The sequence below is a fragment of the Candidatus Nitrosopumilus sp. genome, assembly GCF_040878665.1.
Taxonomy (GTDB): domain Archaea; phylum Thermoproteota; class Nitrososphaeria; order Nitrososphaerales; family Nitrosopumilaceae; genus Nitrosopumilus.
In genome coordinates, this window is sequence record NZ_JBBDLU010000007.1 from 51,292 (window position 1) to 107,964 (window position 56,673).

Sequence of the window (56,673 nt, forward strand, 5' to 3'; positions counted from 1 at the left end):
AGGTTTGTTTTGAGTAGGTTTGTTTTGAGTAGGTTTGTTTTGAGTAGGTTTGTTTTGAGTAGGTTTGTTTGATTTCTTTTTTGGTTCTTCATTGACTAATTTTTTGTACAAATTGAAAGCTTGATCGACATTTAGATTTCCATGTACAATTGCGCGTACTGCTTTAATCATAGAAACTGGATGTTCAGATTGCCAGATATTTCTGCCCATATCAACGCCTACAGCACCGCCTTTGATTGCATTGTATGTCAATTGTAATGCATCCCGTTCTGGTATTTTCTTTCCGCCTGCAACAATAATTGGTACAGGACAGGATTGAACAACTTTTTCAAAATTATCACAATAGTAAGTTTTTACAATATGTGCCCCTTGTTCAGCAGCTATTCTACATGCTAATGAAAGATATCGTGCATCTTTACCAAGTTCTTTCCCAACTGCAGTTACTGCTAAAACAGGCAAACCATATTTTTCAGCTTCATTCACTAGTTTTCCTAAATTAACAATTGTTTGATATTCATATTTTGAACCGACGAAAATAGACATTGCAAGTGCACTTGCATTCAATCTAATTGCATCTTCAATAGATACAGTGATGTCTTCTTTAGATAAATCATCACCGATAATGCTTGAGCCACCAGACACCCTTAGTACCATAGGAACGTCAGTTGTTGCAGGAACTGATGTTCTTTGAACACCTCTAGTAACCATTAAGGAATCACAGTGTCTCAAAAGTGGCGCAATCACTTTTCTTGGATTTTCTAATTTTTCAGTTGGACCAAGAAAATATCCATGATCAACAGCTAACATCAGAGCACGATTATTGTGTGGTTTAATGATACTAGAAATTCTATTCTTTAATCCCCAATCCATATCTCTTCGATTTTGAAAGAAAAAAATACCTTTCTTAAGCCTTTCTTATTTCGTAATGATGATTTTCATTGCATTGTCACCACTTCGTGCATGATCAAATGCTTTTTGTGAATCAATGATAGGGTACGTATGAGTGATTAGTTGTTTAACATTGATTTGAGAAGATTCGATGAGACGTAGTGCTTCCTTTGTATCAGAGTCAGATGCAGCATAGCTTGTAACTAGAGTGATCTCTTTTGAGTAAATTTTGCTCATATCAAGATCTAGTTTCGCGCCTTTGGATGGAACACCAAACATCATTACTGCTCCACCTTTTCGCACCAGATCTATGGCATCATCAAGAGCTTTAAGACTACTAGTAGCAACTATTGCCACATCTACACCTTGTCCATCAGTATTATCTAAAATCATTTGCATTCTATTTTTGTCCATAGAATTTATTGAATTAGTAATGTTGAATTTTTTTGCAAAATCCAATCGGAAATCATTAACATCAAAACAGAAAATTTTTGAGAATTTTTTTGCATGTGCCAACATCACATGCATCATTCCAGTAGGACCTACACCAAAAACTGCAGCAGAGTCACCTACACGATATGGGAATTTGGTCCATGCCCTTACACAACATGCTAAAGGTTCAATCATTGCAGCTTCCTCAAAGGTTAGAGAATCAGAAATTTTGAGAATCCCACCATGAGATACATTCCATGCAGGAACTACATATTCTTCAGATAATCCACAGGGAGAAAGATTTGTTTCATAATATTTTGAACACATTGTTTCATTTCCGTGATTACACAAATGACAGTCATAGCATGGAACATGGTGATGAGTAAATACACGGTCACCTTTTTTGAATTCAGTTACATCAGAACCAACATCTAAGATAATTCCAGATGGTTCATGTCCTAAACGCATTGAAGGCTGCCCATATTGGCCAAATACTTTTTCTAAATCAGAACCACAAATACCACATGCTTGCATTTGTACTAAAACATCACCTGATCCTATCTGAGGATTATCTATTTCATCCACAGAGATAACAGATGGTTCTTTAACAGAAGCGGTTTTCATGGTGAAGGATTAGAAATTTGATTATAAGTAGATTATACACCAAGAATCTTCTTTAACATGACTCTATAATCGACTTCAGTTTTTTCACTTCCAGTTGCGGGTAATGAAAATACAAGAGTAGATTTTTCAGCTCTAAGTGCAGTTAATTCATCAGAAATAGATTCAGTAATATCATCACTAACTAAAACCAATCCAACATCAGAATCATCAGTTAGTGTTTTGATTTCTGCAAATGCTTTTTGTGGATTTTCAGAGATTTTTCCTGGAATCCCAGCTAATTGAAAACTAGTTACAAACGATTTACTTCCAACAGTGAAGATTTTCACAATGAATAATTTTACCCGTTCTAATTTAACCCTTTTTGGAGAAATTAGATCTGGAAAGGTTGATTTAGTTTAAAAAACCAGTCAAACCATGGCAGAAATTGACACTCAGAAAGATGTCTACTTGTTCCTTCATGGAAAGATGGATCTTAAAGAAAAGGCAACAAACGCTTTAACTGCAAAAGGATTTTCAGCAGATAAAATCACTATGGCTTTGCCAACTAAGGTTGGAGACATAGGAGATTATATGGCAATGTTATGGATGCCTCCAAATCCAGATCACATAAAGATTCAGCAAATCACAAAAGTTGAACATGTAGAACCAGAAGGAATGATTGGTCTTTGGAAAGGAGTTTCTAAAGAAGACATAGATACTGTTCCATTAGAATAATCTAACTAAAACCAGCGCCAAACTCACTACCTTTTTCTAAAACATCACCAGAATCAGAATTTTTTAGTTTTCTATAGAGTAATGTTTCATAAACTAGTTTCATAGCTTGTTCATCATCAATACCAAAATCTTCCTTGATTTGATTTTTGTATTTTTCTAATTTTGTATCATCTTGTTCATCATGAGAAAGACCATCGTGAACCATCAGATTAGCGATTTTCTCAATTTCTAAATTTTGTTGGTCATCATCCATAATTTTTAGTAAAATTTCTAGTTATTAACACATTCTAATAATTAATAATTACAAATCAGAAATTAATCCAGACAAAAAATCAGAGAATTCATCATCAGAGAAAATAATTGTTTCAACTTGATCATCTTTCCTAGCAAGACATACAGATTCTAAATGATAACATGTGGGCTTTCCGTTAAGTTTACCAAAATAAAATCCAGGACAGGAGCAATAACCACCATCAGGATCTATCCAATGCTCATCACCCAACCCAACCACTGTCCAAATTTTGCGTTGACTAGGTTCAAAGAAGTGTAATTTCACACGTTTTTCAGAAATTATCGATTGAATTCTTTCCGATTCTTTATTCATAAGGATTTAATCATATATCTACAGTATAACTTTGATGCTACAAATCAGAATAATTCCATCAAAACCAGTTCTGATTTTAGAAGGAGAGAAAAAGAATCTCATAGTTACAGATATGCATATTGGATTTGAAAACAGCATGACATCAAATGAAATCAACATAGGAAAAAATTCAACAATAAATGAATCAATACATGAATTAACAGAAATAATTGATTCAGAAAAACCAGATTCAGTAATTTTATTAGGAGATGTAAAATCAAGTGTTAAAACAATAACAAAAAACGAATGGGATGAAGTACCATTATTTTTTAGAAAAATAAGAGAAAAATGTGATGTGATATTAATTCCTGGCAACCATGATGCAAATATTCAAAGACTTATTCCAGAGAACATCTCAATGATTAGTCCTACAGGAATGATTGAAGAAAATATTTTATTAACACATGGGCATACAATGCCATCAGAGAATTTCTCCCATGTAGATAAAATAATCATGGGACATCTTCATCCAGTATTTTTTCAAGAAGATTCCATAATGAATGGGCAACGCGTATGGGTTTCAATCAAAACAGAGAAAGAAAACATATTTCCAAATCAGACAGGAGATATTGAAATTACAATAGTTCCATCGTTTAACAGATATTTTTATGCAACGCATAGAAAGCAATACAAAAAATCCATATCTCCAATAATAAACAAAATCAAAACTATATCAAAAGCAAAAATCATCACACTTGATGGAACAATCATAGGAGATGAATCAAACATTAATCAAGTAATTTAGTCAAAGTTTTGTAGATAAAGATCCTTTGATTGCACAATTTGGACATCTCTGAGATTTTGCCCAAGTTTTGACAGCTTCAGAGTAAGCAATACGAATTTCGTAAGAATAGCCACAGTTTTGACACAAAATATTTGCCAAATAGCTATTCTTGCTCCAATCTTCACGGGATTCACGAATAAATTTAGCAACTAATTTTCGTCCCTTTTCAGATATTCGATATAGAGTCATATCATGAAATCCAGGTTTGTCATCAAAAGGAATTCTTTGAACAAGACCATTTTCATCTAAAAATACCAAAATATCTTTGAGTTTAAATTCAGCAATCTTTGTTTTAACGAAATTTTTCTTTACGTTATCTTTTAAATGAATAAAACGAATTCCATCAGAATCAAATTTTTCAATAGAATTTAGTACTTCATCAATCTCATCATCTGCAAACTTTTTGGCCATGTTATTTGATAGAATACTTGTGTTTATGTTTTTTAGAGTTACTCATATTTGTCATAGGGTTCAATCGGTTCTTTGGTAGTTTTATTATTACGTAACCATTCTAATGTTTTTACAAATGAATCTGCTAATTCAATAGTAGTCAATACAGGAATTCCCAATTCAAGAGACTTTCGTCGGATTTGATACTCATCATCAAGCATGTCTACATATTTTTCTAATGTTGAAGTACTTGGAATGTTTATGATAAAGTCAATCTTTCGTTCATATAGAAGATCGGAAATGTTTGGCTTTCTTTCAGGTTCTGAAATTTTATGAACTATTTCAATTTGACCGATTTTTTCTTCAAAAAATTCAGCAGTATGTTCTGTTGCCAAGATTTTGAATCCTAATTGTTTTAGTTTAGCAATTGCAGATACTAATTTTTCTTTATTTTGTGCACCACCTACAGTTACAAGTGCAGACCCTTTGTCGGGCAAAGTGTATCCTGCAGATATCAACCCCTTAGATAACGCATCGTAGAAGCTAGTTCCAAAGCATGCTACTTCTCCAGTAGATTGCATCTCTACACCTAATGCAATGTCTGCACCTTCAAGTTGCATAAATGAAAATTGGGGTACCTTGATTCCGTAGTTTTGAATTTTTTGCCATTTATTTTCAGGAATTTGTGGCAAAGGTTTATCCAATATTGCCTTGGCAGCGAGGGAAATCAGGTTGATTTTTACTAATTTTGATACAAATGGCATAGAACGCGAGGCTCGGATGTTTAACTCAATTACATATACATGATCATCATGAACCAAAAATTGTAAATTAAACGGTCCTTTAACATTAAAGGTCAAAGCGATTTTTTTAGTGTATTCAGTAATCGTTTCAATGATTTTATTACTTAGACGCCATGGCGGAATTACCATCATAGCATCTCCAGAATGAACACCTGCACTATCAATGTGTTCTACTATTGCACCAATTACAACTTGTTTTCCATTACTAATACCATCAACATCTACTTCAAGAGAATTTAACATGAATTTTGAAATCACAACTGGATGATCAGGAGACACATCAGTTGCTTCTTTGACATATGTCTTTAATTCCTCTTGAGACCAAACAACTTTCATGGCAGCACCAGATAAAACGTAAGAAGGTCTAACGATGACTGGAAATTCAACTTGTTGTGCAAAAGACTTTGCTTCATTAATATTTGAAAATGCTTGCCAAAGAGGTTGTTTTATGTGAAGTTTATCTAATTCTGCACTAAACTTAGAACGGTTTTCTGCGCGGTCAACATCATATGCAGCAGTTCCTAAAATAGTGACACCATGTTGTGCAAGTCCAGGAGTAAGATTATTTGCAGTTTGTCCTCCCACACAAGTGACAATACCTTTAGGATTTTCAAATTCGGTGATATCCAAAATTCTTTCTTGAGTTAATTCCTCAAAATACAATCTTGTGCAAATATCATAATCAGTAGAAACTGTTTCAGGATTACAATTTACTACAGACACATATTTTTCTCCATTTTCTTGTAAACCCCAAACCATGTTTACAGTACCCCAATCAAATTCCACACTACTTCCAATTCTGTAAGGACCTGCACCTAGTACAATTATGCCTCTTTCCTCTTTTGGAATTATCAAATCATTTGAGTGACCGCCATAAGTCAAATAGAGGTAATTAGTCACCGCAGGCCACTCAGCTGCCAAAGTATCAATTTGTTTTACAGATGGAATTACGCCTAGTTTCTTTCTTAATGTGCGTATTTCGTCAGGAGTTTTATTTTTAGCGCGAGCAATTTGTTTATCAGCAAACCCAGATTTTTTGGCTTCCCAAAAAAGCGATTCATCAAGTTCAGAATTTTTTAATTTATCTTCAATATTTACAATGTTTTTAATTTTTTCTATAAACCATGGATCAACAGTTGATAGTTTGTATATGCGCGCAACTGAAATTCCCATCTTTAACGCAATAGCAACATGATAAAGAATTTGATCATCATGATGAGATAATTTGTATTCGATTTCCTCTTCAGTGTATTCTTTTTCATTTACACGATTTAAAACCAATCCATCATTTCCGATATCCAACATTCTAATTGCTTTTTGGAAAGATTCTTCGAATGTTCTACCTACTGCCATAACTTCACCAACAGATTTCATCGTAGGTCCTAATCTTCTATTTACAAGCTCAAACTTTGCAAAATCCCATCTTGGATGTTTACATACAATATAATCAAGTGAAGGCTCAAAACATGCAGTAGTATTTTTTGTGATTCTGTTTACAAGTTCAGATAGATTATACCCCAATCCAATTTTTGCAGACATGTATGCTAATGGATAACCAGTTGCTTTACTTGCAAGTGCAGAAGAACGTGAAAGTCTGGGATTGATTTCAATTGCAACATATCTATCAGAGTCAGGATCAAGTGCATATTGAATATTACATTCCCCTACAATTCCAACATGTTTTGTTGCACGTAATGCGGCAGAGCGCAACATGTGGTATTCATGATTATCAATTGTTTGAGAGGGAGCAACTACAATATTATCGCCAGTATGAACCTTCATTGAAAGTACATTTTCCATATTACAGACAATTACATTATTTCCATCCCAGTCTTGCATTACTTCATACTCAATTTGTTTCCAATGACCAATGTATTCTTCAACCAAAACTTGACCAACAAGACTAGCCTTAATGCCACGCTCAACAATCTCATGAAGTTCAATTTCATTATAAGCAACACCACCACCTCTTCCTCCAAGAGTATATGCGACTCTGATAATTACAGGGTATTCTAGTTCTTCAGCTGCTTTTTTAGCGTCTTCAAAATTTGTAACAGTTTTGCTCCTTAGTACAGGCACGTTGCATTCATTCATAGAATCTTTGAAAAGCTGCCTGTCTTCAGTTCTTTTGATTCCAGCCACTTGAGTACCAAGTACATTTACACCATATTTTTGGAGAATACCGGATTCATCTAGATTAACTCCACAATTCAAAGCAGTTTGTCCTCCGTATGCCAGCATAATGCCATCAGGTCTTTCTTTTTCAATAATTGCTTCTACATATTCTGAATTCACTGGAAGCAAATACACTTGATCTGCGAATCTAGTATCTGTCTGAATAGTAGCAATGTTTGGATTGATTAAGACGCTGTTTAATCCATCTTCATGTATTGCTTTAAGACATTGACTGCCAGAATAATCAAATTCACCTGCTTCGCCAATTTTGATGGCGCCACTGCCCAGTACAAGAATTTTCTTTAGTGATTCATTTTTTGGCATTTATTTATTTCTCCATCAGATGTTTGAGTTCATCAAAGACAAATTTACAATCAAAAGGACCAGGAGATGCTTCTGGATGAAATTGTACTGCAATACAATTTTGTGTTTTATGTTTTATTCCTTCAACTGTTTTGTCATCTGCATTTGTAAACCATAACTTAAAATCAGATTTTTCGATGGACTCAGGAGTTATTCCATATCCATGATTCTGACTAGTAACATATACTTGATTATTTTCTAAATTGATACAGGATTTGTTTTGTCCTCTATGCCCATACTTTAGTTTGTAAGTTTCAGTATTACCAGCAATGCCAATAATTTGTGCACCTAAACAAATACCAAGTGTAGGTACATTATTTTCAATTAATTGTTTAGCAGTATCAATCGTGTTAGGACATTTTTGCGGATCACCTGGACCACTACTTAACACAACACCCTTAGGATTGTAAGACATTATTTTTTCATAAGAAGTATTCCATGGAACTAAAATTACCTTGTAACCAATCTCCAAAATATTGCGAATGATTGCATTTTTTGTACCAGTGTCAACTACTACTACGGATTCATTACCTTGACCAAAAAATTGTTCTTTCTTTGTGGATACTATATCCATGAATTGTTCGGAATTATAATGAGTTGCAGATACAAGTTCTGCTTTGATTTTTTCTATATCAATTTCAGTGTCAGAAACAACAAGTGCTGCCATCATTACACCACTTGTTCGAAGTTTTTTTGTTAGTTCACGAGTATCAATTCCTGAGATGCCAGGCACTTTTTCATTGTAAAGCCACTCATCTAGAGTCATTGCAAGATTCCAGTGACTAGCAGTTAGAGACAATTCATGAACAACTAGGCCACGTATTTGCATTCTGTCAGATTCGAAAAATTTTGAAATACCATCACTGTCTTTAACCGAAGGATCAGGGACACCATAATTTCCAACTAGAGGATAAGTTAATGTGAGAATTTGCCCATTGTATGAAGGATCTGTAAGAGCTTCAGTATAACCAACCATGCCAGTATTAAATACAATTTCACCAAAAGCAGTCGTAGAATAACCAAACCCTTCACCATCAAGAACGGTGCCATCATCAAAGATCAGTTTTCCAAACTTTTTTGCATGGTTTGATTTCTTTGTAGTAATTGTGACCCTCGTAAAGTCCTAGGTATTCTGAATTTAAGTTTTGTGCGTATTAGAATGCCAAAAAAATGATCGCAGAAAAATTAATTATCAAAGAGCTTGGAACTCTTCGCTCCATTTATGATAAGCACGAATCATTTCAAGTGAGACACTTGGTTTTCTTCTTGCCATAATATCTTTAAAATCTGCAGTTGTAAGGGGTCTTGGGATAACTGGAGTCTCCCCTTCGATGGGTTCGTGATAGTCTGGAGCATTGAAGATTTCATGAACTGTTTTAATGTGTGCGGCTTGACAAACATCTTTGATATCACTTGCACTGTAACCGTCAAACAATTTTGCAAGTTCAGTGTTATTTACATTATAATTTTTACTTAGTGGAGCAGTATATTCTTCAAACAAGTGTTCTCTAGCTTCTTGTGTTGGTAAAGACACATAGATTCTTTTTTGAAATCTTCTCAAGAAAGGCCAATCAAGACTCCAAGGTTTGTTTGTTGCACCAATTACATATAGCATCAATTGTTTTCCTTTTCCATTTACACCATCCATCTCAGTAAGGAACTGATTTTTAGTTCTAACTTCACCTCCAACCTCACTACTTCTTGAACCAAGTAAGGAATCCACCTCATCTACAAATAAAATAACAGGTTTACCTTCTTTCTCAGCATATTGTCGTGCCATAGCAAATAATTTTGAGACATTTTTTTCTGCTTCACCTAACCATTTGCTCATCATGGATGATGCATCCACATTGATGAAATATCCATCCATTTCATTTGCAGTTGCAGCAGCAAGCATAGTTTTTCCTGTACCAGGTGGTCCATAAAGCAACATTCCTTTTGGCCATCCAAGTGGAAACAAATCAGGTCGTTTAGTAGGATAAACAATTGATTCTCTTAAAGCACTTTTAGCATCATCTAACCCAATTACTTGATTCCAAGTAACATCGGGTTTCTCTTTCATTATTAATTCTTCAAAATCATTTTCATTTTCTTGTCTCTTCACAGATGCTTTTTGGTCAGCATCAGAAGCTTTAGGATCAACTGCAGGTTCTACACCATGTGACTGTTGTAATGCAGTGATTCTACCATGATAAGAATTACACCGGTCTTTGTAAATTTGATTCAGTTTATTGGCAGGATAAAGTTGTACTAGTTTTACGAGAGCGTCAATTGCATGTTGATAATGAGTAATTGCCATCCCACGAGCACCTTGTGAGTCAAATTTGATAGCTTCAGAAGCATATTTGCTTGCTGTGTTTTCTAATTCTTGTGGGGCCATACTCATCTTAATTACCTACGCAGTTTCACCTTGAGAATTTTGTTGGTATTCTACTGTGTTAATCTCTGTCGTAAAATTGGTTAAATTAATTCCACTTGTTTCATACTCATTATAATCAGGACCATCATGATATTTTTTCTTAAAATCAGAGCGCTCAGAGATATTAGAATGCATGTCTTTGACTTTGTTAATAGAATCTTCAGCCGCGATAATCAGTTCAGATACTTCATCATCTAAATCTTCAAGGGAACTTGCAGTCTCAGATATAATTGAAACAAAATGCTTTAGGATGGACTTCATTTCCTTTTTATCTTCATATTTACACATCATAAAATCTGCAATTCCAACGATTTTCTTTAAATCTTGTAGTTCATCCACAGTTAGTTTGTCAATAACTGCATTATCAGGAGTCTTGATATCGGATAATTTTTGATCAATTTTTGAGGAAATAGATCTAATTCTGTCTAAATCCTTTGAGAAACTATGTTTAGTAAGAATGGTCAAGTGTTACATAGTTTGAAAAAATCAAGATTAGGATACTGCTTATTTAATTTAGAGTCCACCATCAATTTTACTTCATTAATTAAAATGGAAGATTCAGTGTTAGAGAGACTAAAATCAAATCTTGCAGTTGTGAGGGCAGCAGAATCAAGTACGATACTTCCCAAATGAACTGATATCTCAGATAGTTTTTGGCTACAATTTGGGAGTATACCAAATAATTGCGCACTAACCATTCGAATCATAGGAATTGCAGATGGAAGAATTTCAGGAATACTGCCAACATGAGAAACTAGATTAGTTCTATTTTTTACCTGTAATAGAAGGTCTAGAGAAAATACAACAAGATGCTCTAAATTTAATGCAGATCTGTGAGTCTTGTCAAATTCATCAAAACTATGAGTTAGATTTTCGTTTGATTTTTTTAGTTCGTTTCTTTTACTATCAAGAATATCAATTATTTCATCCAACAAATTTAAAGAGTATTTTAATCTTGGAACTAGAGTCACAGAGTGGGAGATATTTTCAGTGCATAGTGAATTAATATTGTATTTTACCAACATACCGAGGAGTTCTCTGATATTTTGTATTTGAGGACGATGTAACAATTAATTTAGTAACTACAGTTACACTATCAGCAGATACAATTTTGATTTTTTTTGAGTATTTGTGTAAAGGAATTTAGCTCTCAATTTTACCTAATAACAAATCAAGAAGGAACATGGTAAATGAGCATGTGTTAACTGTCAGTTTAGAAGAATTTGGATTAAGCAAGTATGAAGCACAGGCATATGTGACATTAATTGCTAAAGGTACGATTTCGGCAAGTGAATTAGCCTATTATTCGGAGATTCCAAGAACCAAGGTATACCCAACTTTATTAAAATTGGAAAGCAAGCGACTAGTCATTATTTCTAAAAGTAAACCAATAATGTGTACTGCCATTGCACCTGAAGATGCTTTTGATGGAATAATTCATGAGCAAATAAACAAAGTAAATGCAATGAACACACTAATCTCCAATTTGAAGAAAGCAAGTGAGGAGAGTAGAAAATCAAGAGGGTCTGAAGAAAAAAGGTATTTTCATTTGAGTGCAAATAATGTATTAACTCAACTTCAAATAATGATTGAAGGTTCAAAATCATCAATTAAAATAATGACAGATCAGTGGGGATTTGGATTATTGGCAGAGTGCAAAGAGCAATTGTTATCAGTTTTACGTCGTAATTTAGATGTCAAAATACTTGTTTCACCAACACAGATTGGATCTGAATCATATAGAGTAATTCCAGATGGAATAGAGATCAGAGCATCAGATATTATTCAAAATTGTTTTATTTTTGATGAAACAGAGTTGTTAATGATAAACAATGACAACGGAAAGGGAGCAATTTTTTCATCAACGGACATTTTAGGAATAAATCAAGAAAAAATATTTTCAAATATTTGGAAAAATGCAATAAAAACCAAAGCGCTTGCAGATATGACAAAAACAGAAGCACAGGAAATTTACAGAATTATTAAAACAGTCACTGAAACAGGGCTGATGCATATTCTCAATACCACAATGATATCAAAAAAACCAGAAGTAGACATGTTCAAACTATTAGAGAAAAGTGGAATTTCATTAAAATCAAAAACGTTAGATGACATTATTGAAATAATGGATGCTATAATGCAAATAACATGTTCAGGTCACGTAAACTTTGATGCAAACACCAAAAACATTACAGTAGAATCAAAACTAAACAGCGGACATTCACTTCCATGGGTATCAATATTGGACGGGTGTTTACAAAAACAAGGATACAAAACTAGAACCATATATCAGAATAATTCAAGCAAAGGCGAAAAAGTATATATCAAAATTAGCAAAGTCTGATAAAATAATAGTACAAATTATTTCAAAATATCAAATAGATTTTCTTTTAGATTCCCTATATGCAATGTAGGAGATAAAATCAGAAGTATTTTGAAAAGGGGTTTTGCCTTTAAGGTTTCTCTCAATGTATAATGAAACAGTTTTTGCTAATTTTTCTTCATTAGTCATTTTCATACTCCAACTTGATTAATTCAATAGTTTCAGGATCTAGTTTTTCAAAACATATGCATAATGCTTCCTCATCTAATTCTTCATCATGAAATAACATACTAACTATATTTAGAAAATAGACATTGATTATGTAAGACAATAACAAAGATGTACTAAATGCTCAAAATAGGATCAGTTTAGTGAATCCAGAATATCAGACAGGAATAAAAAGAGCTTGCCATACTTTTTGAAGAGTCAGATACACCATCAATAAATAATTCAAAATAAACAAACATTCCATGCAGACAATCGCCATTGGAGACATTTTGAAGTGTATGACTAGTGAAAAAAACTATTTTGGAGATATTTGGGAAAGATGTACAAATGAAAATAAGAAAAGATACACCAGAGCCAAATTTAAAGAGGCATTAAAAAAAATGGAAGAGTTTGGATTTATCAGAAAATACGGTTACAAAAATGAGGCATATTATGAAAGAACGTACCACAGCACATTAGAAGACAATATTGGATTTATAAATAACATAATTTTCACTTATGAATCTAAAATAAATAAAGCATTGAAAAATGTGGAAAATAAAAAAATATTTTTAGACATATCAAAAGATCTTACATCACATAAATTTAGCAAACATACCAAAACTGACTATGAGTTATTATTGGAAGGGATGTCAGGAATGTTTAATCTTGCATCATCAATTCTATGGGGTAAAGAAGAAACAGACGACGATGAATTAAAAAAAGAGTTGAAAAAGTGTTTTGAACAGATTAGTAAATTCATGGATGAGATAAATCAAAAATTACTTAGTGAGAGAAAAACAACTGAAAGAATAGTATTGCAGAGAGACTTTAGCAATAGAATTCCAAAAGTAGGATATCTTAAATTTTAAAGCCTAATTCAAGTAAAAATTAAAATCAGATGAAAACTTAGCATCAGAGTCTTGATTGAAAAGAAACTAGAAACATTAGGGATTGAGTTACCAATACCACCAACACCTGCTGGATCATATATTCCTGCAGTAAAAACAGGAAATTTGTTGTTTATCTCAGGACAAATACCAATGGAGAACGGAAAAGTTATGTTCACTGGAAAAGTTTCCGATGACAACTTGGAAGTTGCTCAAAAATCAGCAAGAATGTGTGCAATTAACATTTTAGCTCAAATCAAAAGAGAGTTAGGAGATTTAGATAGAGTTACAAAAATTGTAAGATTATCAGGATTTGTAAATTCAATGCCAGAATTTTCACAACATCCAAAAGTAATCAACGCTGCTTCAGATTTATTATTTGAATTATTTGGTGAAAAAGGAAAGCATTCAAGAATTGCATTAGGTGTTGCCTGTCTACCATTAGATTCAATGACTGAAATTGACGCCATTGTGGAATTTTCAGAATAAAGAAACTATAACACTGCATAGGAAAGATAAGAATATTTCTATGAAAACAGAGTGATAATTCATATACAGATAGAATTCATTAGAAAACATGTTGAAGGTGTCACTGTTGTTTTTAATTGCATTTTCAATAATGTCAACTTCAGTGTTTGCAGAATCAACAATACAAGTAGACATATCTGAAAAAAACATAACGTCATTGGATTCAGTACTAATTACAGGTAAAATTACCGATGTTTCAAATTATAAACCAGTCAAACTTTTAGTTACAGCGCCAGATGGCTCCATAGTTTACAGTCCAATGGTTGCATTGGCAGATGATGGAACGTTTAGAAAATTACTCCAACCAACACTTCCAAGTTTTCAAACTGGAACATATACGGTAATTGTCAGCCATGAAGACACTCAAATCACATCACAAATAGAATTTACAGTTACATCTCAAGAAATGCCAAGAAATCAATCAGTGCAACCAATCATAGAAAAACCAGCCATGGGAGAAAAACTAGTAGACACAGGTAAAATTTCAATGTCAGCAGATGCAATCAATGGTTCAGATGTAATTACAATTACAGGAAATACTGATTTAAGAAATTCAGACATCACATTAATTGTAAATTCACCAGGTGGAAACATAGTTACTATTGCACAAATTACTCCAGGCATTAATGGGGATTTTGAAGCAGAAGTCAAGACAGGAGGTCAAATGTGGAAGGAAGACGGTGTTTACACAATTACTGCAAATCAAGGAGCAGCATCAGAGCACAAAAAATCAATTCAAGTTGAAATTGAAGACGGGTTAGTAGTACCAGAATTTGGAATCATAGTATCATTAATTTTGTTGGTATCAATTATTTCAATTATAGTTGCAACAAAATCAAAACTTGCCATACTTCCCAGATATTGATTCGAGAATTAAAATAATAATACAATGTATAATTTAGATGAAATCAAATCAGAAAAATACATTTCACTTGAGACATATAGAGAAAATGATCAACCAGTCAAAACACCAGTCTGGTTTGTGGTAAAAGATGATTTGATTTATGTTGTAACACGATATAAAACTGGCAAAGTAAAAAGACTGCAAAAAAATCTCCAAGTGAAATTTGCATTATGCACAATGAAAGGTAAAATTACAAGTGAGTGGACATCAGGAACCGCAAAAATTTTGACAGAAAGTCAAACCAGTGAGGCAGTAAAATGGAGAGACAAAAAATATGGATTCATGGCCAAAATTGCAAAATTTGTCAGTAAAAACAAAGGAGACTTTTTTGCATTTGCAATTAAAGTGAATTAATAGATTATTTTATTTTTTTATTTAATTCAGTGATGAATTTTTTTATTTGAGGTTTTGGAACTACTGCACCACATGCTTTATCATGTCCGCCACCAGAACCACCAAGACTAGTTGCCAAAATATTTACAATTTTTCCCAAATGAACCTTACAATTTTTAGAACCTCTAACTGAAACAGCGTAAATACCATGATCAACACGTTCTTTGTATGCAACACCAACATCCTTTCCAGATAATCCCATGACAAAGTTAACTGCACCACTAGCGCCGGCATCCAGAATTTCCATATAGCCCAGATTCTGCATAGTCTTCATCCCTTTCTTTACTTTAGCAATCATCTGAGATAATTTTTCTACTTGAATTTGTGCAAATTCATAGGTATTTGGAATATCATGTGGGAATTTAGAATCAGATAATTCTTCAACCAAGTATAGTAAGTAATCAGGTTCTTTTTGATGTCCTACAATATTGTATGTAAGGACAGTTGCACTGATCAAAGCAAATTGTCGGTCATAAATTTGAAGTAATTTTGAACCAATTGGTCTATCTTCCATATAATCAGTAATGGCAGCACATGTTGCAACAAATGATGCATGATCACTTAATTTTGATTTGTAAGCATTGTAAACTTGAACCGTAGTGCACTCATTGATATCATGAATCACTTTCACCTTGATTTTCTCTAATGACGTTATAACATTAGGATCCATATCATGATGATCAATGTAAGTAACTGAAACTTTATTTTTTCTCAAAGTTGTTAAAATATCAACAAATTCATCCTGGGTTTTTTTGCTTAAACCTAAATCACATATGAAAAGAGATTTTAGTTTTTCATCTAAAACTATTTGATTAAGTGCTTCCATTTGACCAGGATAGTCTACAAGTATAGCATCACCGCCAAAAGCTTGACGTATTAATGCCGCAGAACTAATTCCATCGCAGTCTTCTTTATGAGAAATACAAATTACCTTAGTTCGCTGAGATTTGATTGATTTTTTTGGAGATATTTTAGTAGATTTTTTAGTTATTTTTTTAGCGGTTGGTTTTTTTGTTGTTTTTTTAACAGCAGTTTTAGAGATTTTTTTAGTTGTAGATTTAGTTTTAGATAATGCCAATACAAATTAAAAAATTAGACGCCCTCATTTAAAGTAAGAAAGCATCTAGGATTTTTTAGAAGATTTTTTGATATTTCGGTTTACCAATGAGCTAGAATCAAGAAATACGTCGTAAAATGATAATCCTTCCATTTGAGTTTGATAATCAATTTCTTGAATTTTCATTAATTCTTCAGAAGATGCATTTAGAACCAGATCATCTAATTTTTGCAAATGTTCGCGCTCTTTAGGAGTCATTAGTTTTTGATTAAAAATTCTCATTTATGATCGAAAGTTGGTAGATTAGACTAAATACGTTGCAAAATGTTTACAAAATTTACCAAATTTCATTTTTAGACTATAAAAAAATACAGAATTTTTAGATTTTGGTTCGAATCTATTTAGACTATTCTTATTGGTTTTAAAATACGACCCGCCACATCACATTTCAGTGAATATAAACTACAATGACATTAACAGCAGAAATGATCCTTACCAGTTATTTTTTGATAACGTCAAGAGACTGCAAGAAAGTACAAAAAATTACTGGCGATTTCTAAGATCTATTCCAGATCAAGTGTATGAGAAAAAATCAGATCTCAAAAGCATTGTAAAATATTTTATTTGTGGGGTAAAAAAGAATATAGAAAAGGCATTAAAAAGAACATACACATTTTTTAATCAATTATCAACTGAGGCTTTTTCTAAATCATAATCCGAAGGTTTTGCTTTTATTGAAGAAATTGAAACAAGAACCTCATCAAATTTTTTGTTGGGAATCCATACTCTACTTTTATCTTCATCCATCTCAATGATTGTTTTTGTTAAACCTAGTTTGAAGATGGTGCCTTTATGATTTTCAATTTTGATCTTGGCGCCAACATGAATATTGGTACTCAAAGCTATGCTTATGCCAGATGCTGCGTTTTGTAATTTGTTTAGATATACAAATGCTGCAAAAATTAGTATTGCGCTCAGAGATGTCACTGTCTCTAACGCATATGTTAGAAGATCAAAATTTATTGAAAGATAAACACCTTCTGCGATAACTACTAACAATATTATAACGACTAGGGCTTTGTAGGAACCATCCAATGTTTTAAACTTGTAATGATCAATAATTTTTGCAGATATTATTACTCCAATCGTTATTACAACAGAGATTATTGCATAGATTTCTGAAGCCATCAAAACATCATAAATATTTTTTATTGCAAGAAATTTTCTACATTTTCTAAGGATGAGAATTCTCTTGAACCTATGTAATCAGGGCGCGGATCTAATCCACAAAATGGAGCCGTTAGTTGATTTTGAACACTGTTGAATACAAAAAATACATTACTTCTAGGATATGGGGAAATATTTCCATTGGAACCATGCATGATATTGCAATCAAAAAATATGACAGAACCTGCATCACCTTTGGCTGAAACAATCCCTCCTTTTTCTACCATTTTTTCAAGAATTTTCTTATCTGGCGTGCCCACCTCCTGTCTTTTGAGAGATTGTTTGTAATGTTGGTCAGGAGTGGTACCTGAGCATGAAACAAACTCATCATGTGATCCCGGAATGACCATCAAAGGTCCATTAAATTCATAATTTTTTGTCAGGCTAATAGAGCACGATACAGCACGCATGTTTGGCATACCATCTTCAGAATGCCAAGTCTCAAAATCAGAGTGCCAGTAAAACTCTTTTCCATCAAATCCTGGTTTGAGATTTACTCTTGATTGATGGATGTAGACTTTACTTCCCAAGAGGTGTTGAGCTACATCTACAATTCTCTTGTCTCTACAAAGCCTGCCAAAAAGTTTACTTAATCTATGAATTTCAAATATGGAACGTACATCTTTTTTTGTTTCTTCTAGAATAAACTGTGGAAATTCTTTTTTTGAATTATCTTTAGATAAAGATTTGATCTCATCAAGTAATATTGATACTTCCTTTGATGAAAAGAGATTATCAAATATAAGATACCCATTTTTCTTAAAAAAGTTCTCTTGTTTTTCAGTTAATGATGAAAAGGAACCAGAGTAAACTACAGGATCAGTTCTAGGAATAATTTTTGATTTGGAATTAATCCGTGTTGGATAAAAATCATATTCTGAATCAATTTGAGACATTTTATTTCTCCATTAGTAATGGATAAACCCCTTGACTGTCATGAGTTTCAGGACCTAAAAGTGGAGGATTGAAAATACAAATCATTTTCATTTTTGAAAATGCTCTTAGTTTGTGTTTATCATGTTTGTCTAAGGCATAAATTGTTCCAGGAAAAATATTGTGTTTAGCACCATCTTCTTCTTCAATCTCTCCTGTACCTTCTATACAATATACTGCTTCGAGATGGTTTTTGTACCAAATTTTAGTTTCGGTTCCAGGATGTACGATTGTTTGGTGGAATGAAAACCCCATATTGTCATCTTTTAGCAACAATCTTGTACTTGACCAATTGTTAGAATCAACTTGTCTTTCGGTGCCATGCAAAGAATTGATATTTCGTATAATCATTTATGCACGGGCCTCTACAGTTAATTTTTTGTCAAAATCTGATTCTTGTAAAACTTCAACGATGCTTTTTTCCAAAATATCCAATCCTTTGGTTAATTCAATCTCAGAAATATTTAGGGGTGGAAGAAGTTTTACTACCTGATCATCTGACCCACAGGTCTCCAATATCAATCCATTTTCAAAACATTTTTGCCTAATTTCGCTAGCCAAACTAGCTAATATGCAATCAATTCCACAGATCATTCCCTTTCCACGTACTTGAATGTCTGAAGATGAAAACTTTGAAGATATTTTCTCTAATCTGTTTTTGAGAATATCTGATTTCAAGATGATCTGTTTCTCTAATTCATATGTGGTCCAATATTGCTCAATTGCAGCTTTTGCAGTAACAAATGCCATGTTGTTTCCTCTAAACGTTCCATTATGTTCACCAGGCTTCCATTTGTCTAATTCTGGTTTTAACAACAATAGTGAAAATGGTAACCCAAAACCACTTAATGATTTGGACAGTGTTACAAGATCTGGTTCAATTCCCATTCCTTCAAAACTGAAAAAGCTTCCTGTCCTTCCACATCCAACTTGAATATCATCAACAATTATCAAAATTCCAAATTCTTGACACACCTCTTGTAAAGATTGAAGCCATTTTGAGCTTGCGATGTTGATTCCTCCTTCTCCTTGAACTGTCTCCAATATCACAGCTGCAGGAAGATCAATACCACTACTGTTGTCTTCTAGTAATCGTCTGAAATAATCAATCGTGTTGACTTTATTTCCCATGTATCCATCATATGGCATAAATATCACTTCGTTAAGTGAAACTCCTGCACCTCCTCTATGATGACTGTTTCCTGTAGCTGCAATAGCACCTAATGTTACTCCATGAAAACCATTTGTAAAAGAAATTATTTTTGTTCTTCCAGTAACTTTTCTAGCAATTTTAAGTGCAGCTTCAACAGCATTAGTTCCTGTAGGACCAGTAAACTGAACTTTGTAATTTAAGTTTCTGGGAGAAAGAATATTTTTTGAAAAAACATTTAGAAAATCTTCTTTGGATTCTGTTGCAAGATCCAAACTGTGTGTAATTCCATCTTGGTTAAGATATTCAATTATTTCATTTTTCAAAATGGGGTTGTTATGGCCATAATTTAATGAGCCAGCTCCGCAAAGAAAATCTAAATACATTTTTCCATTATTGTCAATTAGATAAGAGCCCTTTGCTTTTTCAAACATTACAGGATATGCTCTACAATAGGATCTGACTTCAGACTCTAGAGAATTGATCTGTTTCAAGATATTACCTCCAAAATCTTTTTTTGAATGGGACCAATCCTTATGAGATTTTCAGGCTCATGTCCATCTTCCAAAACATCAATTGAAAACAATGGGCGTGTCACTAGTTTTGCCCTTGCCTGATCTGCAAAATTCTGTAGGAATTTTAAAGATGGATGGTTTGACGGAGTAACTGTGGCTTCTACGAATTTAACCAAAGAGTCCATATCTGAAAGCGTTTGGAAAACCATTTTTTTTGCAACTCCTTCATTCCTAAATCTATTATCTACTGCCACCTGCCAAACAAACAAAGTGTTAGGATCTTTTGGAGAAATGAATCCTGAAAGAAATCCTATAATTTCCGAATTATGTTCAGCGACACAGCAAGTCTTTGAAAATTGATGACACAGTAAGACGTAAAGATATTTTGAATTCTCATCAAGGGGTTTGTTATTTTTTACAAGTTCCCAAATTTTTTGGGCGTCATCAATTACTGGTTCTCGGTATGTAATAGAAGTCATGCTTACACTATTATTTTTATTGCATTTCCTTGAGACAAAACATCAATTTCTTCTAGTCTTTTGTCTGCTATGTTGCTTGCTTCTTGTGGGACCCCGATGAAAAAAGGTAAACGTTCTCCTTCAGAGGGACCTTTACCCATCATTAGTTTTGATAATGTTGAGACTTTTTGTTTAGTTAAATCTGAAGAAATTGTTTGGGAGTCTACTACAATCCCAATATGATAAAGAAGTTTTTCAGGATTCCAACCAATAACGTCAGGTTCAAAACCTTGAATATTATTAGGATTGTCAAATCCAATACAATTTGCTTGAAGAACTTGTATTCCATCTTTTTCAAAATTTTCAGTTAAATTTTTTACCATCTTTTCAGTTGTAACCATGAAATAACTTTCAAAAAGAAGTGACTTAATCTTTTGTAAGCTAATGTGTTGAAATTAAGCTCAAATTCTAAAACAATTAGTTAGATTTTCTATTTTTGTATATTTATTACAAATGTTTTGACAACAAGTTTCTTTTTCCCATTTTAACAAAATCTTCAAGAGATTTCAGAAGATTTTTTCATCGTTCTCTTTGCTTCTCATCACATCTTGTTTCAAAAAAACAAATTTTGGAGATTGTCTATACAGAGTGCAGAACAGTAATTTCACCATTAAATTTTTTTACAAATGCAAGCCCATAATCAAATGTCTTTTTCTTAATATTTTCAGCAACATATACCACAACTATACTTTTTGGCATCATTTTGTTCTGGGAATAACTTTACTTCCGCCATTATTTTCTTTTATCAGATTTGGATTTCTAGGATGAATTTGGATCATTTCTTCACTAAATTTGTGATTAGGTATTATTACTCGTATTCCATCTTCAGTAATTGCAGTTATTTTTGTCAAATGTAAGCCTGTGATGTTGCATTTTATATAATCAAATTCTATCGTATCGCCTACATTAATTTGTGAACTTAAAAAAATACTTATGCCAGAAATTGTATTTTTTAGTTGATTTTGTGTTGCTATTCCAACAACTACCGCGGCTGCACCAATTGAAGTGATCATTTCTAAAGCCAAGGTAAACAAACCAAAAGTAGTTCCCAGATACACCATTTCGCCTAAGGTAATAAAGATCAGAATCATTCCCAATAGTTTGTCAGATCCCTGAAGATCTTGTAATTTTACATTTACTACATATCTTGTAATAAAATAAAATACAACAGTAATTACTAACGACAATATCGCAAATAATAATTCAGGCAATTTATCTAAATAAATCCCCTTCATAAAATTCAGCAATACTATCTTTAATTATTATAAAGGAGTTTTTTTTAAAATTATATGATTCGGTGAAATTAGATTTAATCATTCTAAGATCAATTGATGCATCGTCTTTTAGTAAAACATAGCGACGAGGAATAGAATTATCAACACGTTTCCACTGTTCATCTAGTTTGCATATATCAAATAGTTTCTTCATTGGAAAATTTCTATGCGTTAGATTATTTGTTTTCATCGTGATTTCATCTATCAGCATTTACGGTTTTAAATCGTTTTTTGTATTCTTTTATCAATAGTTTTGGAAAAGGAGTATATTCTAAATTTTCAAATAGTGTTTTGAGTTGGGAATCAGAAATAGAACACAAATAGTTTTTGATAGTTTCTTCACATGAAACATATGACTTTTTAGGATCAAAAAAATTTTCCATGTTTTGATTTTAACGTTTTAAGGATATAGGATCTTGTAAGCTTTGAACTTGATTTTCATCTCATTCTTTTAATTTAAATTCCTTGAAAGAGTCTGAAATATTCCAACAGTGCTTAAAGTAATCCAAACACCACTCCCGAAATGCGTCATCTTGACTAAAAAACATAGAACGGAGGTCTGGCTTTCCTGTCAAATCAGGAAACATTAATCCAGCATATTTTTCATTTAAAATGACTGAAACTTGAACTGATTTTATCATTCTTCTTTCAATTTTATCAGATTCCAATAAATTATAGAATCCAGATTTTTCTAGGAGTTGTTTTCTGCCCTTTGGTATTGAAGCATCTTCAGAGATAATATGACGATATTTTGTTCCACGTTTTACACGTTTAATCATCAATTCGATAAGATCTAGAGGAGTTTCATACAAAATATTGAAGATGTGATCATCAGCAGTTTGATAGATTTTCTTCCAAGTCTCTAACACCTTTGACACACCGATTATTTCCTCAGAATTACTCAAATCACCAATACGTCGTAAAAATTTAGGAGGAATGTTTCCAAAATCATGGGATTTAAAATATTTTTTGTGTTGAGAAAGATAAGAAAATGAATGAATTTGGGTGCAGATGGCTTTACCAAAAGTGGTTAGTGCGTAATAGTTGTTTACCTGTTTAATAATTAACCCAGAATTTGACATACGTTCAAAATTTCTATGAATTTCTTGTGGCGTTACATTGAATTTTTTGGAAAGAGTAGTTAATCTTGATGGTTTTTGAATTAGATCAAATAATATTTTAAGTCTAACTTCACTTGCAAGTTCCAAAAATTCTGCCGATGTGTCTTCAAAATTTATCATAGTTTGAATTATTTAAACCCATTAAAAGCAGTTGTGATCGATATTAAAAATTTGAAGATGTTTCAATACAAAAGTTCATTCAAATGCCCATTTTTTACCATATCTAAAACAAATGATTCTATTTTTGTAATTCCACATCGTGGAAATTGTTTTTGCAGATTTTTTTGGTTTTTAATAATTATGGTATCATCAAAAACATAAACACTCATCTTATTGTCAAACATTTTTTGATAAGAGTGATTTTGATGCATCATGCAAAGTAAGAACACATCGTACATTAGATAGAGGACGTATACTAGTCAAAACAAGTTTATTTACATCATCAGGAGACAATTTTTCAGTTTTTACAACGCAATCATATGCACCTGTTACAGGGATGACTTCCTTTACTCCTAGGAATTTTCGAATGGTGTCTGCAATCTCAACATTTGTACGAGGTGTATACGAAAGAAGCAAATAGGAAGTCCCCATAAAATATTTTGATAAAAATCACTTTTATGACTTCGTAAGCTATTTCATTTAATTTCAAGTAGTTTGTTGATTATTTGTTATAGGCCACACCATAGTAGTATAGACATGACAGAAAATCGAGATCTAGAAGAGTATGAAATAAAAAGATTGGAGAAATGGCGTATAGGTAGAAAGAATTTTCCTTAAATTTTTAAAACATTTAGAAATGTACGATTAATTTATTCAAATTATTGTCAAAGCACCAAATCATGGGTGTTGTTACCTTATCGGTTGTTCGTGCATGAAATCTATTCACAAGCAACCTGCAACATAATAGCATCCAATTAACTATTAATAAAAAACACAAATGTTAAGTCGTCATTAGAAAATTTAGATTGAAAAGAAAAAAAGAGGTTATGTGACTACTATACTGCCTTGCATCCAAGGATGAACAAGACAAAAGTAATCATATTCAAACGCAAGATCAAACATAAGAGAATATGTATCATTAGGCATCATCAACCCACTGTCAAACAATCCATTAGAACCGTTTTGTGGACTTCCAGAAGTAACAGTATGAGCAATATTGTCATGATTTATCCATATTACTTCACCGCCAGTTGACAAAATAGTAACTGCTGGAAGAAAACATGTGTTGGATTCTTCACATCCAGGAAAACTAGTTTCTGGAGGAATACTAACAAGTTCAAGTAACTTGCCGTTACCCTGTTTTACTACTTTTGGAACAGTTGGTAAATCATCCTCAATTACATCTGTGGTTTTATCTAATGCACCATACAGAGAGTCAGATTCTTCAATTATAGTATCAGCAGTATCTAATACATCAGATGTAAGATCTTGCACGGTGTCTGGAATATTTTCCAATTCTGAAGCTGTTCGATCAATGACCTGCTCTCCTTGAGCAGAAATTGAGCCGTCATTTATAGCACTTATACCACTAACGAGCACAAGAGCAATTGCAGTTACAGCAACAGACATTACAATTCCAAATTTGTCGTTTTGATTTTTCATTACAATGTTTTATTCCGGATTACATTTGACATTATGTATGCAAAAATGACAAGATTATCTTTTCAAGCTTATTTTCATAGAGAAAGCTTACAAGAATCTATGTAAGTTCAAACACAATATCAACTATGCAAGTAAAACAATCCACATCTTGGCATGATTTAAAATGTAAGTATTTCCACAATATGATGACATTAAAATCAGCAATTGAAGTAACACAAAACTCCATTTTAGAAATGAACAGAATATATTCCGAAGTAATAAAAAAAGCAGGAAAAACAAATCCCAACACTATGAAGATTTTTGCAAATTCCTGGATCAAGAAAACAAATATGGATCATATGAAAGATTTTCCAAACATGAAGGAAGAATATGAAAAAATCTTAGATTATCCATCAGAAAAAAACCTTCAAGATTTTGGATTCAACATCCAACAAAAATTATATAACAATGCCATAATCAAACTTGACACATATCAGATTTCCATGAATGCATTTTATGACACATGGGAGGAAATGTGGCCAGAAAAATCACAGAGTAATTAGATCTTATTACATGACCAAGATAACTAGGAAAAAAATTGAAAAATGTGATGAGTTTTGTGAAAAGATTTTACAAAATAAAAATATTCGATATATTTGTATATTGAACAAAATGGGGAATTTAATTATAGAGAAAAAACAAAACAGAACAAAATTTTTACTCCCAGATAAAAAATCAAGAGAACTATACTTGAAATTAAAACTGGAATCAGCTTTGATCAAAGATTTGGATGATGAATTAGGTCAGTTAGAATTTGTTGTTGCGTATAGAAAAAAAATTCAAATGATCAGCATTCCAATTTATGGAAATTTGATAATGGTTTCAGCTAAAAAACATGCAAATTCCCATTTAATTGCCAATACAACATTGGATTTGTTTAGAAGAATTATCAATTAATGAAAGAACCAACCACCGTTAAGATAATTCAATTCACTTTCATACAAAGGATCATGAGACAGTATTTGAAAAATTATTCGTGGTAATAATCTCAAATTACGCACAAAAAATTAATGACAGATTTAAACTGAATACTAAACTTCATAGACACGACTAGGGTTAAAATATAATAAAAGAATTATCATAGGCTCATCATGGAGACCAAAAATATCGGCTTACGTGGAATTGAGGTTGCAGATACTAGGATTTCCAATATTGATGGCGAACGAGGCCGATTGATTTATCGTGGATATGACATTTTAGATCTTACAAAAAATTCAACGTTTGAAGAGACTGCATTTCTGCTTCTATATGATGAGTTACCAACAAGACCACAATTAGATGAATTTAATGCTAAACTAGTTGATGCCCGATTCATCCCAAAACAAATGCAAAAAAATATGGGAAATTGGAGAAAAGATGCAGACCCCATGGACATGCTACAGGCATTTGTAGCAGCACTTGCAGGATATTATGATGAAGAATTTGCAAACAAGGATGCAAGTTACGATAAGGCAATTAACATCATTGCCAAAGTTCCCACAATCATTGCAAGTTGGAATAGAATTAGAAATGGTTTAGACATTGTTGATCCTGATGCATCATTGAGTCATGCAGCAAATTTCCTATACATGATGTCAGGTGAAAAACCAGATTCAGAAGTTGAGAGAATATTTGATGTTTGTTTAATACTTCATGCAGATCATACATTTAATGCGTCAACATTTACAGCAAGACAAGTTGCGTCTACTAGAGCACATATGTATTCAGCATGCAGTGCAGCAATCGGAGCACTAAGTGGTGAACTACATGGAGGCGCCAATACAGAAGTAATGAAGATGTTACTAGATATCGAAAATATAGAAAAAGCTGAAGAATGGGTCAAAGAAAGAATTACAAAAGGAGAAAGAATCATGGGAATGGGCCATGCAGTGTACAAAACATATGACCCAAGAGCACAAGTTCTAAAGGAACTATCAAGAAAACTTGCAGAAAAAACCAAGGATCCATGGTTTGCAATAACAGAAAAAGTGGAGACGGTAACTATTGCAGAGATGAAATCACAGAAAGATAGAGAAATCTATCCAAATGTAGATTTGTACAGTGCATCATTATACTATATGTTAAAAATTCCAATGGATCTCAACACACCAATCTTTGCAATTTCAAGAGTTGTGGGATGGACAGCTCACATCATTGAAGAAAAGTTTGCAGAAGCAGCACCAAAGCCTGCATTATATAGACCAAAAGCAACCTATGTTGGGAAATATTGCGGTCCTGAAGGCTGTGAATACAAAACACTTGATTTGAGAAAATAATTTTTAATTTCTTGTACTAAGCCATTCTTTAGCTTTAGAATTGACATCGTGTTTATACAATACTTCAAAAACCATGTCATAGAAAGTGATTCCTTTTTTCTGTGCCTGATCATCTAACCACTTTATTCCATCTGCTAATTCTGGATCATATTCAGAGAATTCTACTAACTCATCTACCATTTTTGAGAAGAATGTGTGCGATTCAAGCATGAATACACCTTTCAATCTTTGATCATAAGTGGAAGATTCAAAATATATAGACAAAAGACCCCTTTTTGGTTGACAATTGGACCATGTTTTGTATTCAGATGGGAATACAGAGAAAATCACATGGGTCATTCGAACTGGAGATTCCAAAATTAGTCAAATGAGAACTCATGTTGATTTGTATAAAGATAAAATCACAGCATTACAATCAAAATACATATCATTACACATAGGTTTGTTTTGGGGAATAGGTGTATTTTTAATTAAAAATGAAGATACAATCAAAATTAAATTAGATGAAAAAAGCATGTTTGATCAACTCACAACTGATTTAGAAATAAATGATAGACTCATAGAGGACCGCATACAGTTTATCAGACAATTAATAAAACAAAGGAAATTGAAAATTCAATTTGAATTAATTGATACATGTGAAAATTTAGCCAAAGAAAATATTTAATGCAAAAGAGATTAAGACCAAAAACGATTAGTTACTTGGTGACATCTCATTTGCAGTTTGTAATTCTATTATATCATAGGTTGATAAAAGAAATATTTGTTCAACATCATTGACAACACTAAATGTTCAATTAGAGCGATCATGTGAGATTTTCAAGAGATTGTTGTGATTTTTGCAAATATTTCAAAAATATTGGAAATTATACATTTCAAAAAGAACAATCATAAGAAAATCCAAAAAATGGTAATTGAGTCCAGAAGCCAACGGTAATTGAACGTGAATATGACGATTAGATTTATTTAGCATGCAACAAGTCATGGATCAATTATGGCAGGCATAGACAAAGCAGCGATAGTATTCTCAATGGCAATTGCACTAATAGGTGTAGGAATTGCTGTTGCAGGAAATTCTATTGATTATTCTCCATCTGTCTCGACTCCAACTGTTTCAACTGAAATGGTAAAGCCAACAACACAAGCAGATCCATTTGCAGATATTGCAAATAAAGTTAAAGAAGGAGCTCCAACAAAAACACTGAAAAGTGGTTGGGAAAGAGCAACCTCTGAAACTGATCCTGGTGTTGGACATGAGACACACCAACTTGCAGTGCTTTTAGCTCCAAGTGACAAGGTATACTCAGGTACACTCAATTATGATGCATCTGAAAATATTCAACTTGTTGTATTACACGGACCTTTAGCTGTTGGTGAAGATGCAGGACAAGCAACATGGACTCCTGATGGAAAAACAAAGTTTGCATTAACATTTGTTGATCCAAAGAATTCTAAAGGCAAATGGGAATTTGCCGGAAATGCTTTAGCAGTACATACAATGAATACAGAACCATTCACAGTGGATTACAAAGTAGACTATACTGAAAAACAAATGTCAGATACTGTAGTGACTGGTACAACCACGTCAGTACAAGATCCAGGTTTGGGTCATGAATCACATCAAATTGCAGTGCTTTTAGCACCATCAAGCGATGTATATTCAGGAATTCTTTCATACTCTGCTTCTGAAAATATTCAACTAGTCTCACTAAGAGGACCAATTAGTGCTGATGAAAAACCAGCAGCTACTTGGACACCAGATGGTGAAACAATCTTTGAATTGACATTTGTTGATCCAAATAATACGATGGGTTCATGGGAATTCTCAGGTAATGCTTTAGCAGTTCACACAAAGAACACAAATCAATTTACTGTCAGTTATTCTGTAAGTGCAACTGCAACTGCAGGAAAAACTATGGAACTTGAAGAAGAGATCAGCATGGAGGAAACACATGAAAAAACACATGATGAAACCATGATGAAAAAACCAGCAGGACCAACAACACACAATGTTGACATGCCAGCAGGAACTTCGACTCCAGGATGTGAAAGCAACAACACATGTTTCATACCAGCAGACATCACAATCAATGCTGGAGATACAGTGAATTGGATAAATGTAGACACAGCAGCACATACAGTAACTAGTGGTAGTCCATCTGATGGACCATCTGGCGTATTTGATAGCAGTCTAGTCATGGGAGGTGCATCTTATGCATTTACTTTTAATGACAAAGGCAGTTTCGATTACTTTTGCATGGTGCACCCATGGATGACTGGTAGTGTTACAGTGAACTAACCAAAAACTTTCCTTTTTTCTTATTTTATTTGATTTTTCCTGATTGTTCTATTGTATGCAACTCCAAATCTATGAGTTTCATCTCGCAGATATTGTAATATTTTCAAAGAGAGGTTATTTTTAGGAATTACTATAGGATTCTTATGTTTTGGAATATACACTTCTTCGTTTTCTTTTGCCAATGAAATACACGGCAAGATTAATCCAAGCGATGTAAGGGATTTCATAGCAGCGTTAAGTTGACCCTTACCACCATCAATTACTATTAGATCAGGAAGTTTGGAATTTTCTTCTAATAATCTATAGTATCGTCTTTTAATAATTTCACCAATCATTGCAAAATCATCACGTCCAGATACAGTTTTGATTTTGAATTTTCTATATCCAGATTTGTCAGGAATCCCACTCACAAATCTAGACATTGATCCAACAGCAAAATCGGTACCATGGTTTGATATATCAAAACATTCGATAACATTAGGCAGTATAGAGAGATTGAGAATTTCTTTTAGTTCAACTAATCCAGGATTGCCGCCTGTTGAATGAATGAGATCAATATTTTTCAAAATAAGATCAATGATATCTTTTTTCTTTCCTTTTGTTGGAACTAGAATTTGAACATTAAATCCTGATTGTTCTGAAAGTAAAGATTCCAATAATTTTTGATTTTCTGGTAGTTCGCTTACTAGAATGAATTTTGGTATTTTATGAGTAGAATAATACTGAAATAAAAAATTAGAAAATGAATTGTCACCTACCAAATCAAAAAAGAATTTGTCACTATCTCTAATCACACCATTAATCATTCTAAAATTCATCACAGTTGCAGAGTGTTCCTGAATTCCTATACCAAAATACTCCTCATCAGAATTTTCAACATACTCCATTTTTTGTTTGGTTTGTAGACTACCAAGTCTAACTAATGTATCACGAATATCTTTTGCACGCTCAAATTGCTGTAGTTTTGCAGCTTGATGCATTTCTTCTTCTAGTTTTTTTGTAAAAATTTTGGTCTGATTTTTACCTTTGAGAACATCTTCTAAAGATGCAATATGATTAGAGTACATTTCTTGTGCATCTTTGAATTCACATGGACCTTCACAATTCCCCAGATGGTATTCCAAGCAGACTTTTTTTGGCAGAGTTTTACAAATTCGAATTTGAAATGATTTTCTCAAAGTGCCAATTGTAAGTAATTTAGAACTGCCTTGTGTGAAAGGACCAAAAGTTTTACCTTTACCTAAAAATTTTCCATCGCGAGTTCTTCTTGCAACTAGTAGACGAGGATATTGTTCATCAGTAATTCTCAGATACGTATATCGTTGTTGATCTTTTAATTCAATGTTGAATCTAGGACGGTATTTTTTTATCATGTTTGATTCTAAAAGAAAAGCTTCACTTTCATTATCAGTTAAAACAAATTCAATATCAGAAATTTTTTGTACTAGTTTTTGAGTTTTGAAGTTTTGATTTTTATTAAAGTATGATTTTACACGATTTTTCAAGTTCTTGGCTTTACCAATATAGATAATGTTTCCATCGAGATCTTTCATCAAGTAAATTCCAGGATTTGTAGGAACTTGAATTTTAGAAATATCAAAAGTCATTGTTTTAGTAATTTCTTTAAATATTTTCCAGTGTAACTTCCAGGAGATGTTGCAAGAGTCTGAGGGGTGCCAACAGATACAATTTGGCCGCCTTCATCGCCACCTTCAGGTCCAAGATCAATTAACCAATCAGAATTTTTAATGACATCCATATTATGTTCAATTACGACTACAGTGTTTCCTAGATTCACCAATCGATTAAGAACATCTAGTAGTTTTTGAACATCTGCAAAATGCAAGCCCGTAGTAGGCTCATCTAAAATGTATAAAGTCTTTCCAGTACCACGTTTAGATAGTTCAGATGCCAGCTTTACTCTCTGAGCTTCACCACCGGATAATGTAGTAGAAGACTGACCTAATTTGATGTATTCCAATCCAACATCATAAACTGTCTGTAATTTTCGTTGTATTGCAGGTACATTCTCAAAGAAATTTAATGCTTCATAAACAGTCATGTCTAAAATATCTGAAATGTTTTTTCCCTTGTACAACACTGATAGTGTTTCAGAATTGTATCTTTTTCCTTTACATTCATCGCATCTTACATAAACATCAGAAAGAAATTGCATTTCAATTTGTTTAACACCGTCACCATCACATGCAAAGCATCTACCATCGGCAACGTTAAATGAAAATTGTCCAGGTGTATATCCGCGCTCTTTTGATAAAGCAGTATTAGCATAAAGATCTCTAATAGGAGTGAATGCACCAATGTAAGTTGCAGGATTAGAACGTGGGGTTCTACCAATAGGAGATTGATCAATGGCAATAACTTTATCAATGTTTTCCAAGCCAGAAATACTACCATGAGTTCCAGGTCGTACGTTTGATTTGTAAAAATGATTTTCTAAGGATTTAAGCAAAATATCATTAATCAACGTAGATTTACCAGAACCAGAAACGCCAGTTACAGATACAAACAATCCTAATGGAATTTCAACATCAATATCTTTAAGATTGTTTTCTGATGCTTTTTTTATAATTAATGAACCAGAGCGATTACGAATTTTATCTTTCAAATTAATTAAAGAGTTATCCTTCAAATAACTTCCAGTTACAGACTTGTTTCCTCTAAGAATTTGATTTACTGTCCCTTCAAAAACTACATTTCCACCATGAACCCCAGCACCAGGACCTAAATCTATTATCCAGTCTGAATTTCGTATAACTTCTTCGTCATGCTCCACTACAATGACAGAATTTCCCAGATCTCGTAGTTTATTGAGCGTTTTAATGAGTCTTGCATTATCACGTTGATGTAAACCAATTGTGGGCTCATCTAAAACATACAAAACACCTGTAAGATTAGAACCAATTTGAGTTGCCAATCTGATTCTCTGAGATTCGCCTCCAGACAACGTAGAACTAAGGCGATTTAATGAAAGATAATTTAACCCAACGTTCATTAAAAATTCAAGACGTTCTTTGATTTCTTTTAGAACGTCTCTTGCAATGTATTGTTCATTTTCAGTTAATTTCAGTGTAGAGAAAAAATCATAACAATGATCAATTGATAAATCACAAACATCCATTATTCCTTTTTCATTAATTTTCACTGCAAGTGATTCAGGTTTTAATTTTTTGCCATTACATATGGTACATGGAGTATCCCTCATGAATTGTTTTAACCATTCTCGTTTTGATTCAGAGTCAGTCTCCATAAATGTACGTTGTAGATTTCCTAAAACACCTTCAAACGTATTAGTGGATTGCCATGATGAATCGCCTGATTTTGAACGATATGTAAAATCAATTAAATCATCTGTGCCATACAAAATAATTTGAAGATGTTTAGGTTTTATCTTGTCAAAAGGCGTCATCAAATCAAAACCAAACTTTTTTCCAACAGCACGTAATGCTTGACGTCTAAATGCAGAAAAGCGTCCACTCCAAGGAACTATTGCACCATCCAAAATAGATTTTGTTTTATCAGGAATCACCAAATCGGCATCAAACTCCATTTTGACACCTAATCCATTACATGTTTTACACATGCCAAATGGCGAATTAAACGAAAAAGATCTTGGCTCCAGTTCACCTATAGTTAGTCCACAATAAGGACAGGCATTATTTTGAGAGAAAATTTTTTCGGATTTTTCAGTGCCAATCATAACATCGCCTTTTGATGCTTTGATTGCAGTTTGAATTGCTTCAAAAAGTCGAGAACGTTCTGATTTTTCAGTTGTGATTCTGTCAACTACAATCTCAATATTGTGCCATTTTTGCCTATCAAGGGGGGGGATCTCCTCATCTAGGCTCAGAATTTCTCCATTTAGTCTAATTCTAGAATAGCCATCTTTTTTGATTTGTTCAAAAAGTTTCTCATATGTTCCCTTTTTTCGCTGAATAATAGGAGCTAAAACGAGAATTTTTTCTCCTAAAAAATCTTTGAGAACGGAATCACATATTCGCTCTATAGATTGTGTAGATACTTTGCGTCCGCAGTTAGTACAATATGGAATCCCAATTCGAGCATATAACAATCTCATGTAATCATAAATTTCAGTAGTGGTTCCAACAGTAGAACGCGGATTTTTACTTGTGGTTTTTTGTTGAATCGATATTGCAGGAGACAAACCTTCAATGGAATCAACATCAGGCTTATCCATCATTTCTAGAAACTGACGAGCATAAGCTGAAAGAGATTCAACATAGCGTCTCTGACCTTCAGCATAAATTGTATCAAAAGCCAAAGTAGACTTTCCAGATCCTGATAAACCACTAATAACTACTAGTTTGTTTTTTGGAATATCAATATCTAAATTTTTTAAATTGTGATGTCTTGCGCCACGAATTTTTAATTTATTTTCTACCATTTTTGAATTCAATCTCCTTTTCTATTCGTTTTATTTTGTCTCTGCATTCTATTGCACGTTCAAAATCTAAATCCTCAGAATATTTTTTCATTTGTGCATCTAATTCAATGATATCAGTTGTAAGATCATGTAATGATTTTAACTTAGAGTCATCTAAAACAGTTTCTTGCTCTGGTACTAATTTTATAATAGTTCTGGGAATAATGTTGTGCTCTTTGTTGTACTGTGTTTGTTTCTCGCGACGACGTATTGTTTCATCCATGGCATTTTTCATAGATTGTGTGGTATTGTCAGCATACATAATTACAGTTCCATTTACATTTCGTGCTGCTCTGCCACAGGTTTGAATTAAACTGGTAAAATTTCTTAAAAATCCCTCCTTGTCTGCATCCAAAATTGCAACTAGTGATACTTCAGGGATATCCAACCCTTCTCTTAAAAGATTAATGCCAACTAGAACATCAAATTCTCCAAGACGTAGTTGTCTAATAATTTCAGTTCTTTGTAACCCGTCAATCTCTGAATGCATGTAGCGTACTCGAACTTGTTTTTTTGAGAGATATTCTGCCAAATCTTCAGCCATTCGTTTAGTAAGAGTAGTGACTAAAACACGCTCAGAATTTGCACGTCTTTTATCAATTTCTTTAATCAAATCATCCATCTGATTTTTTGTTGGTCTAATTTCGACTTTAGGATCAAGAAGACCAGTAGGCCTTACAAGTTGCTCAGCAATTTGAGAAGATATTTTTTTTTCATATTCAGAAGGAGTTGCAGAGACAAAAATGGTATTTTTGAGATATTCTTCAAATTCTTCAAACTTTAATGGACGGTTATCAAACGCACTTGGCAATCTAAATCCATATGTCACCAGTTCATTTTTTCGTGAATGATCGCCTTTGTACATTCCATGAAGTTGTGGTAAAGTAACATGAGATTCATCAATTACCAAAAGATAATCATCACCAAAAAAATCCATTAGACAAAATGCCTTTTCCCCAGACTTTCTACCATCAAAATGCCTAGAATAGTTCTCAATACCAGAACAATATCCTAATTCTTCTATCATTTCTAAATCATAATTTGTTCTCATCTCTAGTCTTTGTTTTTCAAGTTCATTTAATTCAGGTAAACGTGATTGTAATTCCTCTCTAATAGATTTGACAGCATTTTCTCTAACATCTTTTGCGATAAGATAGTGTTTTGCTGGAAAAATTTTCATTTGTGTTAATTTCTTTTTTTCTTTTAATGAAACAGGATCAAGAACGATAATTTTTTCTATTTCATCTCCAAACATAGAGATTCTTATCAAATCTTCAGAGTATGCAGGAGTAATATCTATAGTATCACCTTTGACACGAAAATTTCCAGGTGCGACCGCAATGTCATTTCGCTCATAGCGTGCATCTATGAAACGTCGGATAATCTCTGTTCGTTTTATTTCATCACCTGTACTAACTGTGATGGCCAAATCTTCCCAATCCTTAGGATTTCCCAGAGAATAGATGCAAGATACAGTAGATACGATAATTGTAGGTTCACCTGAAAGCAGCATTGCAGTTGCCTCTAATCTTAATTTTTCAATTTTTTCATTAATTTGTGTGTCTTTTTCTATGTAAGTATCTGTTTGAGGCAAGTAACTCTCAGGCTGGTAATAATCATAGTAAGATACAAAATAACCGACATTGTTTTTTGGAAAGAATTGTTTTAATTCTGAATAAAGTTGTGCTGCAAGAGTTTTGTTGTGAGAAATCACCAGGGTGTTCTTACCAGTTCTTTGGATTACATTTGCAATAGAAAATGTCTTTCCACTTCCAGTTACCCCCAATAAAGTTTGAACTGTTCCTTTTTTGACACCTTCAACTAGTGCATCTATAGCCTGAGGCTGATCCCCAGTAGGGACATAATCAGATGCTAGTTCAAATTCAGGTATTTGTTCCAATAGAAACAATTCCTAAAAACTGAACTTATAGCTAACGTTTGTCAAATAAATACAAAGAGTCAAGAGCGTTTCAAATTTGGGAAATAAAATATTATGATAAATACTAAAAAATGAAAAGGACATTGTATTAATCATGGATAAGGATCTGAAAAAAGAGCTTCGAGAGACAGAGCAAGAAATTATGATTAATTTAAAATTAAAAACAGATGCATTTTTAAAAAAACTCAAAGAACATTCAAAAAGTGATAAAGTTTCGATGTAAAGTTAAGGAAAAAAATTAACAAATACCAACTAAAATCACCAAACAGGCTCATCAGTCATTTTTAATCCCATAGGAGTTACCTCAAAGCCCATGATTTTCAAAGTTTGAATCGCAGACGCAGAATTTCTTTCTAGAATTTTCTGAGCTAAATCTATTCTATCATCAGGTCTCATGTGTTGTCCAATCTTGTATTTTCCATGAATTGTTTGTGGGATTATCTTAATCACACTAACTGCATCTAATACACGCATGTTAGATTGAATTGGGTCGTATTGTCCTTCAGGCTGATATTTCTCCATCAATCCATTTAATGCAAGTGTTTTTTCTTCCCTATCTGAAACAAAAAACCCCATCCCCTTTATCACCACACTGATGTACAATGTATCAGCAAGTGATGCATTGTGTGGGTCTTCAAAATAAGAAGGTAAGAATTCCAATTCACGATCTGCCTCAAAACCAACTTTGTTGTTTCTGGAAATATTATCTAATTTTTCACCCTTCACATGAGAATGCATGTAAACTGCATCATTTAGAAATACAAAGTTCATAGGAATGATTTGTGGAAAGCCATTTGGGTCAATACTAGAGACGCGTCCCACATGCTCTTCATTTAGAAATTCTTTAATTTTTTCATATGATCTAATCTGAAGAACTCCTGTTAGTTGCACAAACTGATTCAACGAAATAATATTATAAATCCAGATCATGAATATTCCTAAAATACAAGAAGAATGAAAACAAATTATGAATGATCCGTATCTGAATGAGTTACGGGATGAGTTTGAAGGATATTCAAATCAGTTAAAAAAATTAAAAAAGAAGCTATTGAAGACAAATTCTACAGAATTACAAGCAAAAATAATCAAACAAATTGATTCAATAGCAAACAAGATGGAAGCAAATCAAAAACAATCAATCAAAGTTACAAAATCCAGAATCAAGGAATTAAAAACAAAATCAAGAAAATAGGGCTATTCTTCATCATCTAATTCTTTTGCTAATGCTTGTACTTCTAAAATTTTATAGGCTAATTCAGAGTGTTCGGATTTTAATTCGGTGTTCATGTAATATATCACAAAAATAATGAAAAGGGACAAACCTTAGAAAAATTGACTTTTGAAATTCAAATAATTCATTAAAGTAAATTGCTAAATCTAGGACAAAATCAACACAGACATGAGTGAAATTGACGAAGAGTATGAAGAATCTACAAAACAAGTACTAGTGCTTTTAGAAGAATGGGGATCAAAATCGAAATTCATCTGGTTTAGAGAACTACATAGAATCACAGATATCGATAAAGGCATACTTCGTAACATTCTCAATGAATTAAAAAAATCAAAAGAAATTCAAGATATGCATGGTACAAACAATAGAATATTTTTTTGTCTCAAAAAATATTATGTGAAATGTAGAGACGTGGAATTTAGATTCAAAGGAAAAGAAATCATGTTAAGAGATGGAAGTAAAACAAAAATTATTCAAGGATCAACAAATGCAACAGAACGTACAAGAAAAAGATTGGAAAAACAAAAAAACAAACGTAGAGCAAAATCATTTACAAAAGGAAAAAACAAAAGACCACACAAGTCATAATTAAAAAGAATCTTCAGCTTGTCTACGTGTGAAATTTGATTCTGCGCGTTTAATTTTTGCAGTATTTGATACATCATCTGCCATATCATACAAATTATGAAGCTCCATGTTAGGAACTAGTTCGTCTTCTTGTTCATCATCTAAAGCAAATTCAAGATTTGCCAAAATTTCGACATTTTCTTCTAAGATGTCAAGACATTTTTTAACAGATTCAGGAAGATCTTCATCCATAGAATATCTAATAGCAGGTATAGTAAATGATTTACTGTATGTTATAGGTTAGAACGTCCTATTGTTTGGCTTTTTCTCTGAGTGCAGGCATTACATGGCTTGCAAATTTATCAATAGAACCAAAGTAGTTCTTACCCCAGAATCTAATTACAAAGTGATTTACACCCGCATCCATGAATCGTTCAAATGTTGGGATAATATCTTCAGGAGTACCAACTGCAGTAGATGAACGAGCAATTTTATCAGGAATTTTTGTTGCAGCTTCCCTCATCTTGACAATCCAACTTTGATCAGACATTGAATATTCTGTAAAGTATTTTACAAAGTCAAACCCTTCAATTTCTTTTAATCCATGAACTCTCAAAACTTCAGGCTTGAACAAACTAACTTTTACTGCTTCCTTCATTTTTGCCCAGGATTCTTCTGCATCCTCAGAAAAGTATACATCGATATCAAGAGCATATTGGAAATTGTCTTTTTCTTCTTGTGTTCTGTTATTTTTATTCATAGAATCTTTAATTTGAGCAGCGTGATCTTCGAAAAGTTCCGGAGTGTAACCGATTGGTAACCAGCCGTCACCCAGTTTTCCAGTTAATTCAAGAGTTCGTTTACCACCTGCTGCCATGTATGTTGGAGGACGGGGTTTTCTAATTGGAGGTGCCTGTAAACATGCACCTTCAAGTTTGTAATATTTCCCTTCATAATCTACAGTGTTATCAGGGGTTGATTTGTACAATGTATGAATAACTTCAATTTGCTCTTCCCATTTTGAAACTGGTTTTTCAAATGGAATGCAAAATTCTTTTAGGTTTTGTGCTTCACCTGCACCGATACCAAGTATTGCTCTGCCTTTAGAAATTCGATCAAGTGTAATTGCAGCTAGTGCGATATTTGATGGATGTCTTCTAATTGCATCAGTCACACAAGTTCCCAATTCAACATTATTTGTAACTGCGGCGATTGCAGATAACATAACCCATGGATCCAATACAGTTGCATTTTTCCACTGTGGTACATTGGTGTGGTCCATATAGAAAATAGAATCATAGCCAGTTTTATCGGCTAACATACATGCAGTTAGAATTTGATCTTCAGTATAACCGGCTCTTGCAACGTTTAATCCATTTTGAATACCAAATTTCAGTTTATTGTCAGTCACGTACATTAGCGTCAGAGTATTAGAATAAAAAGTTTAATCAAGCTGCCAATTTCGCAGTTTCTCAAGAAAAATGAAAAAAGGTAAAAAATATTGAATTTTTTACAAATTACCTGCTTTGATATCTTCAAGACATTTTACGACATCATCTTTTGATATTGGAATTGGATTTGGATCCAAATGTCCTCTATCAGTCATAACAGTATCAGCAGCTTCTGAAACATCAGCTTTGAGTTCTAGTTTATCAAAACCAAGTTTGTTCATAGCTTCCTTGAATCTATCATAGAAGATTGACTTGTTGTGCTTGTGTGCAACTGTAGTACAAGATGAAAGAGAATAACCGTGTGGCACTCCTTCGTTTGAGAAAACATAGGACAAAGCATGTCCGAGTGTTGTTGAGCAATTTCCAAATCCCATTCCAGATAACATTGAACCATAAGGATAGTTTTCTGGTTTGCCATTCATAATTGCATCATAAAGAATCTCAAATGCTTGTTTACATAGGGTTCTTGTCAAGTCATTACCGAGTTTGCTATCATATCCTTCGGTAGCTTGAGCACATGCATCACAGACAGAATTTTTGATGACTTGTTCTGGAGTGCCATCCATAAAGTATGAATCCACTACTGCCATGTCAGCCAAAAATCTATCTTCGCGCAACAATTTCTTTTTACCATCAAATTTCAGAACACAATAAGTTGTCATTTCAGCTCCAGTTCCAAATGTTGTTGGAATTAAGATCTTTTCTTTTTTCATCTCAGGTGCAGCATATTTTACTACATCCATTGAACTTCCACCACCCAATCCAATTAGAACAGAGGGGTTTTTGTCTTTAAACTGTGAAATGACAGAAGTGACATCGTCAATTGATGGCTCAGGTTTTACTTGATCGTACAACATGTAATCCGTGATTCCCATTCTTGCAATCCATTTGTCAGAAAGTTCTGGCGGAACGGTTGTGACAATTAGGGCATTTTTTGGATACTCTGTTTCACCAAGTGCATTTTCTCCAAAGTTGATAACTTTTGGAATGCGTACTGTTTGCATAAATCAAAGACATTGTTGATTATTATTATATCTTGCATTATTGATTGACAGTATGATTATACAAAACTTTGAAGAATTGGCAATTACTGACAAGAAAAAAGATTGTTTGAGAATTTTGGAGGCAGGTCTTCAAGCAGCAAATCCTGAAAATATCATTTCAAAATATGTCACACCTAGTGAAATCAGAATAAATGACAAAATCTTCAATATTGGTGAATATTCCAATATCTATTCAATCGCGTTTGGCAAAGCAGGAGATTCTATGACTAGAGCCCTCAATGCCATATTGCCTGTAAAAAGTGGCATCATAGTAATTCCTAAAGGTTCAAAATCAATCATTAAAAGTAAAAAATTTCAGATTTTTAATTCAAGACATCCAAATCCGGATCAGACAAGCGTAAAGGCAGCAAAGGAAGTCATGAAATTTGTTCAAAACAAGCGAAGTGATGAGTTGATAATATTTCTGGTATCTGGAGGAGCGTCATCACTTCTTGCATTGCCAAATGAGATAACATTAGATGATAAAATCCATGTAACAAATGTACTGTTAAAATCAGGTGCAACAATTCAAGAGTTTAACTGCATTAGAAAACACCTATCAAAAATCAAAGGAGGCAAACTAGTTGAAAACATGAAGTGTCAAGGAATCAGTCTAGTAATGTCAGATGTGGAAGGAGATGATCTTTCATCTATTGCATCAGGTACAACATACATGGATGATACAACATATGCAGACGCATTGGCAATTTTAGACAAATACAAAATAAGATGGAAAACGCCAGAAGAGGTTCTCCGTGTGTTAGAAGACGGAGTAAATAAGAAAGTGGAAGAGACTCCAAAAAAATCCAGAATTGAAAATATGGTTATTGCAAACAATCAGGATTGTTTGAAAGCTATGCAAGAAACAGCTGAAAATATAGGATATACAGTAAGTACAATGCAAGTTTTTGGAGACATTAAAGAAGCAGTGACAAAGATTCTTGAAAAAATTACAGAAGAGAAAACATGTATTATTTTTGGAGGAGAAACCACGGTCAAAGTTCTTGGAAAAGGAATAGGAGGTAGAAATCAGGAACTAGTTTTAAGATTATTAAAAAATACTCAGAAATTAAGAAAGATGATCATCGCATCAATGGGTACTGATGGAATTGATGGAAATTCCGTTTTTGCAGGAGCAATTACAGAAAATATCAAGATGGATTTGAATACAATTAAAGAATTTCTTAAAAACAGTGATTCTGGGAGATTCTTCCAAAAACAAAAGGGGAACATAATAACAAAACCAACTCATACAAACCTAATGGATATAGGCGTGATTTTAAAATAAATTTTCAGAATCTAACAAGTTGCATTATTTATGGCAATCACATCTACAACTACTTGGGACACATCTATGACTGATACAATCTCTGCAACCTTTACTACGTCCACTTTTAACTCGTAACCATTCTTTATCCATAAATCCCCAAATGATGGAAAATTTGTACGAACTTAAGCATATACATAATTAACAATCTAAAACATCCAAAATCTGAAAAAAATACTCAAAAAATGGATTAAAATTGAACAAATTGTCGTTCAAAAACAAGAGCCCTTCAAATACCATCAATGCCTAATTACAGTATGCAAAAAAACAAAATGGGTTTTTGTGAGAACGAATTGTGTAAATGTGATTGTCATAAAGGATCAATTTTTAGAAGAGGGAATGGGAAGCGACAATATTGTTAGAAAAACAATTCAGTCCAGAAAAACTTTACAATAGAATAGTTCATTTTTACATGGACAAGAAAGGATATTCAAAAGACAAGGCAAATTCCATAGCCCAGTTAGTGGTACAAAAAGAAGCGCAGCGAAGAATTTGTAAAAATGAAAACTGCAAACACTTTTCACATGATCATATTAGAAACGCAGAAACTTGTCTAGTAAAAGACTGTCAATGTAATGAGTTTACTAAATAAAATCATCTAGAGAATTTTCCAGTAAAGGTTGTGCACTTATTCCTAGTTTTCTCAAGTCTGCTGCAAACTCATCAACAAATCCATGTATTGTGTATACTTGTTCTGCGCCAGATTGTACAACCATCTCCACTAATTCATTATAATCACAATGATCACTTATTGGAATTGAATAATCAGTTCTTCTCCCAAAAGAAAATCGTGTAGATTGTGCCCATCCACTAAATCCAATAGTGACTGCATCGTATTTTGATTTCATATCTTGTACAAACTTGTTTTTATTGGATAATATTGGAGCAATCATAATCCAAGGTTTTTTTTCTAATAAACCATTTTTTTCTGCTTCTGTATGTCCAATTCCATCATTTAATGTCACACCAAATTTCTGATGAAGTGAATTCATCTCTTTAATAGAGTCATGAAGATATAACGGACCCCAGTGACCAAAAAACTGAGTAATAGTTTGAGCCTTGCCTAACTGGTACCCCATCAAAATTACTGGAATTCCTCTACCGTAGAGTTCAGAAATTAATTCATTTACTTGTTTTAGAGTGTCTTCAAGTTTAGGAAAAACAAATTCGGGCAATCCAAAGGTACATTCAGTGATCAGAGTTTTACATTTTGGAACTTTGGCACCATTTAGAAATCCACGATCCCGAGTACAAACATCTCCAGTATAGAAAATATCATCAAAAAGCAATCCCCTTGCACCCAAAATATGACCACTGTCAACTAGAGAGAAGGATTCAAGGGATTCCACATGATTTTCCATCTTAAATCCTCGAAGATTCGCAATTTCATTTGTCTCAATAGACGATAGTATGGTACCGCCATTTTTAGAAGGCAGATGATCAGAATGAGCATGAGATACAAAATTAATTCCAGAAGAATCGGTGTTTTTTGGATCCAAAAAGACTCGGTGTTCTCCTTCACACATAATTCCATTTTTTGTCATCCTAACTTTACTAGGCAATAAGAATGAAATTTGTTGGATTTGATATAAATTGCAGGTTTGATCTAGTATTGACTAGTTGCTAAATCTAGGAATTCTAATTTCAGGTCGCGGGAGCAACATGGAATCCATCCTAAAGGCAATTAAGAAAAAAAAGATTCCAATCAATCCTGCAGTGGTAATATCAAACAAACATGATGCAAAGGGCTTAAAAATTGCAGAAAAACTTGGAGTCAATGTAGAAGTGTTTGAAAGTAAGGGGTTCAAAGGAAGTAGAGAAGAGTACGACAAGGAGTTAATTTCAATTTTAACAAAATATGGAGTCACACCAAAAAATGGACTTGTGTGTCTTGCAGGATTTATGAGAATAATCAGCCCAGAATTTGTAAAAAAATACAAAAATAGAATTATCAATATTCATCCAGCGTTACTTCCATCATTTCCAGGATTGGATTCACAAAAACAAGCTTTAGAATACGGTGCAAAGTATTCAGGATGCACTGTGCATTTTGTTGATTCTGGAATGGATACAGGACCCATAATAATTCAAGCAATAGTCAAAGTTAAAGAAAATGATACTGAAAAAACACTTTCAAAAAAAATTCTAAAAGAAGAGCACAGAATTTATCCAGAAGCCGTAAATCTTTTTGCTAGGAAGAAAATCAGGGTTTCTGGAAGAAAGACAATAATCATCTAAGAGTCAGGTCCACCAAAAAAATACAAAACTTTGAGTTCTTTTTTGTTTCCATGAAAATAATGTTTAACATTTCTTCCAACAAAAAATATTTTATCTTTTGAAACAGGATAATCTTTGGAATTAATTTTCAAGTATCCATCTCCAGATATTATATAGTAAATCTCATCACTCTCATGAGGAGTTTGTGTGTCTTCTTCACCAGGGTTTAAAACCAAAACTCCAGCTGCAAGACTAGATTTGTTTATAAAAGTATGAAAATATGAATCAGATTTTTTTATTTTATCGACATAATCAGATAAATCAAAATCTAGTTTCAATTTATTCAGCAGCTACAAGGTATGTTTTTCTTACAGGATCTGCACTCATAAATGAGTGTCCAGTTGGATGAATTTTCTCATGTTCAGGGCTTTGATGCATTTTGATAAATGTCTCTTTGCTTTCATGTTCTACAAGAATCCTACAAGTGCCATCAGTGGATTTCAAGAACTTTCTAGAGATAAATCCAGGAAAGTTACACAGAGTTTTGTTTGATTCTGCAAACCATTTTTTGAAATCCTCTTCTGCTCCTTCCTTTAGTTGAATATCTGCAATCATTACAAACATGACATGACTAGAAATAGAGTCATTTAATTTCCTTTCTAAGATTCTCACAGAGAAATTCCAAGAATTAAATATCTATAAATCAAAAACAGAACATGGCAGGCATCAAGATTGACGGCATAGTAATTGCACAATCAGTCAAAGACAGAGTCAAAAAAGATGTAGTTGAGTTGAAAAACAAGGGAATCACTCCTTGTTTGGCCACAGTGTTAGTTGGAAATAATCCTGCTTCAGCCACATATGTAAGAAATAAGCACAAAGCATGTGAAGAAGTAGGAATTGCAACCAAAGATCACAAGCTAGATGAATCCATCACTCAATCAGAACTAATCAAAATTATAGATGAACTAAATGCAGATAAATCAGTTCATGGCATCTTGATCCAACTTCCATTGCCAAAACAATTAGACGAGTTTACCACCACATCAAGAATTTCACCATTAAAGGACGTAGATGGTTTGACTCCACACAATGTAGGATTACTTGCCATGAAAAAAGCAGCTCTAGTGGCATGCACTCCATCAGGAATAATGGAGATGTTTGATTATCATGGAATCAATTTGGAAGGAAAAAATATTGTATTAATTAACAGAAGTAATCTAGTAGGAAAACCACTTTATCATTTATTGTTGGAAAAAAATGCAACAGTACTTACATGCCACTCTAAAACTAGAAATTTAACTGATCTATGTCAATCAGCAGACATTATAATTACTGCAGTAGGAGATAGAAACAAGTTTGTATTAACACCGGATATGATAAAAGAAGGAGCAATAGTAATCGATGTTGCAATTTCAAGATTTCAGGAAAAACTAGTTGGAGATTCAGATTTTGAGCAGATAATACAAAAAGCATCTCTTGCAACACCGGTCCCAGGAGGAGTAGGGCCTATGACAGTTGCCATGCTATTAAGAAATACAGTAACTGCAGCATCGTTGAGTGGTGAAATTGAAAAATAATACTGAAAAAGAATCACTCAGAAATCTTCTTTTAGAAAAAAGAGACAACACATCTTTTGATTTGATGAAAATAGCTAGTGAAAAGATACAAAAAAAAATAAAGAAAATATATGCATTCAAAAATGCTCAAAAAATTGGAGTGTATTATCCAATAGGAAGTGAGATTTTTACACAAAATATAATTCAAGAGTTGCTTAGTGAGGGAAAAGAGGTATTTTTACCAAAAGTAATTGGAGAGAAAATAGAATTTAGAAAAATTACCGAATTTTCAGACCTAGAAATGGGCATGTTTGATATCATGGAGCCAAAAGATGGCTGTAAAGTTAATAATAATTTGGATGTGATTTTAGTGCCAACTGTAGGAATATCTCCGGCAGGAGTAAGACTAGGCTATGGTCATGGATATTATGACAAATTCTTAGCAGAAAACAAAATCACTACTATTTCCATTACATTAGAAAAACAAATTGTAAAAAACATTCCAAAATCAGAACATGACATAATTATCGATTGGATTGTAACTGAAGATAAAATGATACAAACTCAAAGATAAGACAGACCTTTTTGTCCAATATCTTTTCTATTGTATTTGTGAGACCAAGTAATTTTCTCAGCTGCGGCATATGCATTTGTGATTGCAGAACTCAATGTATCTCCTAATGCAGTGACACCCAAAACACGTCCACCGTTAGAGAAAATCTTGCCGTCGGACTTTATTGTTCCAGCATGAAAAACAATTGCCTCATTTGAAATAGAATCAAATCCAGTGATTTCATCATTTTTTGGATATGATTCAGGATAACCTTCAGATGCCAACACAACACATACTGCAGATTGCGACCTCCAAGACGCAGGAGACATTGAAGACAATTTTCCTTCAACACAGGCTACAAAATAATCATACAAATCAAAATCCATGCGCATCGTAATTGGTTGGCATTCAGGATCACCCATTCTAACATTGTATTCTAAAACATATGGAGTGCCATCTCTAATCATAATACCAGCATACAAAAATCCAGTAAAAGAAATACCCTCTTTTTTCATAGCATGTATTGTTTTTTCAATTATTGTTTCTTGAATCAATTTTGATAGAGCGTCATCAATAATTGGAGTTGGAGAATAAGCACCCATTCCTCCAGTGTTCGGACCTTTATCATTATCAAAAATTCTTTTGTGATCTTGACTTGATGCCATAGGAATTGCAACATTGCCATCGGAGAGTGCAATGTATGAGGCTTCAATACCATCAATGCGCTCCTCAATAATTATACGATTTCCAGCATCACCAAACGTCTTTTTTACAAGAATTGTTTGGATTGCAGAGAAGGCCTCATCAGCACCATTACAAACAATTACGCCTTTTCCAGCTGCAAGACCATCAGCCTTGACAACCACATTGTAATCGAGTGTTTTTACATATTCTTGTGCTTTTTGGGCATCGTCAAAAATTTCAAATCTAGCAGTAGGGATGTCATTTCGTTTCATGAAATTTTTTGCCCAGATTTTACTTGATTCAAGTTGTGCTGCTTGTTTTGAAGGTCCGAATATTTTCAGACCAAGTTTGTTAAATTTATCGACAATTCCTGCAGCTAGTGGATCTTCAGGCCCTACCACAGTAAAGCAATTATTTTTTTGAGCAAAATCAGCCAAAGCATCCAAATCATTTACATTGATTTGGATATTGTTTTGGGTTCCACCGTTTCCAGGTGCGGTGTAGACAGTTTCGACTTTACTGCTTTGAGACAATTTCCACGACAAAGCATGTTCTCGTCCTCCTGAACCGATAACTAGGACATTTACCAACAAAAATTATCTTTTACCCAATTATATAATCCAAGTCTCAGAAAATCAATTTAGCTTTATAATGCCACATACATATCAAAATTTAGATGGAACTTTCTGCAAAGTTTGACGCAAAATCAATAGAATCTCAAGTTAAAGAATACATCAAGTCAATTGATTTAGAAAAACAAATTTTTGCATCAGACAAACCTGAAAAAATTAGATTTATCGAAGGGCCTCCAACAATGAATGGAATTCCACATGCAGGTCATCTAAGAGGAAGAGTAATCAAAGATTTGTGGTACAGGTTTAACACATTACAAGGAAAAAAAATTGAATTTAATGGAGGATGGGACACACAAGGACTTCCAGTAGAACTGCAAGTTGAAAAAGAACTAGGAGTCACAGGCGGAAAAACAGAGGCAATCAAAGAATTTGGAATTGAGCGAATTGTATCAGAGTGTAAAAAAGTTGTAGAAAAATTTAACAAAACATGGGTAGAAGTAGACGATTTACTTGGAATGTCATTTAATCACAAGAAAGCATATTGGACATTTAGAGATGAATTTATCGAACGAGAATGGCAGATATTAAAAAAGGCATATGAGAACGGGATTTTAGAAGAAGATTTTACAGTAATTGCATATTGTCCTAGTTGTCAGACATCGCTTAGTCATGCAGAAGTGAATCAAGGATATGAAGAAGTAAAAGATCCGTCATTATACTATAAAGTAAAGCTAGTAAATGAAAACGTATTTTTGATAGTGTGGACCACTATGCCATTTACACTAGTTACAGATGCAATGGTAGGGTTACAACCTGAAGAAGACTATGCTTTTGTGAAAGTAGAGGATGAAACATGGATTATTGGAAAAACAAGATTAAAAGAATTCATGGAAGAGATGAAGATTGAAGATTATAAAGTTGAAAAAACTGCAAAAGGATCAGAGTTTGAAGGAAGAAAATACATCCACCCATTATTGAGTTTGATTCCAGAATTAAACGAATATTCAAAACTAGACAATTATCATGTTACAGTATCAGAATCTTTTGTAGATGCAAGTACTGGAAGTGGCCTGGTACACTTGTCACCTGCAAACGGTGAGGAAGATATCAAAATTGCAAATAAACGTAAAGTCAAAATCTTTAGTCCAATTGATGACGAGGTAAAATTTACAGAAAGTGCTGGAAAATACAACGGGATGTTTGTAAGAGATGCAGATACAGTAATAGTAGAAGATCTAAAAGAGTGTAAAGCACTAGTAAAGATTGGAAAAATAAAACACAAGTATCCGCTCTGTTGGAGATCACACCATCCAATTGTATGGTTAGCAAGAAGAGGATGGTTTTACAAGCTAGACAGACTAGAAAATAAAGCAATAGATGCAGCAGAAAGCGTAGAGTATTTTTTTGAGCAGCCAAAAAACAGATTTTTGGGAATTATAAAAGAAAGACATCCATGGTGTATCTCACGAGAAAGAATTTGGGGATGTCCAATACCAGTATGGGATTGTGAGGATTGTGGAGAGAAAAACTGGTTCTTTACAAGAAAAGACATCGTAGAAGCGGCAGACAAACTACCAGATGGTCCGGATTTTGAATTACATAGACCATGGATTGACAACATTACGATAAAATGTAAAAAATGCAGCAGTGTCAAAACAAGAAGAGAAGAATATGTGCTAGATACATGGCACAACAGTGGTGCTGCACCATATTCGTCATTGACTGATGAGGAATATGCAAAAGAGATACCAGCTCCATTTTTTACAGAAGGCATTGATCAAACCAGAGGATGGGCATACACGTTACTAATTGAAAATGTAATTCTAAACAACGCACCAATACCACCATACAAGGCATTCTTGTTTCAGGGACACGTACTTGATGAGAAAGGAGGCAAGATGAGTAAAAGCAAGGGAAATGTTTTGGAAGGAGCAGAATTACTAGAAAAGTATCCAGTTGATCTGATAAGATTCTACTTTATGTGGAAGGCAAGTCCAATTGAGCCACTAAGTTTTAGCACAGAAGAGTTAATGTCAAGGCCATACCAAGTGATTAATACATTATTCAACCTGCACCTGTACTTTAAACAAAATAGCCAATATGACAAGTTTGACCAATCAAATACAGTAGAATGGGCAAAGCAAAACAATCTACTAACATCACCAGACATTTGGCTTTTATCAAAACTACAAAAACTAATTCAGATACTAACTGAAAAGAATCAGTCATGTAAATTCCATGAAGGTGCAAAAGCAATAGATGATTTCATAATTAATAATCTTAGTCAGATATACATTCCAATCACAAGAGGAGAATTATGGGATGAAGACGAGGACAAAAAACAGCGAAGACTGTCAATCTATGCTGTACTAAACCAAGTACTCAAAACGCTGGATATTTTGATTCATCCGTTTTGTCCATTTACAAGTGAATATCTCTATCAAACTGTCTTTTCTGAAAAACAAAGTATCCTACTAGACAAGTGGCCTCAATATCAAGAATCACTAGTCAATGAAGAAATTGAAGAGTCGTTTGACATTATGAAAGACGTTGTATCAATATCATCGGCAGCAAGAATGAAGGGCAAGCTGAAAAGGAGATGGCCACTAAATGAAGCACAGATTTGTTTGAAGAAAGGTCAGAAAATAAAACTAGAATCATTATCAGAATTATTGCAATCACAACTAAATGTAGAGAAATTCAGCATCGTTGAAACAGAAAAGGAATCAGGATTAGAACAGATTTTAGAATTAAAACAGTTGGGATTACCAGTTAAAGCAATAGTTGAATTGGAAAGAAAACAGATCGGACCAAAAGCAAAACAACACATGGGAAAATTAGTTGCAACATTTAATGAAACAGATCCTGAAAAAATTATTTCATCACTACAAAAAGATGGCAAATATGATTTTGATATTGACGGAGAAATTATTTCATTAAATAATGAAGACTTTATAGTAGATTTTGATGCAAGTGAAAACTTTGCATTATCAAAAAGAGACACATACACTGTATTGATTTCAACATCCAGAAACAAAGAGATGATGGCAAAAGGATTGGTAAAAGACATTGCCAGAAGATTACAAACACTTAGAAAAGAAAGAGGATACAATCCAACTGATGTTTTAGAAGTTGCATCAATTTTAGAATTAGATGATGAATCACTTGAAATGATTAAAGACAGAACAAAAGAATTAGCATTTTTAGTAAGAGTAAAACAAGTAAACTTTACAGAATCATGTAAAGAATACAAAGAAGACGACATAGATGGTCAGAAAGTCAGGATTTCAGTAGAATAATCGTTGAGAATGAATGTAATATTTTTATTACAATCAAAAAAGGCATAAGCAAATGTCCGAATCAAAACCAAATGTTGTTGGAATTAACGTTCTAAAACAAAACGGCCTAGATGTCGATGAATTGGTAAAAGAGCTAATCAAAAATGCAGCAGTGGAATTTACTGCATACTATTACTTTACCAATCTCAGAGCACATTGCACAGGTATTGAAGGTGAGGGATTAAAGGGGATTATCGAAGACGCTAGACTAGAGGATCTTAGCCACTTTGAGTCATGCCTTGAGAGAATCTACCAACTAGGCGGAGCTCTTCCAAATGATGCAACTGAATTTATCAAAATTTCGGGTTGTGAATTCTTACAACTTCCTGCCAATCCAACAGATCATAATGCAATTCTAGAAAAATGTCTCAAAGCAGAGCAAGGAGCAATTGTCAATTGGAATAAAATTTGCCAGATGACATTAGGAAAAGATCCTGCCACATATGATATTGCAAAAGATATCTTATCTGAAGAGATCGAACATGAGTCTTGGTTCCTAGAACTAATCTATGGAAGACCATCTGGACACATGAGAAGAAAGTATTCTGGTGAAAGACCACATACAAGAAAACATTCTAGAGCACTAGATATGGCTTAACTGCCAAAACTATTTTCTTTATTTTACATTACAATTAAGATGACTTTGTTGACGACAAGTTGTGAATATGCGTTGGTTTATCAAAGTTAAATAGAAAAATCACATATTAGTAACATGGTAAAGCAAATCAGCCTTGACGCTTGGCAGATACAGCATTTATCAGAATTATTAGAAAAGGGGTCAAACGTTGTTGCACGAACCAATAAACCAATAGTGTTGTACAGACAAACTTTGGAAGAAGAGGACGAATCTTACGAGGAGATCGTGTGCACATTAACTAAAGGATATGTAATTGAACAAATGGTTGCATCAGGAGGAATAATAGTTCCTAGTTTTCATCAGCAGTTTGTATTTACAATTGAAGAGTATCCTCAAGAACTATTGAGAAAGAGCAAGGATCGATTTTTAGAAATGATTGATTTTCTAGATGAACAACTAAAATAGCATCATAATTAATAAAGACCGTAAAATTGATGAGTTTTGCATGCAATTACTAGAGTTTCAAGCTAAAGAATTGTTTCGAGAGTATGGGATAAATCTACTTGACAGCATATCATCTACCAATATCGAAGATGGCCGCAAGCATGCAAAACAGTTAGGATATCCATTTGTAATTAAAATTCAGGTCCCTGTAGGAGGCAGAGGAAAAGCAGGAGGCATTCAAAAATGTCAAAATGATGACGAATTTGAGATAAAATACCCACAAGTTATGGACTTGACAATAAAGGGCGAAAAAGCAAGAGCCATTTTATTAGAAAAAATGGCAGATATTAAAAAAGAGCTTTACCTGTCATTGTTTTTGAATCGCTCAAAAAGATGCTATACCATCATTGCGTCAGCTGAAGGTGGAGTTGAAATTGAATCTGTGAAAAATCAAATCATCAAAGAAGTCGGATTAGGAGAAGTGTCCGATGAACTTGCAAAACAAGTTGCAAAAGAGATGAAATTAGACGGAAAGACTGCAGAGCAATTTGTCGACACTTTGAAAAAATTATCAAAACTTACAATTGAGAAAGAAGCAGAGCTTGTGGAGATAAATCCACTAGCAATTATGCAAGATGATTCAATCATGGCATTAGACGGCAAATTTGTAACAGATGATAATAGTAATTTCAGACATGATGAACTTCAAAAGTATCAAGAAAAGACAGCAATTGAAGAACAAGCTGAAAAAAGCGGATTTTCGCTAGTAGAATTAGATGGAGATATTGCAGTTGTAGGAAATGGTGCAGGACTAGTAATGTCCACATTAGACATGTTATCAGATAACGGTGGAAAGCCTGCATGTTTCTTAGATGTAGGTGGCGGTGCAACTACAGAATCAGTCTATGAAGCACTGACTTTGATTAGTAAATTAAGCAGAGTGAAAGGAATTTTGGTAAACCTCTATGGAGGGATTGTAAAAACTACAGTTGTTGCAGAAGCATTTCTTAAAGCATATGAGAATAATTTAATTGATTTACCAGTATTTGTAAGACTAAAAGGTACAGAATCAGATAAAGCAAAAGAAATGCTGCAAGGCTCTAGAACTAAAATATTTGGTTCAGTTGAAGAGGCAATTAATGCTGCAGTAATGGGGATAAAAAAATGACAGACATTTTTGGTTTGCTCAAAGGAAATCCTGGAGAACCAGATTACGAAAAGAAAGGAGTGATCGTTCAAGGGATAACTGGAGCATACGGATCACTGCATGCAAAACAGATGATAGCATATGGAACCAATATCGTTGCAGGAGTCACACCAGGAAAAGGAGGTCAGAAATTTGAGGATACGGTTCCAATTTACAACACCATGCAAGAAGCAGTTGATGCAACTCATGCAAAAATTTCAATTGTGTTTGTTCCAGCAAAATTCTTTCTTTCAGCAGCTAAGGATGCGTTAGAAGCTGGAATAAAATTACTGGTTGCAATTCCAGAGCACGTTCCAATCAGAGATACAATGCAAGCATTAGAGATTGCAAAACAAAAAGATGCAGTAATCATTGGACCAAACACACCAGGAATCATGATACCAGAATTGATCAAAATTGGAATCATGCCACCAATGCCTTTCAAAGCAGGCAAAATTGCAGTACTATCAAAGAGCGGGACATTACTTTATGAAATTTCAGATGCTCTAACAAATGCGGGATTTGGACAATCAATTACAATAGGAATAGGAGGAGATCCGGTTAATGGTACAAGACTAATTGATGCATTTGAAATGATAAAAGATATTTCGGATTTAGAAGGACTAGTAGTGGTTGGCGAGATCGGTGGAGATTCTGAAGAGATTTTAGCTCAGAGAATTATTGATATTGGGTTTAAGAAACCAACCGTAGCGTACATTGCAGGAAGAGCCGCACCTAAAGAAAAGAGAATGGGTCATGCAGGGGCAATCGTCATGGGAACCTATGGATCAGCAGAATCCAAAGTTTCGATGTTTAACAAAGCCAACATACCAGTAGCAAAAAGACCAGCAGAAGTGCCAGTATTACTGGCAGGAAAGATGGAAAAATCCGATTAAAGTGAACTACCATCCGACAAGTCGGATGACCTTTTCTTGCTTCATTGAATGCATTGCACTCTCCACAAGCGTTACTTCCCGCAGTTCCTGCGGTAGTTCATAGTAGACTTTTGCCGACAGATTCAATCCCCTGTTTAGGATGTTAAGTGATGCGTTGTGATCTCTGTCCAGAACCAAATCACATTTGTCGCATCTGTGAATTCTAATTGCTAATCCTTTTGGAACTTTGTTCCCACATCTTGAGCAGTCAACAGTTGTGTCTCTTGGCTCCACCTTGACTAGCATCTTGCATTTGTATTCTAGTTTTTGCACAAAGGAACTCCAGCTTGCATCTGCGATGCTTTGAGCCAGTTTGTGATTTTTTACCATGTTTGTTAGATGTAGTTTTTCAACAAATACGACATCATTGTTCTTGGCATAAATAGTTGATAGTTTGTGCTGAAAGTCATTTCTTCTGTTTGCTATCTTTTCGTGTATTTTCTGCATATGTAATATAGCCTTGAGTCTGTTGTTTGATCCTTTTTTTCTTCTGCTAACCTTTCTCTGAATTCTCTTTAGTGGTTTTAGCATCTTTTGCAGATTTTTAGGATTTGGAGTCTGAAAACCGTTTGAATCATACACAAACGATTTGATGCCAACATCAATTCCAACGCTTTTTGAAAACGATATTTTGGGAATTTCAACTAGTGGTTCTGTTTTATCTACGGTAACACATGCAAACCATTTGCCTGATGGTGTTTTTGTTACTATCACCTGTTTGATTGTAGAGTTTTGTGGAATGGGACGATGTGGTCTAATTTCTACATATCCAATCTTTGAAAGATATAGAAGATCAGTTGTACCTTTCTTCTCAAATTTGAATCCGCTCTGAGAATATGTGAATGTCCTATAATCGTAATATTTACAAAATCTCAAGGATCCTGTCTTGTGTCCTTTTTTGGATTTTTCAATTATTCCCTTTTGTGCTCCATCAATCTGTGTAGATATGGACTGGAGCATTTTAGAATGATACTGGTATAGCCAATCTTCAGTCTGTTTGATTTCAGTAAGCATGTAATTGCAGTCATTTCTTGTAATGAATCCATTTCGTGCCATTCCAACAAAGCGATTATAGACCCATCTGCATACCGCCAGATTATTTTGAAGCTTGTACTCTTGAGAATCATTTGGGTATAGTCTGAATTTGTAGTTTCTAGTTGATACCATTACCTAGTTGCAATATACAAATGCAATGTTAAATTACTTGCCATGACAAACATTGCAAGCTCTGCTTTATACAATATCAATTATCATTTGGCATAGTATCTCAAGTATCGCAAGAAGATTCTGGGGCAATCTTAAAGAATTTTTAGATCAGGAGATTACAAACATTACAAAATCTCAAAAATTGGAGATTTTAGAAATGCAAGTAATGCCAGATCACATTCATCTTTTTGTAGCCTGTGATCCGTTGGCATCCCCTACAATAGTCAAGATGTTTAAAGGAATCACAGCCAGAAAGCATTCAAAAGATTTCCAAAATTGAGATAAAAAATGTAGAGAGACAAGCTTTGAATCGGTCGCATTATGTGGGAACTATTTGACATGTATCTGCACAAGCCATATAGAGATACATCCGTGAGCAAAAAAAGTAGGTGATTCATCTTACCGTATAAGTACGGTGATCTACTCACCTAGAAACTATAAAAGAGAGAGATAAAGGAGACAATCAAATGCCAATTACAGACCCAGAAAAGAAACGAATTGCACAACATGCAAGACTTGTAATGAAAATTTGTTTCAAATGTGGATGCAGAAATGATGCAATTGCCTCACGATGTAGAAAATGTAGGAACCCATACTTGAGACTAAAGAACAGAAATTTGGGCGTCAAGAAATAGAATTAGACATTCATCAGTCTTTGTCTATAATTTACAATTGCAGACTTTAGTTCATTATTGTGTTGTTTTACAAAGGATTTTGCTACCTCAGGATTATCTAATTCTTCAAAGGATAACTGGAGGTCATCAGGTAGTTGCTCGTTCATTTGAAACAGAACTCTGGCTGCCTCTACATACTGTCCTAGATTATCTGCATATTCAAATGCCAATTTCATCCTATCAATTAATGCATCAAATTCTTGTAAAGACATGAAGGGTATTTTTTTAATTTAGTAGAAAAGGTCAAGGTAATTGTGACATACTCAAATAGCAAAGACAAAAAAACTACTCATTTAGTAACTTTGTTGGACCGGTCGTCTAGTTTGGTTTGGATGACGCACTCACACTGCGTAAGGAAGTAATTTCCCGCAAAGGTCGTGGGTTCAAATCCCATCCGGTCCACCTACCATCATGGGTATTAAATACGGCCCACATCATGCCATGATTCAATGGAAATTACCATAGAGAATATCAACATCAGAGCAGATCCATATCAGCTATTTTTGGATTCAGTAAAAAACAAGGAAACCAAAAGACGATACAAGAATTTACTATACACATTTCTCAAATTAATTCCAAATCAAATTTATCAAGATACTCTAAGAGATAGCCCACAAGACAAAGAAAGAAAAACACTTGCAAAATTCTTTGTAGAAATTGCAAGAAAAAATCCAGACTTGGCATCAGACATCATTGCAGCATACATCAAAGAAGACATTAAGAGAGTAGAATCAGGAGATTTATTTTTATATTAGAATATACTACAGTATACTAGAGTATACCATGGAGCAAAGCACAATAAAACTTTCTAAAAAAATAAAAAACGATCTCAAAAAGCAGATGAACCACCCAGGCGAAACCTATGAAACAGTAATTGCAAGATTGCTAAAGAATACACAGGAAGACGATATGTTAAGTCCTGCAATCATTAAAAATATCGAAAAGGGTGTAGCTGACATCAAGGCAGGACGCGTGTATACATCAGAGCAAGTGAAAAAGAAACTAGGCCTAAAATGATATGACATGGCAAGTCATATGGTCTGAAAAATCTGTAAAACAACTAGAAAAGATAGAAAAAAAATATGCGCAGAGGATTTATGATGCAGTGTTAGATTGTACACAAGATCCGTTCAAAAGTGTGACAAGACTTACAAATTCACCATTTTACAGACTAAGAGTAGGAAATTACAGAGTCATTTTGGATCTACAGCAAAATAGAGCGATAATCTTTGTAA

General features: G+C 33.6%; 72 protein-coding genes and 1 tRNA gene (1 of these 73 only partly in view). 31 read left to right on the plus strand and 42 right to left on the minus strand.

The genetic code is table 11. The features are described 5' to 3' along the window. From lsrF to WDZ98_RS06615, 3 genes are all read right to left on the minus strand, one after another. Window positions 1-897 (minus strand): 3-hydroxy-5-phosphonooxypentane-2,4-dione thiolase (lsrF, locus tag WDZ98_RS06605; RefSeq protein ID WP_368060152.1); only part of this gene is annotated, 897 nt, incomplete at its 3' end. An 18-nt stretch (window positions 898-915) separates the two neighbouring features. Continuing rightward, window positions 916-1,944, minus strand: coding sequence for a zinc-dependent dehydrogenase (locus WDZ98_RS06610; protein WP_368060006.1), 1,029 nt, complete (start codon window positions 1,942-1,944; stop codon window positions 916-918). Window positions 1,945-1,976: 32 nt separating this feature from the next. Beyond that, on the minus strand, window positions 1,977-2,270 hold the full coding sequence (locus tag WDZ98_RS06615; RefSeq protein WP_368060004.1) for a V-type ATP synthase subunit F: 294 nt from the start codon (window positions 2,268-2,270) through the stop codon (window positions 1,977-1,979). A gap of 88 nt (window positions 2,271-2,358) precedes the next feature. Between WDZ98_RS06615 and WDZ98_RS06620 the strand changes: the two genes are divergently transcribed. Further along, window positions 2,359-2,658, plus strand: a complete 300-nt coding sequence (locus tag WDZ98_RS06620) for a hypothetical protein (RefSeq protein ID WP_368060002.1) — start codon at window positions 2,359-2,361, stop codon at window positions 2,656-2,658. Window position 2,659: 1 nt separating this feature from the next. On the opposite strand, the gene WDZ98_RS06625 is transcribed toward WDZ98_RS06620, so the two are convergent. Both WDZ98_RS06625 and WDZ98_RS06630 read right to left on the minus strand, forming a co-directional pair. After that, window positions 2,660-2,911, minus strand: a complete 252-nt coding sequence (locus WDZ98_RS06625; protein ID WP_368060000.1) for a hypothetical protein — start codon at window positions 2,909-2,911, stop codon at window positions 2,660-2,662. 48 nt (window positions 2,912-2,959) lie between these two features. After that, complete coding sequence (locus tag WDZ98_RS06630; protein WP_368059998.1) at window positions 2,960-3,262, minus strand: hypothetical protein; 303 nt, start codon at window positions 3,260-3,262, stop codon at window positions 2,960-2,962. Window positions 3,263-3,296: 34 nt separating this feature from the next. On the opposite strand from WDZ98_RS06630, the gene WDZ98_RS06635 reads away from it, so the two are divergent. Continuing rightward, complete coding sequence (locus WDZ98_RS06635) at window positions 3,297-4,046, plus strand: metallophosphoesterase (protein WP_368059996.1); 750 nt, start codon at window positions 3,297-3,299, stop codon at window positions 4,044-4,046. On the opposite strand, the gene WDZ98_RS06640 is transcribed toward WDZ98_RS06635, so the two are convergent. The 6 genes from WDZ98_RS06640 to WDZ98_RS06665 all read right to left on the minus strand — a co-directional run bounded on the left by WDZ98_RS06640 (window position 4,047) and on the right by WDZ98_RS06665 (window position 11,260). After that, window positions 4,047-4,496: a hypothetical protein gene (locus WDZ98_RS06640; RefSeq protein WP_368059994.1), complete on the minus strand. Its 450-nt coding sequence runs from the start codon at window positions 4,494-4,496 to the stop codon at window positions 4,047-4,049. It abuts the gene before it with no gap. 38 nt (window positions 4,497-4,534) lie between these two features. Further along, window positions 4,535-7,777 (minus strand): carbamoyl-phosphate synthase (glutamine-hydrolyzing) large subunit, encoded by a 3,243-nt coding sequence (carB, locus tag WDZ98_RS06645; RefSeq protein ID WP_368059992.1) that lies wholly within the window; start codon window positions 7,775-7,777, stop codon window positions 4,535-4,537. A 4-nt stretch (window positions 7,778-7,781) separates the two neighbouring features. Beyond that, window positions 7,782-8,879, minus strand: a complete 1,098-nt coding sequence (gene carA / locus WDZ98_RS06650; protein ID WP_368060150.1) for a glutamine-hydrolyzing carbamoyl-phosphate synthase small subunit — start codon at window positions 8,877-8,879, stop codon at window positions 7,782-7,784. Between the two features lie 129 nt (window positions 8,880-9,008). After that, entirely contained in the window at window positions 9,009-10,202 is a 1,194-nt protein-coding gene (locus WDZ98_RS06655) for an AAA family ATPase (protein ID WP_368059990.1), read from the minus strand. 9 nt (window positions 10,203-10,211) lie between these two features. Continuing rightward, window positions 10,212-10,700: a hypothetical protein gene (locus WDZ98_RS06660; protein ID WP_368059988.1), complete on the minus strand. Its 489-nt coding sequence runs from the start codon at window positions 10,698-10,700 to the stop codon at window positions 10,212-10,214. Continuing rightward, the gene (locus WDZ98_RS06665; protein WP_368059986.1) at window positions 10,697-11,260 is read right to left on the minus strand and encodes a hypothetical protein; all 564 of its coding nucleotides are present in this window, start codon (window positions 11,258-11,260) and stop codon (window positions 10,697-10,699) included. Before WDZ98_RS06665 ends, WDZ98_RS06660 begins: the two co-directional genes overlap by 4 nt. Before the next feature lie 158 nt (window positions 11,261-11,418). Here WDZ98_RS06665 and WDZ98_RS06670 point away from each other — a divergent pair, with 158 nt between their 5' ends. Continuing rightward, window positions 11,419-12,579: a TrmB family transcriptional regulator gene (locus tag WDZ98_RS06670; protein ID WP_368059984.1), complete on the plus strand. Its 1,161-nt coding sequence runs from the start codon at window positions 11,419-11,421 to the stop codon at window positions 12,577-12,579. Window positions 12,580-12,609: 30 nt separating this feature from the next. Here the strand turns inward: WDZ98_RS06670 and WDZ98_RS06675 are convergent, their stop codons facing one another. Both WDZ98_RS06675 and WDZ98_RS06680 read right to left on the minus strand, forming a co-directional pair. After that, a complete protein-coding gene (locus tag WDZ98_RS06675; protein ID WP_368059982.1) occupies window positions 12,610-12,747 on the minus strand; it encodes a hypothetical protein in 138 nt (45 codons plus the stop codon). Beyond that, window positions 12,740-12,889: a hypothetical protein gene (locus tag WDZ98_RS06680; RefSeq protein WP_368059980.1), complete on the minus strand. Its 150-nt coding sequence runs from the start codon at window positions 12,887-12,889 to the stop codon at window positions 12,740-12,742. Before WDZ98_RS06680 ends, WDZ98_RS06675 begins: the two co-directional genes overlap by 8 nt. A 139-nt stretch (window positions 12,890-13,028) precedes the next feature. Here WDZ98_RS06680 and WDZ98_RS06685 point away from each other — a divergent pair, with 139 nt between their 5' ends. From WDZ98_RS06685 to WDZ98_RS06700, 4 genes are all read left to right on the plus strand, one after another. Then, entirely contained in the window at window positions 13,029-13,637 is a 609-nt protein-coding gene (locus WDZ98_RS06685) for a hypothetical protein (protein WP_368059978.1), read from the plus strand. Window positions 13,638-13,688: 51 nt separating this feature from the next. Further along, entirely contained in the window at window positions 13,689-14,144 is a 456-nt protein-coding gene (locus WDZ98_RS06690; protein WP_368059976.1) for a RidA family protein, read from the plus strand. Window positions 14,145-14,232: 88 nt separating this feature from the next. Further along, on the plus strand, window positions 14,233-15,048 hold the full coding sequence (locus WDZ98_RS06695; protein ID WP_368059974.1) for a PEFG-CTERM sorting domain-containing protein: 816 nt from the start codon (window positions 14,233-14,235) through the stop codon (window positions 15,046-15,048). A 24-nt stretch (window positions 15,049-15,072) separates the two neighbouring features. Then, complete coding sequence (locus WDZ98_RS06700) at window positions 15,073-15,441, plus strand: PPOX class F420-dependent oxidoreductase (RefSeq protein WP_368059972.1); 369 nt, start codon at window positions 15,073-15,075, stop codon at window positions 15,439-15,441. Window positions 15,442-15,445: 4 nt separating this feature from the next. On the opposite strand, the gene WDZ98_RS06705 is transcribed toward WDZ98_RS06700, so the two are convergent. From WDZ98_RS06705 to WDZ98_RS06775, 15 genes are all read right to left on the minus strand, one after another. Continuing rightward, entirely contained in the window at window positions 15,446-16,558 is a 1,113-nt protein-coding gene (locus WDZ98_RS06705) for a DHHA1 domain-containing protein (protein WP_368059970.1), read from the minus strand. A 45-nt stretch (window positions 16,559-16,603) separates the two neighbouring features. After that, entirely contained in the window at window positions 16,604-16,795 is a 192-nt protein-coding gene (locus WDZ98_RS06710; protein WP_368059968.1) for a hypothetical protein, read from the minus strand. 423 nt (window positions 16,796-17,218) lie between these two features. Then, window positions 17,219-17,725, minus strand: coding sequence for a mechanosensitive ion channel domain-containing protein (locus tag WDZ98_RS06715; protein WP_368059966.1), 507 nt, complete (start codon window positions 17,723-17,725; stop codon window positions 17,219-17,221). 20 nt (window positions 17,726-17,745) lie between these two features. After that, the gene (gene thpD, locus WDZ98_RS06720) at window positions 17,746-18,660 is read right to left on the minus strand and encodes an ectoine hydroxylase (RefSeq protein ID WP_368059964.1); all 915 of its coding nucleotides are present in this window, start codon (window positions 18,658-18,660) and stop codon (window positions 17,746-17,748) included. A gap of 1 nt (window position 18,661) precedes the next feature. Then, window positions 18,662-19,048 (minus strand): ectoine synthase, encoded by a 387-nt coding sequence (locus tag WDZ98_RS06725; RefSeq protein WP_368059962.1) that lies wholly within the window; start codon window positions 19,046-19,048, stop codon window positions 18,662-18,664. Beyond that, window positions 19,049-20,341 (minus strand): diaminobutyrate--2-oxoglutarate transaminase, encoded by a 1,293-nt coding sequence (gene ectB, locus WDZ98_RS06730; protein WP_368059960.1) that lies wholly within the window; start codon window positions 20,339-20,341, stop codon window positions 19,049-19,051. Then, window positions 20,338-20,841, minus strand: coding sequence for a diaminobutyrate acetyltransferase (gene ectA / locus WDZ98_RS06735; protein WP_368059958.1), 504 nt, complete (start codon window positions 20,839-20,841; stop codon window positions 20,338-20,340). The genes ectB and ectA overlap by 4 nt, the downstream gene beginning before the upstream one ends. Window positions 20,842-20,843: 2 nt before the next feature. Continuing rightward, complete coding sequence (locus tag WDZ98_RS06740; protein WP_368059956.1) at window positions 20,844-21,221, minus strand: hypothetical protein; 378 nt, start codon at window positions 21,219-21,221, stop codon at window positions 20,844-20,846. 238 nt (window positions 21,222-21,459) lie between these two features. Further along, the gene (locus WDZ98_RS06745; RefSeq protein ID WP_368059954.1) at window positions 21,460-21,582 is read right to left on the minus strand and encodes a hypothetical protein; all 123 of its coding nucleotides are present in this window, start codon (window positions 21,580-21,582) and stop codon (window positions 21,460-21,462) included. Then, a complete protein-coding gene (locus tag WDZ98_RS06750; RefSeq protein ID WP_368059952.1) occupies window positions 21,579-22,091 on the minus strand; it encodes a mechanosensitive ion channel domain-containing protein in 513 nt (170 codons plus the stop codon). Before WDZ98_RS06750 ends, WDZ98_RS06745 begins: the two co-directional genes overlap by 4 nt. Before the next feature lies 1 nt (window position 22,092). Next, the gene (locus WDZ98_RS06755; protein WP_368059950.1) at window positions 22,093-22,344 is read right to left on the minus strand and encodes a hypothetical protein; all 252 of its coding nucleotides are present in this window, start codon (window positions 22,342-22,344) and stop codon (window positions 22,093-22,095) included. Between the two features lie 7 nt (window positions 22,345-22,351). Next, the gene (locus WDZ98_RS06760; RefSeq protein WP_368059948.1) at window positions 22,352-22,537 is read right to left on the minus strand and encodes a hypothetical protein; all 186 of its coding nucleotides are present in this window, start codon (window positions 22,535-22,537) and stop codon (window positions 22,352-22,354) included. A gap of 60 nt (window positions 22,538-22,597) precedes the next feature. Continuing rightward, on the minus strand, window positions 22,598-23,395 hold the full coding sequence (locus WDZ98_RS06765) for a helix-turn-helix transcriptional regulator (protein ID WP_368059946.1): 798 nt from the start codon (window positions 23,393-23,395) through the stop codon (window positions 22,598-22,600). A 216-nt stretch (window positions 23,396-23,611) separates the two neighbouring features. Continuing rightward, window positions 23,612-23,866, minus strand: a complete 255-nt coding sequence (locus WDZ98_RS06770) for a hypothetical protein (RefSeq protein WP_368059944.1) — start codon at window positions 23,864-23,866, stop codon at window positions 23,612-23,614. Between the two features lie 393 nt (window positions 23,867-24,259). Further along, window positions 24,260-24,877 (minus strand): hypothetical protein, encoded by a 618-nt coding sequence (locus tag WDZ98_RS06775; protein ID WP_368059942.1) that lies wholly within the window; start codon window positions 24,875-24,877, stop codon window positions 24,260-24,262. Window positions 24,878-25,062: 185 nt separating this feature from the next. Between WDZ98_RS06775 and WDZ98_RS06780 the strand changes: the two genes are divergently transcribed. From WDZ98_RS06780 to WDZ98_RS06790, 3 genes are all read left to right on the plus strand, one after another. Then, window positions 25,063-25,419, plus strand: a complete 357-nt coding sequence (locus WDZ98_RS06780) for a hypothetical protein (RefSeq protein ID WP_368059940.1) — start codon at window positions 25,063-25,065, stop codon at window positions 25,417-25,419. A gap of 10 nt (window positions 25,420-25,429) precedes the next feature. After that, on the plus strand, window positions 25,430-25,813 hold the full coding sequence (locus tag WDZ98_RS06785) for a DUF6659 family protein (protein WP_368059938.1): 384 nt from the start codon (window positions 25,430-25,432) through the stop codon (window positions 25,811-25,813). Window positions 25,814-26,007: 194 nt separating this feature from the next. After that, window positions 26,008-27,171: a citrate synthase gene (locus WDZ98_RS06790; protein ID WP_368059936.1), complete on the plus strand. Its 1,164-nt coding sequence runs from the start codon at window positions 26,008-26,010 to the stop codon at window positions 27,169-27,171. A 3-nt stretch (window positions 27,172-27,174) separates the two neighbouring features. On the opposite strand, the gene WDZ98_RS06795 is transcribed toward WDZ98_RS06790, so the two are convergent. Beyond that, window positions 27,175-27,381, minus strand: a complete 207-nt coding sequence (locus WDZ98_RS06795) for a hypothetical protein (protein ID WP_368059934.1) — start codon at window positions 27,379-27,381, stop codon at window positions 27,175-27,177. Window positions 27,382-27,457: 76 nt separating this feature from the next. On the opposite strand from WDZ98_RS06795, the gene WDZ98_RS06800 reads away from it, so the two are divergent. Next, a complete protein-coding gene (locus WDZ98_RS06800) occupies window positions 27,458-27,838 on the plus strand; it encodes a hypothetical protein (RefSeq protein WP_368059932.1) in 381 nt (126 codons plus the stop codon). Between the two features lie 327 nt (window positions 27,839-28,165). After that, a complete protein-coding gene (locus WDZ98_RS06805) occupies window positions 28,166-29,470 on the plus strand; it encodes a plastocyanin/azurin family copper-binding protein (RefSeq protein WP_368059930.1) in 1,305 nt (434 codons plus the stop codon). Between the two features lie 20 nt (window positions 29,471-29,490). Here the strand turns inward: WDZ98_RS06805 and uvrC are convergent, their stop codons facing one another. Genes uvrC through uvrB form a run of 3 tightly spaced genes read right to left on the minus strand, consistent with a single transcriptional unit; the run spans window position 29,491 to window position 35,832 of the window. Continuing rightward, complete coding sequence (gene uvrC / locus WDZ98_RS06810) at window positions 29,491-31,077, minus strand: excinuclease ABC subunit UvrC (RefSeq protein WP_368059928.1); 1,587 nt, start codon at window positions 31,075-31,077, stop codon at window positions 29,491-29,493. Then, window positions 31,074-33,893, minus strand: coding sequence for an excinuclease ABC subunit UvrA (gene uvrA / locus WDZ98_RS06815; RefSeq protein WP_368059926.1), 2,820 nt, complete (start codon window positions 33,891-33,893; stop codon window positions 31,074-31,076). The genes uvrC and uvrA overlap by 4 nt, the downstream gene beginning before the upstream one ends. After that, window positions 33,880-35,832, minus strand: coding sequence for an excinuclease ABC subunit UvrB (gene uvrB / locus WDZ98_RS06820; protein ID WP_368059924.1), 1,953 nt, complete (start codon window positions 35,830-35,832; stop codon window positions 33,880-33,882). The genes uvrA and uvrB overlap by 14 nt, the downstream gene beginning before the upstream one ends. Window positions 35,833-35,965: 133 nt before the next feature. Between uvrB and WDZ98_RS06825 the strand changes: the two genes are divergently transcribed. Then, complete coding sequence (locus WDZ98_RS06825) at window positions 35,966-36,094, plus strand: hypothetical protein (protein ID WP_368059922.1); 129 nt, start codon at window positions 35,966-35,968, stop codon at window positions 36,092-36,094. A 35-nt stretch (window positions 36,095-36,129) separates the two neighbouring features. On the opposite strand, the gene WDZ98_RS06830 is transcribed toward WDZ98_RS06825, so the two are convergent. Beyond that, window positions 36,130-36,762 carry a pyridoxamine 5'-phosphate oxidase family protein gene (locus tag WDZ98_RS06830; protein ID WP_368059920.1) on the minus strand — a complete coding sequence of 211 codons (633 nt, stop codon included), beginning with the start codon at window positions 36,760-36,762 and terminating at the stop codon, window positions 36,130-36,132. A gap of 76 nt (window positions 36,763-36,838) precedes the next feature. Here WDZ98_RS06830 and WDZ98_RS06835 point away from each other — a divergent pair, with 76 nt between their 5' ends. Together WDZ98_RS06835 and WDZ98_RS06840 are read left to right on the plus strand one after the other, a co-directional pair. Next, window positions 36,839-37,063, plus strand: coding sequence for a hypothetical protein (locus tag WDZ98_RS06835; RefSeq protein WP_368059918.1), 225 nt, complete (start codon window positions 36,839-36,841; stop codon window positions 37,061-37,063). Window positions 37,064-37,270: 207 nt separating this feature from the next. Next, entirely contained in the window at window positions 37,271-37,690 is a 420-nt protein-coding gene (locus tag WDZ98_RS06840; protein ID WP_368059916.1) for a hypothetical protein, read from the plus strand. On the opposite strand, the gene WDZ98_RS06845 is transcribed toward WDZ98_RS06840, so the two are convergent. From WDZ98_RS06845 to WDZ98_RS06855, 3 genes are all read right to left on the minus strand, one after another. Next, window positions 37,691-37,921: a hypothetical protein gene (locus tag WDZ98_RS06845; RefSeq protein WP_368059914.1), complete on the minus strand. Its 231-nt coding sequence runs from the start codon at window positions 37,919-37,921 to the stop codon at window positions 37,691-37,693. It abuts the gene before it with no gap. Between the two features lie 58 nt (window positions 37,922-37,979). After that, on the minus strand, window positions 37,980-39,086 hold the full coding sequence (locus tag WDZ98_RS06850) for an LLM class flavin-dependent oxidoreductase (protein ID WP_368059912.1): 1,107 nt from the start codon (window positions 39,084-39,086) through the stop codon (window positions 37,980-37,982). A 93-nt stretch (window positions 39,087-39,179) separates the two neighbouring features. Next, a complete protein-coding gene (locus WDZ98_RS06855; protein WP_368059910.1) occupies window positions 39,180-40,124 on the minus strand; it encodes an iron-containing alcohol dehydrogenase in 945 nt (314 codons plus the stop codon). Window positions 40,125-40,176: 52 nt separating this feature from the next. On the opposite strand from WDZ98_RS06855, the gene WDZ98_RS06860 reads away from it, so the two are divergent. After that, a complete protein-coding gene (locus tag WDZ98_RS06860) occupies window positions 40,177-41,451 on the plus strand; it encodes a glycerate kinase (protein WP_368059908.1) in 1,275 nt (424 codons plus the stop codon). Between the two features lie 394 nt (window positions 41,452-41,845). Next, a complete protein-coding gene (locus tag WDZ98_RS06865) occupies window positions 41,846-42,082 on the plus strand; it encodes a hypothetical protein (protein WP_368059906.1) in 237 nt (78 codons plus the stop codon). Here the strand turns inward: WDZ98_RS06865 and WDZ98_RS06870 are convergent. Continuing rightward, on the minus strand, window positions 42,075-43,034 hold the full coding sequence (locus WDZ98_RS06870; protein WP_368060148.1) for an exonuclease: 960 nt from the start codon (window positions 43,032-43,034) through the stop codon (window positions 42,075-42,077). The genes WDZ98_RS06865 and WDZ98_RS06870 overlap by 8 nt on opposite strands. Window positions 43,035-43,110: 76 nt before the next feature. Here WDZ98_RS06870 and purN point away from each other — a divergent pair, with 76 nt between their 5' ends. Next, on the plus strand, window positions 43,111-43,728 hold the full coding sequence (purN, locus tag WDZ98_RS06875) for a phosphoribosylglycinamide formyltransferase (RefSeq protein WP_368059904.1): 618 nt from the start codon (window positions 43,111-43,113) through the stop codon (window positions 43,726-43,728). Here purN and WDZ98_RS06880 read toward each other — a convergent pair. Next, complete coding sequence (locus WDZ98_RS06880) at window positions 43,725-44,045, minus strand: cupin domain-containing protein (RefSeq protein WP_368059902.1); 321 nt, start codon at window positions 44,043-44,045, stop codon at window positions 43,725-43,727. The genes purN and WDZ98_RS06880 overlap by 4 nt on opposite strands. A 1-nt stretch (window position 44,046) precedes the next feature. Further along, window positions 44,047-44,379, minus strand: a complete 333-nt coding sequence (locus WDZ98_RS06885) for an antibiotic biosynthesis monooxygenase (RefSeq protein WP_368059900.1) — start codon at window positions 44,377-44,379, stop codon at window positions 44,047-44,049. Between the two features lie 44 nt (window positions 44,380-44,423). Between WDZ98_RS06885 and WDZ98_RS06890 the strand changes: the two genes are divergently transcribed. Further along, window positions 44,424-45,287, plus strand: coding sequence for a bifunctional 5,10-methylenetetrahydrofolate dehydrogenase/5,10-methenyltetrahydrofolate cyclohydrolase (locus tag WDZ98_RS06890; protein WP_368059898.1), 864 nt, complete (start codon window positions 44,424-44,426; stop codon window positions 45,285-45,287). Further along, window positions 45,277-45,840 carry a 5-formyltetrahydrofolate cyclo-ligase gene (locus WDZ98_RS06895; protein ID WP_368059896.1) on the plus strand — a complete coding sequence of 188 codons (564 nt, stop codon included), beginning with the start codon at window positions 45,277-45,279 and terminating at the stop codon, window positions 45,838-45,840. The genes WDZ98_RS06890 and WDZ98_RS06895 overlap by 11 nt, the downstream gene beginning before the upstream one ends. On the opposite strand, the gene purD is transcribed toward WDZ98_RS06895, so the two are convergent. Beyond that, window positions 45,831-47,093: a phosphoribosylamine--glycine ligase gene (gene purD / locus WDZ98_RS06900; protein WP_368059894.1), complete on the minus strand. Its 1,263-nt coding sequence runs from the start codon at window positions 47,091-47,093 to the stop codon at window positions 45,831-45,833. The genes WDZ98_RS06895 and purD overlap by 10 nt on opposite strands. An 86-nt stretch (window positions 47,094-47,179) precedes the next feature. Between purD and ileS the strand changes: the two genes are divergently transcribed. From ileS to WDZ98_RS06925, 5 genes are all read left to right on the plus strand, one after another. Next, the gene (gene ileS / locus WDZ98_RS06905) at window positions 47,180-50,377 is read left to right on the plus strand and encodes an isoleucine--tRNA ligase (RefSeq protein WP_368059892.1); all 3,198 of its coding nucleotides are present in this window, start codon (window positions 47,180-47,182) and stop codon (window positions 50,375-50,377) included. 52 nt (window positions 50,378-50,429) lie between these two features. Further along, window positions 50,430-51,014 carry a DNA protection during starvation protein gene (gene dps / locus WDZ98_RS06910; protein ID WP_368059890.1) on the plus strand — a complete coding sequence of 195 codons (585 nt, stop codon included), beginning with the start codon at window positions 50,430-50,432 and terminating at the stop codon, window positions 51,012-51,014. A 114-nt stretch (window positions 51,015-51,128) separates the two neighbouring features. After that, a complete protein-coding gene (locus WDZ98_RS06915) occupies window positions 51,129-51,458 on the plus strand; it encodes a hypothetical protein (protein ID WP_368059888.1) in 330 nt (109 codons plus the stop codon). A 40-nt stretch (window positions 51,459-51,498) separates the two neighbouring features. After that, window positions 51,499-52,605 carry a succinate--CoA ligase subunit beta gene (locus tag WDZ98_RS06920; RefSeq protein WP_368059886.1) on the plus strand — a complete coding sequence of 369 codons (1,107 nt, stop codon included), beginning with the start codon at window positions 51,499-51,501 and terminating at the stop codon, window positions 52,603-52,605. Continuing rightward, window positions 52,602-53,519: a CoA-binding protein gene (locus WDZ98_RS06925; RefSeq protein WP_368059884.1), complete on the plus strand. Its 918-nt coding sequence runs from the start codon at window positions 52,602-52,604 to the stop codon at window positions 53,517-53,519. Before WDZ98_RS06920 ends, WDZ98_RS06925 begins: the two co-directional genes overlap by 4 nt. A 6-nt stretch (window positions 53,520-53,525) precedes the next feature. Here WDZ98_RS06925 and WDZ98_RS06930 read toward each other — a convergent pair whose 3' ends face one another. Further along, window positions 53,526-54,725 carry an RNA-guided endonuclease InsQ/TnpB family protein gene (locus tag WDZ98_RS06930; protein WP_368059882.1) on the minus strand — a complete coding sequence of 400 codons (1,200 nt, stop codon included), beginning with the start codon at window positions 54,723-54,725 and terminating at the stop codon, window positions 53,526-53,528. A gap of 52 nt (window positions 54,726-54,777) precedes the next feature. Between WDZ98_RS06930 and WDZ98_RS06935 the strand changes: the two genes are divergently transcribed. Continuing rightward, window positions 54,778-55,044: a transposase gene (locus tag WDZ98_RS06935; protein ID WP_368059880.1), complete on the plus strand. Its 267-nt coding sequence runs from the start codon at window positions 54,778-54,780 to the stop codon at window positions 55,042-55,044. A gap of 187 nt (window positions 55,045-55,231) precedes the next feature. After that, entirely contained in the window at window positions 55,232-55,399 is a 168-nt protein-coding gene (locus tag WDZ98_RS06940) for a 50S ribosomal protein L40e (protein ID WP_368059878.1), read from the plus strand. Window positions 55,400-55,401: 2 nt separating this feature from the next. Here WDZ98_RS06940 and WDZ98_RS06945 read toward each other — a convergent pair whose 3' ends face one another. Beyond that, window positions 55,402-55,650: a hypothetical protein gene (locus WDZ98_RS06945; RefSeq protein ID WP_368059876.1), complete on the minus strand. Its 249-nt coding sequence runs from the start codon at window positions 55,648-55,650 to the stop codon at window positions 55,402-55,404. Between the two features lie 95 nt (window positions 55,651-55,745). Here WDZ98_RS06945 and WDZ98_RS06950 point away from each other — a divergent pair. The 4 genes from WDZ98_RS06950 to WDZ98_RS06965 form a co-directional block, all read left to right on the plus strand. Continuing rightward, a tRNA-Val gene (locus WDZ98_RS06950) sits at window positions 55,746-55,840 on the plus strand. Window positions 55,841-55,887: 47 nt separating this feature from the next. After that, window positions 55,888-56,193 (plus strand): hypothetical protein, encoded by a 306-nt coding sequence (locus tag WDZ98_RS06955; RefSeq protein ID WP_368059874.1) that lies wholly within the window; start codon window positions 55,888-55,890, stop codon window positions 56,191-56,193. A 28-nt stretch (window positions 56,194-56,221) separates the two neighbouring features. Continuing rightward, window positions 56,222-56,455, plus strand: coding sequence for a hypothetical protein (locus WDZ98_RS06960; protein ID WP_368059872.1), 234 nt, complete (start codon window positions 56,222-56,224; stop codon window positions 56,453-56,455). Between the two features lies 1 nt (window position 56,456). Next, window positions 56,457-56,673, plus strand: partial view of a type II toxin-antitoxin system RelE/ParE family toxin gene (locus WDZ98_RS06965; RefSeq protein ID WP_368059870.1) — the 5' portion only. Its footprint extends 38 nt past the window's final position; 217 of the gene's 255 nt are visible here — the first part of the coding sequence; its start codon is at window positions 56,457-56,459; its stop codon lies beyond the right edge, outside the window.

Bases quoted from the DNA above. Each gene is read 5' to 3' on its own strand.
- WDZ98_RS06665 (WP_368059986.1), bottom strand. From the start codon at position 11,260: ATGTTGGTAAAATACAATATTAATTCACTATGCACTGAAAATATCTCC.
- WDZ98_RS06755 (WP_368059950.1), bottom strand. From the start codon at position 22,344: ATGAAAACAAATAATCTAACGCATAGAAATTTTCCAATGAAGAAACTA.
- WDZ98_RS06775 (WP_368059942.1), bottom strand. From the start codon at position 24,877: ATGAAAAATCAAAACGACAAATTTGGAATTGTAATGTCTGTTGCTGTA.
- WDZ98_RS06635 (WP_368059996.1), top strand. From the start codon at position 3,297: ATGCTACAAATCAGAATAATTCCATCAAAACCAGTTCTGATTTTAGAA.
- WDZ98_RS06780 (WP_368059940.1), top strand. From the start codon at position 25,063: ATGACATTAAAATCAGCAATTGAAGTAACACAAAACTCCATTTTAGAA.
- WDZ98_RS06960 (WP_368059872.1), top strand. From the start codon at position 56,222: ATGGAGCAAAGCACAATAAAACTTTCTAAAAAAATAAAAAACGATCTC.
- uvrC (WP_368059928.1), bottom strand. From the start codon at position 31,077: ATGACTTTTGATATTTCTAAAATTCAAGTTCCTACAAATCCTGGAATT.
- WDZ98_RS06825 (WP_368059922.1), top strand. From the start codon at position 35,966: ATGGATAAGGATCTGAAAAAAGAGCTTCGAGAGACAGAGCAAGAAATT.
- WDZ98_RS06855 (WP_368059910.1), bottom strand. From the start codon at position 40,124: ATGCAAACAGTACGCATTCCAAAAGTTATCAACTTTGGAGAAAATGCA.
- thpD (WP_368059964.1), bottom strand. From the start codon at position 18,660: ATGTCTCAAATTGATTCAGAATATGATTTTTATCCAACACGGATTAAT.
- WDZ98_RS06860 (WP_368059908.1), top strand. From the start codon at position 40,177: ATGATTATACAAAACTTTGAAGAATTGGCAATTACTGACAAGAAAAAA.
- WDZ98_RS06765 (WP_368059946.1), bottom strand. From the start codon at position 23,395: ATGATAAATTTTGAAGACACATCGGCAGAATTTTTGGAACTTGCAAGT.
- WDZ98_RS06785 (WP_368059938.1), top strand. From the start codon at position 25,430: ATGACCAAGATAACTAGGAAAAAAATTGAAAAATGTGATGAGTTTTGT.
- WDZ98_RS06715 (WP_368059966.1), bottom strand. From the start codon at position 17,725: ATGGCTTCAGAAATCTATGCAATAATCTCTGTTGTAATAACGATTGGA.
- WDZ98_RS06630 (WP_368059998.1), bottom strand. From the start codon at position 3,262: ATGAATAAAGAATCGGAAAGAATTCAATCGATAATTTCTGAAAAACGT.
- WDZ98_RS06955 (WP_368059874.1), top strand. From the start codon at position 55,888: ATGGAAATTACCATAGAGAATATCAACATCAGAGCAGATCCATATCAG.
- WDZ98_RS06930 (WP_368059882.1), bottom strand. From the start codon at position 54,725: ATGGTATCAACTAGAAACTACAAATTCAGACTATACCCAAATGATTCT.
- WDZ98_RS06940 (WP_368059878.1), top strand. From the start codon at position 55,232: ATGCCAATTACAGACCCAGAAAAGAAACGAATTGCACAACATGCAAGA.
- uvrA (WP_368059926.1), bottom strand. From the start codon at position 33,893: ATGGTAGAAAATAAATTAAAAATTCGTGGCGCAAGACATCACAATTTA.
- WDZ98_RS06890 (WP_368059898.1), top strand. From the start codon at position 44,424: ATGGCAGGCATCAAGATTGACGGCATAGTAATTGCACAATCAGTCAAA.
- WDZ98_RS06740 (WP_368059956.1), bottom strand. From the start codon at position 21,221: ATGGTTACAACTGAAAAGATGGTAAAAAATTTAACTGAAAATTTTGAA.
- WDZ98_RS06845 (WP_368059914.1), bottom strand. From the start codon at position 37,921: ATGGATGAAGATCTTCCTGAATCTGTTAAAAAATGTCTTGACATCTTA.
- WDZ98_RS06640 (WP_368059994.1), bottom strand. From the start codon at position 4,496: ATGGCCAAAAAGTTTGCAGATGATGAGATTGATGAAGTACTAAATTCT.
- WDZ98_RS06745 (WP_368059954.1), bottom strand. From the start codon at position 21,582: ATGATGCCAAAAAGTATAGTTGTGGTATATGTTGCTGAAAATATTAAG.
- WDZ98_RS06710 (WP_368059968.1), bottom strand. From the start codon at position 16,795: ATGACTCCTAAAGAGCGCGAACATTTGCAAAAATTAGATGATCTGGTT.
- WDZ98_RS06760 (WP_368059948.1), bottom strand. From the start codon at position 22,537: ATGGAAAATTTTTTTGATCCTAAAAAGTCATATGTTTCATGTGAAGAA.
- WDZ98_RS06805 (WP_368059930.1), top strand. From the start codon at position 28,166: ATGGCAGGCATAGACAAAGCAGCGATAGTATTCTCAATGGCAATTGCA.
- dps (WP_368059890.1), top strand. From the start codon at position 50,430: ATGTCCGAATCAAAACCAAATGTTGTTGGAATTAACGTTCTAAAACAA.
- WDZ98_RS06915 (WP_368059888.1), top strand. From the start codon at position 51,129: ATGGTAAAGCAAATCAGCCTTGACGCTTGGCAGATACAGCATTTATCA.
- carB (WP_368059992.1), bottom strand. From the start codon at position 7,777: ATGCCAAAAAATGAATCACTAAAGAAAATTCTTGTACTGGGCAGTGGC.
- WDZ98_RS06795 (WP_368059934.1), bottom strand. From the start codon at position 27,381: ATGCTTGAATCGCACACATTCTTCTCAAAAATGGTAGATGAGTTAGTA.
- WDZ98_RS06670 (WP_368059984.1), top strand. From the start codon at position 11,419: ATGGTAAATGAGCATGTGTTAACTGTCAGTTTAGAAGAATTTGGATTA.
- WDZ98_RS06675 (WP_368059982.1), bottom strand. From the start codon at position 12,747: ATGACTAATGAAGAAAAATTAGCAAAAACTGTTTCATTATACATTGAG.
- ectA (WP_368059958.1), bottom strand. From the start codon at position 20,841: ATGACTTCTATTACATACCGAGAACCAGTAATTGATGACGCCCAAAAA.
- WDZ98_RS06870 (WP_368060148.1), bottom strand. From the start codon at position 43,034: ATGACAAAAAATGGAATTATGTGTGAAGGAGAACACCGAGTCTTTTTG.
- WDZ98_RS06790 (WP_368059936.1), top strand. From the start codon at position 26,008: ATGGAGACCAAAAATATCGGCTTACGTGGAATTGAGGTTGCAGATACT.
- WDZ98_RS06725 (WP_368059962.1), bottom strand. From the start codon at position 19,048: ATGATTATACGAAATATCAATTCTTTGCATGGCACCGAAAGACAAGTT.
- WDZ98_RS06695 (WP_368059974.1), top strand. From the start codon at position 14,233: ATGTTGAAGGTGTCACTGTTGTTTTTAATTGCATTTTCAATAATGTCA.
- WDZ98_RS06625 (WP_368060000.1), bottom strand. From the start codon at position 2,911: ATGGATGATGACCAACAAAATTTAGAAATTGAGAAAATCGCTAATCTG.
- WDZ98_RS06840 (WP_368059916.1), top strand. From the start codon at position 37,271: ATGAGTGAAATTGACGAAGAGTATGAAGAATCTACAAAACAAGTACTA.
- WDZ98_RS06945 (WP_368059876.1), bottom strand. From the start codon at position 55,650: ATGTCTTTACAAGAATTTGATGCATTAATTGATAGGATGAAATTGGCA.
- WDZ98_RS06610 (WP_368060006.1), bottom strand. From the start codon at position 1,944: ATGAAAACCGCTTCTGTTAAAGAACCATCTGTTATCTCTGTGGATGAA.
- WDZ98_RS06920 (WP_368059886.1), top strand. From the start codon at position 51,499: ATGCAATTACTAGAGTTTCAAGCTAAAGAATTGTTTCGAGAGTATGGG.
- WDZ98_RS06700 (WP_368059972.1), top strand. From the start codon at position 15,073: ATGTATAATTTAGATGAAATCAAATCAGAAAAATACATTTCACTTGAG.
- WDZ98_RS06685 (WP_368059978.1), top strand. From the start codon at position 13,029: ATGCAGACAATCGCCATTGGAGACATTTTGAAGTGTATGACTAGTGAA.
- WDZ98_RS06620 (WP_368060002.1), top strand. From the start codon at position 2,359: ATGGCAGAAATTGACACTCAGAAAGATGTCTACTTGTTCCTTCATGGA.
- WDZ98_RS06835 (WP_368059918.1), top strand. From the start codon at position 36,839: ATGAATGATCCGTATCTGAATGAGTTACGGGATGAGTTTGAAGGATAT.
- WDZ98_RS06655 (WP_368059990.1), bottom strand. From the start codon at position 10,202: ATGAGTATGGCCCCACAAGAATTAGAAAACACAGCAAGCAAATATGCT.
- WDZ98_RS06925 (WP_368059884.1), top strand. From the start codon at position 52,602: ATGACAGACATTTTTGGTTTGCTCAAAGGAAATCCTGGAGAACCAGAT.
- ileS (WP_368059892.1), top strand. From the start codon at position 47,180: ATGGAACTTTCTGCAAAGTTTGACGCAAAATCAATAGAATCTCAAGTT.
- WDZ98_RS06850 (WP_368059912.1), bottom strand. From the start codon at position 39,086: ATGTACGTGACTGACAATAAACTGAAATTTGGTATTCAAAATGGATTA.
- WDZ98_RS06770 (WP_368059944.1), bottom strand. From the start codon at position 23,866: ATGGGGACTTCCTATTTGCTTCTTTCGTATACACCTCGTACAAATGTT.